General features: G+C 72.1%; 58 protein-coding genes and 3 pseudogenes (2 of these 61 cut by a window edge). 24 read left to right on the top strand and 37 right to left on the bottom strand.

From position 1 onward, the window contains the following. Positions 1-20, bottom strand: partial view of a methyltransferase domain-containing protein gene (locus AB0M97_RS13315; protein ID WP_365960934.1) — the 5' portion only. 772 nt of this gene lie to the left of the window's left edge; the window shows 20 of its 792 coding nt (coding positions 1-20); its start codon is at positions 18-20; its stop codon lies off the left edge, out of view. Beyond that, positions 17-910, bottom strand: coding sequence for an LLM class flavin-dependent oxidoreductase (locus AB0M97_RS13310; RefSeq protein ID WP_365960933.1), 894 nt, complete (start codon positions 908-910; stop codon positions 17-19). Before AB0M97_RS13310 ends, AB0M97_RS13315 begins: the two co-directional genes overlap by 4 nt. A 130-nt stretch (positions 911-1040) precedes the next feature. On the opposite strand from AB0M97_RS13310, the gene AB0M97_RS13305 reads away from it, so the two are divergent. Next, positions 1041-1439: a DUF192 domain-containing protein gene (locus AB0M97_RS13305; protein WP_365960932.1), complete on the top strand. Its 399-nt coding sequence runs from the start codon at positions 1041-1043 to the stop codon at positions 1437-1439. Between the two features lie 30 nt (positions 1440-1469). Here AB0M97_RS13305 and AB0M97_RS13300 read toward each other — a convergent pair whose 3' ends face one another. The 15 genes from AB0M97_RS13300 to AB0M97_RS13230 form a co-directional block, all read right to left on the bottom strand. Continuing rightward, the gene (locus tag AB0M97_RS13300) at positions 1470-2003 is read right to left on the bottom strand and encodes a hypothetical protein (protein ID WP_365960931.1); all 534 of its coding nucleotides are present in this window, start codon (positions 2001-2003) and stop codon (positions 1470-1472) included. 38 nt (positions 2004-2041) lie between these two features. After that, positions 2042-2689 (bottom strand): OmpA family protein, encoded by a 648-nt coding sequence (locus tag AB0M97_RS13295; RefSeq protein ID WP_365960930.1) that lies wholly within the window; start codon positions 2687-2689, stop codon positions 2042-2044. Between the two features lie 7 nt (positions 2690-2696). Further along, on the bottom strand, positions 2697-3275 hold the full coding sequence (locus AB0M97_RS13290) for a hypothetical protein (RefSeq protein ID WP_365960929.1): 579 nt from the start codon (positions 3273-3275) through the stop codon (positions 2697-2699). A gap of 35 nt (positions 3276-3310) precedes the next feature. Further along, complete coding sequence (locus AB0M97_RS13285) at positions 3311-3922, bottom strand: pilus assembly protein TadG-related protein (RefSeq protein ID WP_365960985.1); 612 nt, start codon at positions 3920-3922, stop codon at positions 3311-3313. Next, the gene (locus AB0M97_RS13280) at positions 3922-4155 is read right to left on the bottom strand and encodes a hypothetical protein (RefSeq protein ID WP_365960928.1); all 234 of its coding nucleotides are present in this window, start codon (positions 4153-4155) and stop codon (positions 3922-3924) included. Before AB0M97_RS13280 ends, AB0M97_RS13285 begins: the two co-directional genes overlap by 1 nt. Before the next feature lie 151 nt (positions 4156-4306). Continuing rightward, on the bottom strand, positions 4307-5203 hold the full coding sequence (locus tag AB0M97_RS13275) for a response regulator transcription factor (RefSeq protein ID WP_365960927.1): 897 nt from the start codon (positions 5201-5203) through the stop codon (positions 4307-4309). Positions 5204-5223: 20 nt separating this feature from the next. Beyond that, positions 5224-6786: a histidine kinase gene (locus AB0M97_RS13270; RefSeq protein WP_365960984.1), complete on the bottom strand. Its 1563-nt coding sequence runs from the start codon at positions 6784-6786 to the stop codon at positions 5224-5226. Between the two features lie 83 nt (positions 6787-6869). Further along, positions 6870-7757 carry a DUF5936 domain-containing protein gene (locus AB0M97_RS13265; RefSeq protein WP_365960925.1) on the bottom strand — a complete coding sequence of 296 codons (888 nt, stop codon included), beginning with the start codon at positions 7755-7757 and terminating at the stop codon, positions 6870-6872. A 22-nt stretch (positions 7758-7779) separates the two neighbouring features. Next, the gene (locus AB0M97_RS13260; protein WP_365960924.1) at positions 7780-8724 is read right to left on the bottom strand and encodes a type II secretion system F family protein; all 945 of its coding nucleotides are present in this window, start codon (positions 8722-8724) and stop codon (positions 7780-7782) included. 11 nt (positions 8725-8735) lie between these two features. Continuing rightward, positions 8736-10073, bottom strand: coding sequence for a CpaF family protein (locus AB0M97_RS13255; protein ID WP_365960923.1), 1338 nt, complete (start codon positions 10071-10073; stop codon positions 8736-8738). A 25-nt stretch (positions 10074-10098) separates the two neighbouring features. Then, on the bottom strand, positions 10099-10479 hold the full coding sequence (locus AB0M97_RS13250; RefSeq protein ID WP_365960922.1) for a TadE/TadG family type IV pilus assembly protein: 381 nt from the start codon (positions 10477-10479) through the stop codon (positions 10099-10101). Beyond that, positions 10476-10916 (bottom strand): pilus assembly protein, encoded by a 441-nt coding sequence (locus tag AB0M97_RS13245; protein ID WP_365960921.1) that lies wholly within the window; start codon positions 10914-10916, stop codon positions 10476-10478. The genes AB0M97_RS13250 and AB0M97_RS13245 overlap by 4 nt, the downstream gene beginning before the upstream one ends. Continuing rightward, positions 10913-12166: an AAA family ATPase gene (locus tag AB0M97_RS13240; RefSeq protein ID WP_365960920.1), complete on the bottom strand. Its 1254-nt coding sequence runs from the start codon at positions 12164-12166 to the stop codon at positions 10913-10915. Before AB0M97_RS13240 ends, AB0M97_RS13245 begins: the two co-directional genes overlap by 4 nt. A 9-nt stretch (positions 12167-12175) precedes the next feature. Next, entirely contained in the window at positions 12176-12883 is a 708-nt protein-coding gene (gene cpaB, locus AB0M97_RS13235) for a Flp pilus assembly protein CpaB (protein WP_365960919.1), read from the bottom strand. Between the two features lie 69 nt (positions 12884-12952). Beyond that, positions 12953-13834: a hypothetical protein gene (locus AB0M97_RS13230; protein ID WP_365960983.1), complete on the bottom strand. Its 882-nt coding sequence runs from the start codon at positions 13832-13834 to the stop codon at positions 12953-12955. A gap of 375 nt (positions 13835-14209) precedes the next feature. Between AB0M97_RS13230 and AB0M97_RS13225 the strand changes: the two genes are divergently transcribed. From AB0M97_RS13225 to AB0M97_RS13205, 5 genes are all read left to right on the top strand, one after another. After that, positions 14210-15772, top strand: coding sequence for a hypothetical protein (locus AB0M97_RS13225; RefSeq protein WP_365960918.1), 1563 nt, complete (start codon positions 14210-14212; stop codon positions 15770-15772). Positions 15773-15792: 20 nt separating this feature from the next. After that, positions 15793-16374: a hypothetical protein gene (locus AB0M97_RS13220; RefSeq protein ID WP_365960917.1), complete on the top strand. Its 582-nt coding sequence runs from the start codon at positions 15793-15795 to the stop codon at positions 16372-16374. 2 nt (positions 16375-16376) lie between these two features. Next, positions 16377-16583, top strand: a complete 207-nt coding sequence (locus AB0M97_RS13215; RefSeq protein WP_365960916.1) for a hypothetical protein — start codon at positions 16377-16379, stop codon at positions 16581-16583. Further along, positions 16583-17026, top strand: a complete 444-nt coding sequence (locus AB0M97_RS13210) for a hypothetical protein (RefSeq protein ID WP_365960915.1) — start codon at positions 16583-16585, stop codon at positions 17024-17026. Before AB0M97_RS13215 ends, AB0M97_RS13210 begins: the two co-directional genes overlap by 1 nt. A gap of 237 nt (positions 17027-17263) precedes the next feature. Beyond that, positions 17264-18949: a glycoside hydrolase family 18 protein gene (locus tag AB0M97_RS13205; RefSeq protein WP_365960914.1), complete on the top strand. Its 1686-nt coding sequence runs from the start codon at positions 17264-17266 to the stop codon at positions 18947-18949. Positions 18950-19183: 234 nt separating this feature from the next. Here AB0M97_RS13205 and AB0M97_RS13200 read toward each other — a convergent pair whose 3' ends face one another. Continuing rightward, positions 19184-20506, bottom strand: a complete 1323-nt coding sequence (locus tag AB0M97_RS13200; protein WP_365960913.1) for an Nramp family divalent metal transporter — start codon at positions 20504-20506, stop codon at positions 19184-19186. A gap of 297 nt (positions 20507-20803) precedes the next feature. Here AB0M97_RS13200 and AB0M97_RS13195 point away from each other — a divergent pair, with 297 nt between their 5' ends. Then, complete coding sequence (locus AB0M97_RS13195) at positions 20804-22162, top strand: M14 family metallopeptidase (protein ID WP_365960912.1); 1359 nt, start codon at positions 20804-20806, stop codon at positions 22160-22162. On the opposite strand, the gene AB0M97_RS13190 is transcribed toward AB0M97_RS13195, so the two are convergent. The 5 genes and pseudogenes from AB0M97_RS13190 to AB0M97_RS13170 form a co-directional block, all read right to left on the bottom strand. Continuing rightward, positions 22159-22686 carry a hypothetical protein gene (locus AB0M97_RS13190; protein WP_365960911.1) on the bottom strand — a complete coding sequence of 176 codons (528 nt, stop codon included), beginning with the start codon at positions 22684-22686 and terminating at the stop codon, positions 22159-22161. The two genes, AB0M97_RS13195 and AB0M97_RS13190, sit on opposite strands and share 4 nt — an antisense overlap. 84 nt (positions 22687-22770) lie before the next feature. Next, a pseudogene (locus AB0M97_RS13185) lies at positions 22771-22908 on the bottom strand (hypothetical protein); the annotation flags it as partial. Positions 22909-22982: 74 nt separating this feature from the next. Then, on the bottom strand, positions 22983-23393 hold the full coding sequence (locus AB0M97_RS13180) for a RidA family protein (RefSeq protein ID WP_365960910.1): 411 nt from the start codon (positions 23391-23393) through the stop codon (positions 22983-22985). Beyond that, on the bottom strand, positions 23390-24151 hold the full coding sequence (locus tag AB0M97_RS13175) for an IclR family transcriptional regulator (RefSeq protein WP_365960909.1): 762 nt from the start codon (positions 24149-24151) through the stop codon (positions 23390-23392). The genes AB0M97_RS13180 and AB0M97_RS13175 overlap by 4 nt, the downstream gene beginning before the upstream one ends. Next, positions 24148-25203, bottom strand: a complete 1056-nt coding sequence (locus AB0M97_RS13170) for a sugar kinase (RefSeq protein WP_365960908.1) — start codon at positions 25201-25203, stop codon at positions 24148-24150. Before AB0M97_RS13170 ends, AB0M97_RS13175 begins: the two co-directional genes overlap by 4 nt. Positions 25204-25338: 135 nt before the next feature. Here AB0M97_RS13170 and AB0M97_RS13165 point away from each other — a divergent pair, with 135 nt between their 5' ends. Then, the gene (locus AB0M97_RS13165) at positions 25339-26604 is read left to right on the top strand and encodes an amino acid deaminase (RefSeq protein WP_365960906.1); all 1266 of its coding nucleotides are present in this window, start codon (positions 25339-25341) and stop codon (positions 26602-26604) included. A 10-nt stretch (positions 26605-26614) separates the two neighbouring features. Continuing rightward, positions 26615-28240 (top strand): D-aminoacylase, encoded by a 1626-nt coding sequence (locus tag AB0M97_RS13160; protein ID WP_365960905.1) that lies wholly within the window; start codon positions 26615-26617, stop codon positions 28238-28240. 22 nt (positions 28241-28262) lie between these two features. Here the strand turns inward: AB0M97_RS13160 and AB0M97_RS13155 are convergent, their stop codons facing one another. Next, positions 28263-29063: a hypothetical protein gene (locus AB0M97_RS13155; RefSeq protein ID WP_365960904.1), complete on the bottom strand. Its 801-nt coding sequence runs from the start codon at positions 29061-29063 to the stop codon at positions 28263-28265. 126 nt (positions 29064-29189) lie between these two features. Here AB0M97_RS13155 and AB0M97_RS13150 point away from each other — a divergent pair, with 126 nt between their 5' ends. After that, positions 29190-30401, top strand: coding sequence for a pyridoxal phosphate-dependent aminotransferase (locus tag AB0M97_RS13150; RefSeq protein WP_365960903.1), 1212 nt, complete (start codon positions 29190-29192; stop codon positions 30399-30401). A gap of 73 nt (positions 30402-30474) precedes the next feature. Continuing rightward, positions 30475-30894, top strand: coding sequence for a hypothetical protein (locus AB0M97_RS13145; RefSeq protein WP_365960902.1), 420 nt, complete (start codon positions 30475-30477; stop codon positions 30892-30894). A 296-nt stretch (positions 30895-31190) separates the two neighbouring features. Here AB0M97_RS13145 and AB0M97_RS13140 read toward each other — a convergent pair whose 3' ends face one another. After that, complete coding sequence (locus AB0M97_RS13140) at positions 31191-33023, bottom strand: phosphoenolpyruvate carboxykinase (GTP) (protein WP_365960901.1); 1833 nt, start codon at positions 33021-33023, stop codon at positions 31191-31193. Positions 33024-33350: 327 nt separating this feature from the next. Between AB0M97_RS13140 and AB0M97_RS13135 the strand changes: the two genes are divergently transcribed. Together AB0M97_RS13135 and AB0M97_RS13130 are read left to right on the top strand one after the other, a co-directional pair. Then, positions 33351-34064: a hemolysin III family protein gene (locus tag AB0M97_RS13135; protein ID WP_365960900.1), complete on the top strand. Its 714-nt coding sequence runs from the start codon at positions 33351-33353 to the stop codon at positions 34062-34064. 63 nt (positions 34065-34127) lie between these two features. Beyond that, positions 34128-34865: a Mut7-C RNAse domain-containing protein gene (locus AB0M97_RS13130; protein WP_365960899.1), complete on the top strand. Its 738-nt coding sequence runs from the start codon at positions 34128-34130 to the stop codon at positions 34863-34865. Here the strand turns inward: AB0M97_RS13130 and AB0M97_RS13125 are convergent. The 3 genes and pseudogenes from AB0M97_RS13125 to AB0M97_RS13115 all read right to left on the bottom strand — a co-directional run bounded on the left by AB0M97_RS13125 (position 34862) and on the right by AB0M97_RS13115 (position 37246). After that, positions 34862-35005, bottom strand: coding sequence for a hypothetical protein (locus AB0M97_RS13125; protein WP_365960990.1), 144 nt, complete (start codon positions 35003-35005; stop codon positions 34862-34864). The genes AB0M97_RS13130 and AB0M97_RS13125 overlap by 4 nt on opposite strands. Before the next feature lies 1 nt (position 35006). Further along, a pseudogene (locus AB0M97_RS13120) lies at positions 35007-35210 on the bottom strand (glycosyltransferase family 2 protein); the annotation flags it as partial. Positions 35211-35218: 8 nt separating this feature from the next. Further along, the gene (locus AB0M97_RS13115; protein WP_365960898.1) at positions 35219-37246 is read right to left on the bottom strand and encodes a thioredoxin domain-containing protein; all 2028 of its coding nucleotides are present in this window, start codon (positions 37244-37246) and stop codon (positions 35219-35221) included. On the opposite strand from AB0M97_RS13115, the gene AB0M97_RS13110 reads away from it, so the two are divergent. Next, complete coding sequence (locus AB0M97_RS13110; RefSeq protein ID WP_365960897.1) at positions 37245-37412, top strand: hypothetical protein; 168 nt, start codon at positions 37245-37247, stop codon at positions 37410-37412. The genes AB0M97_RS13115 and AB0M97_RS13110 overlap by 2 nt on opposite strands. Positions 37413-37555: 143 nt before the next feature. On the opposite strand, the gene AB0M97_RS13105 is transcribed toward AB0M97_RS13110, so the two are convergent. Together AB0M97_RS13105 and mca are read right to left on the bottom strand one after the other, a co-directional pair. After that, on the bottom strand, positions 37556-37795 hold the full coding sequence (locus AB0M97_RS13105) for a hypothetical protein (RefSeq protein WP_365960896.1): 240 nt from the start codon (positions 37793-37795) through the stop codon (positions 37556-37558). After that, a complete protein-coding gene (gene mca / locus AB0M97_RS13100) occupies positions 37788-38669 on the bottom strand; it encodes a mycothiol conjugate amidase Mca (RefSeq protein ID WP_365960895.1) in 882 nt (293 codons plus the stop codon). The genes AB0M97_RS13105 and mca overlap by 8 nt, the downstream gene beginning before the upstream one ends. Positions 38670-38871: 202 nt before the next feature. Between mca and AB0M97_RS13095 the strand changes: the two genes are divergently transcribed. Both AB0M97_RS13095 and greA read left to right on the top strand, forming a co-directional pair. Continuing rightward, positions 38872-39270 carry a DUF4307 domain-containing protein gene (locus AB0M97_RS13095; protein ID WP_365960894.1) on the top strand — a complete coding sequence of 133 codons (399 nt, stop codon included), beginning with the start codon at positions 38872-38874 and terminating at the stop codon, positions 39268-39270. Between the two features lie 201 nt (positions 39271-39471). Then, entirely contained in the window at positions 39472-39969 is a 498-nt protein-coding gene (gene greA / locus AB0M97_RS13090; protein WP_365960893.1) for a transcription elongation factor GreA, read from the top strand. A 145-nt stretch (positions 39970-40114) separates the two neighbouring features. Here greA and ilvA read toward each other — a convergent pair whose 3' ends face one another. Then, positions 40115-41344 carry a threonine ammonia-lyase gene (ilvA, locus tag AB0M97_RS13085; RefSeq protein WP_365960892.1) on the bottom strand — a complete coding sequence of 410 codons (1230 nt, stop codon included), beginning with the start codon at positions 41342-41344 and terminating at the stop codon, positions 40115-40117. 157 nt (positions 41345-41501) lie between these two features. On the opposite strand from ilvA, the gene AB0M97_RS13080 reads away from it, so the two are divergent. The 3 genes from AB0M97_RS13080 to AB0M97_RS13070 all read left to right on the top strand — a co-directional run bounded on the left by AB0M97_RS13080 (position 41502) and on the right by AB0M97_RS13070 (position 43007). Continuing rightward, positions 41502-42008 (top strand): MarR family transcriptional regulator, encoded by a 507-nt coding sequence (locus AB0M97_RS13080; RefSeq protein ID WP_365960982.1) that lies wholly within the window; start codon positions 41502-41504, stop codon positions 42006-42008. Positions 42009-42211: 203 nt separating this feature from the next. Then, complete coding sequence (locus tag AB0M97_RS13075) at positions 42212-42715, top strand: sigma factor-like helix-turn-helix DNA-binding protein (protein ID WP_365960891.1); 504 nt, start codon at positions 42212-42214, stop codon at positions 42713-42715. Between the two features lie 43 nt (positions 42716-42758). Further along, positions 42759-43007, top strand: a complete 249-nt coding sequence (locus AB0M97_RS13070) for a hypothetical protein (protein ID WP_365960890.1) — start codon at positions 42759-42761, stop codon at positions 43005-43007. A 34-nt stretch (positions 43008-43041) separates the two neighbouring features. On the opposite strand, the gene AB0M97_RS13065 is transcribed toward AB0M97_RS13070, so the two are convergent. Next, on the bottom strand, positions 43042-44196 hold the full coding sequence (locus tag AB0M97_RS13065) for a cystathionine gamma-synthase (protein ID WP_365960889.1): 1155 nt from the start codon (positions 44194-44196) through the stop codon (positions 43042-43044). Between the two features lie 186 nt (positions 44197-44382). Between AB0M97_RS13065 and AB0M97_RS13060 the strand changes: the two genes are divergently transcribed. The 3 genes from AB0M97_RS13060 to AB0M97_RS13050 all read left to right on the top strand — a co-directional run bounded on the left by AB0M97_RS13060 (position 44383) and on the right by AB0M97_RS13050 (position 47487). After that, positions 44383-45501: a hypothetical protein gene (locus AB0M97_RS13060; RefSeq protein ID WP_365960888.1), complete on the top strand. Its 1119-nt coding sequence runs from the start codon at positions 44383-44385 to the stop codon at positions 45499-45501. Positions 45502-45637: 136 nt separating this feature from the next. Continuing rightward, on the top strand, positions 45638-46318 hold the full coding sequence (msrA, locus tag AB0M97_RS13055; protein WP_365960887.1) for a peptide-methionine (S)-S-oxide reductase MsrA: 681 nt from the start codon (positions 45638-45640) through the stop codon (positions 46316-46318). A gap of 77 nt (positions 46319-46395) precedes the next feature. Next, on the top strand, positions 46396-47487 hold the full coding sequence (locus AB0M97_RS13050) for an AI-2E family transporter (RefSeq protein WP_365960885.1): 1092 nt from the start codon (positions 46396-46398) through the stop codon (positions 47485-47487). A gap of 125 nt (positions 47488-47612) precedes the next feature. Here AB0M97_RS13050 and AB0M97_RS13045 read toward each other — a convergent pair whose 3' ends face one another. Then, positions 47613-48656, bottom strand: a complete 1044-nt coding sequence (locus AB0M97_RS13045) for an NAD(P)-dependent alcohol dehydrogenase (protein ID WP_365960884.1) — start codon at positions 48654-48656, stop codon at positions 47613-47615. 172 nt (positions 48657-48828) lie between these two features. Between AB0M97_RS13045 and AB0M97_RS13040 the strand changes: the two genes are divergently transcribed. Further along, on the top strand, positions 48829-49740 hold the full coding sequence (locus AB0M97_RS13040; protein WP_365960883.1) for a helix-turn-helix transcriptional regulator: 912 nt from the start codon (positions 48829-48831) through the stop codon (positions 49738-49740). A 122-nt stretch (positions 49741-49862) separates the two neighbouring features. Here AB0M97_RS13040 and AB0M97_RS13035 read toward each other — a convergent pair. The 3 genes and pseudogenes from AB0M97_RS13035 to AB0M97_RS13025 all read right to left on the bottom strand — a co-directional run. Next, positions 49863-50015 (bottom strand): annotated as a pseudogene (locus tag AB0M97_RS13035) (ABC transporter permease); the annotation flags it as partial. Between the two features lie 170 nt (positions 50016-50185). Continuing rightward, positions 50186-51439, bottom strand: coding sequence for an Ig-like domain-containing protein (locus AB0M97_RS13030; protein ID WP_365960882.1), 1254 nt, complete (start codon positions 51437-51439; stop codon positions 50186-50188). 241 nt (positions 51440-51680) lie between these two features. Beyond that, positions 51681-52025 (bottom strand): hypothetical protein, encoded by a 345-nt coding sequence (locus AB0M97_RS13025; protein ID WP_365960881.1) that lies wholly within the window; start codon positions 52023-52025, stop codon positions 51681-51683. 109 nt (positions 52026-52134) lie between these two features. Between AB0M97_RS13025 and AB0M97_RS13020 the strand changes: the two genes are divergently transcribed. After that, a complete protein-coding gene (locus AB0M97_RS13020) occupies positions 52135-52452 on the top strand; it encodes a hypothetical protein (RefSeq protein WP_365960880.1) in 318 nt (105 codons plus the stop codon). Positions 52453-52517: 65 nt separating this feature from the next. Here AB0M97_RS13020 and hutH read toward each other — a convergent pair whose 3' ends face one another. Continuing rightward, a protein-coding gene (gene hutH / locus AB0M97_RS13015; protein ID WP_365960981.1) for a histidine ammonia-lyase crosses the window boundary here: on the bottom strand, positions 52518-54032 show its 3' portion. Its footprint extends 24 nt past the window's final position; only the last 1515 of its 1539 coding nucleotides appear in the window; its start codon lies off the right edge, out of view; it ends in the stop codon at positions 52518-52520.

The following is a 54032-nucleotide window of genomic DNA, read 5'->3' as shown; positions in this document are numbered from 1 at the left end:
TCGAAGGAACGGCCGTTCATGAAGGGCCGGCCGCTGACGGTACGAGGGGACGGACCTGCTCGGCCACGAAACGTACGAAGCCCTCCGGGTCGGGTTCGTCGGCGGTGGGCTGGAGGATCACGGTGCCGGCACCCGCGTCGGCGAGGGCCCGTACGGCCTGTGCGACGGCCTCGGCGTCCCCGGCGGCGCCGAGGCCGGGCACGTCGGCGAGGCCCTCGGCGGCGAGGTCGGCGCGCAGCCGGGCGGTCGCTTCGGGTCCGGTGGCGGCGAGCAGATAGCTGACGACCCGGTGCGGCGCGTCGAGCCGCCCGGCCGCGGCCCGCCCCTCGTCGATCAGGCGCCGGGCGGCGCGTACGCCGTCCGGCGACGTGGCCGAGGTGAGGATCGTCCCGTCGGCCGCCTCGCCGGACAGCCGCAGGGTGCGGGGGCCGGTGGCCCCGGCGAGGATCTCGACGGGGTGCTGGGGCGGCCAGTCGAGGGCGACGTCGTCCAGGGTGACGTAACGGCCCGAGGTGGTGAGGCGCTCGCCGCGCAGCAGGGCGCGCAGCGCGTCGAGGTGCTCCCGCAGCAGGGTCAGCGGCGAAGCGGCCCGCGCGCCGACCTGGCCCATCCAGTCCTGGACACCGTGCCCGACACCGAGGACGGGGCGGCCCGGGAACATGCGGTGCAGGGTGGCGGCCTCCATGGCGGTCACGGCGACGTTCCGCAGCGGCACGGGCAGCAGCCCGACACCGATCCGCACCCGCTCACTCCAGGCGAGCGCCGCCGCGGCGGCGGAGACGCCACCCTCACGGAAGCAGTCCTCCCACAGCCACAACTCCTGAAGCCCGGCCTCGTCGGCGACCCGGACGACGTCCCGCAGCCGCTCGGGGGCCAGCTGGGGGCGGAAGACTGCGCCTAGATCGGTCATGGGGTGTTCCTATCGGGGTGGGGCGGAGGGGAACAACAGGATTTCCGGGCCGGGGGACGACGCGCCTCGGTGCGGGGGCCCCTTGGGGCACAGTGGTTGCTCGTGACGTACGGAGCGGAGGGGTGCCGGCATGGGGCGGTGGCGGGACGGGCGGGGGGAGCTGGTCGTGCATGGGGAGGGGGCGGGACCGGGTGCGGGGACTCCGGCGAGGGCGCCGGTGCGGGTGCCGCTGGAGATCGCGAGTTCGTACCGGGCGCGTACGAAGGGCCTGCTGGGCCGGGACTGCGTCGACGGGGCGCTGCTCCTCACCCCCGCCAACAGCGTGCACACCTTCCGCATGCGCATCCCGATCGACGTCGCCTACCTCGACCGGCACTTCGAGGTCATCGCCGTACGCACCATGCGGCCGGGCCGGCTCGGCCTGCCCCGGCCGCGCGCCCGGCACGTGCTGGAGGCGGGGGCGGGGGTCATGGCGGGGTGGGGACTGAAGGCGGGGGTGCGGGTGGAGGTGCTGGCCGGCGCGGAGTGACCCGCCCGCCCGGCGCCGGGGAACGCGGGATCAGGGCGACACCATGTGCAGCAGGGCCGTACCGTCCTCGTGGCCCGTCATCTGGATCACCACCGCGCCGGGCTGCGGGCTCGGGCGGGTGCCTCCCAGGCCGCCTCCGCAGGAGTTGCCGGAGCTGTTGCTGTACAGGAAGGTGGTGCATCCGTGGCCCGGGCCGCTCGCCGCGCCCTTGGAGCGGCCGTTGCCCGACTTGACGGTGTACTCCACCTCGTTGGGGCCGATCTTCGTGACGGAGAGGGTTGCCCTGCCGTCCGGGCCCTTGAAGCGGATGGTGACGGGTTCCGTGATGGCGACTTCGCAGTTGGCGTCCTCGCAGGCGGCGGTGTCCGTCCCGTCCGCCGCGGTGACCGCGGGGGTGGGGACGGAGGTCGCCGGTCTGGTGGTGGTCGGTGCCGGGCTGGTGGACGGGGGGCCGGCTGCGGCATCGGGGTCGTCCGAGTCGCTGCTGCAGCCGGCGGCGGAGGTGAGAACTGCCACGACGGTCAGCGCCGCCAGCGCCGTCCGTGCGGTGGTTGTCGATGCCATGGCTCCCCGTCCTCGTGTGTGTGCGGCTGTCCGTTCCGTCAGCTTGCCCCGCGTGGGAAGGAGACCTCCACGCGGCGGTTCTTCTTCCGGCCGGATTCCGACGAGTTGTCCGCGATGGGGTACTGCTCGCCGTAGCCGCGTACCTCGTAGGTGATGTCGGCGTCGTTCAGTTCCTGGGCCAGCACCTTCTGTACGGCGTCGGCGCGCTGCTTGGACAGGACGTCGCCGTGGGCGGAGGAGCCGAGGTTGTCCGTGAAGCCGAAGACGCGGAGCCTCGTCGCGTTCTGCGTCTTGATCTCCAGGGCGATGGTGGAGATGCGCGCCCTCGCCTCGCCACTGAGCCTCGCGCTGTCCTTGGGGAACAGCACCTCGGCCTGGAGCGCGAACTTCACGTCCGAGTTGGTGTCCTCACGACGCTCGTCGCCGCTTTGGTCTTCGACGACGGATTTGATGTCGAGGACTTTGGGGGCGGCGAGGGTGGAGCCCTCGGGGAGCTTGAGGTCGGGGTCGTTGCGGTCGACTTCGACAGGTGCCGCGGCGGAGGCCTGGGAGCCCGGGGGGACGCCGGGGCTCTCGTCGGCGTGGGCCGTCACAGCGCCGTAGAGGTTGGTGGCGACCATGAGCGTGGCTGCGGTGACGACGAGGCCGAGGCGTGGATACGGCGTTCGGGTGTGCGTACGGGTCATGGCCGCCTCACCCGGAGATCTTGAGGGTGCCGCTGCTGAAGGTCGGTACCTGAAGGTCGACCTCGGTCGCGCTGGACGGTGGGGCGGGGAACTGCATGAAGACCGGCAGCGTCTGTCCCGCTTCCAGATTGCCCAGGCCGGTGCTGGTCAGTGGACGCCCATCCGTGTCGCGGAGCACGTAGTAGCGCTTCTTCCCCTTGGAATCGATGAGAGTGGCGCCGCCAAGGGAGGGCCCGTGTTTGATGACCTCGGTCTCGTCACCGCTCGTCTGGGGCGGAATCACCACCGACTTGGCACCGTCGTTCTTCACGGTGCCGTTCACGGTGATGAATCCGCCCGCGTCCCTCTCAGCAGAGGTGATCTGGAGCAACAAGCCCTCGATGCCCTTGAGCTCCGCCAAGGGTGCCTCGGACTTCCCCTCCTGAGCACTCGGATTGGGTCCCCTGTCAGGGGAGGAGGCCGACGCCGTGGGACTCGCCGTGTCTTTGTCGCCGCCGCCACAACCGGCCACACCGAGGGCCAGCCCGGCCGCCACGGTCAAGGCGACCATCCCCCTGCGGGCCTTCGCAGTGAACCGAATGCTCATCTCTCTGCTTCCTTCTCCACTCGTCGTTCGCTTGTTCAGTCGGCCAGGTGGACGTCGAAGAGGTCCTCGGGTTTAGGCAGGATCGTGAGATCGTCCGGATCGAGGTCCCAGTCCTTGCCGCCCTTGCAGGACAGTCGTGGCAGTGTTTCCTCGGGAGCGTCCTCGGCCGGGGGCCTGACCCCACAGCGGGGTTCGACCACGGCCGTGGCCGTCGCGTCCGCCCGCCGCTCCTCCGTCCCGGGAACGATCGAATCTCCGACGGTCTTGTTCGTCTCGACTTCGACCGTGAAGCGCAGGATCCCAGGATCGCAGCCGTCCAGGCGCGCGTCGTTCAGCGCCGCGAGGTGCGCGGCGCGACCGCACGGGGAGACCGGCACCCCACCCGGGCTGCCGTCGAAGATGCCGTCGAAGATGTCTTGCCACTTGCCCGGATCGAGCACGTTCTGCACCCAGGCGCCGGCGAGTTGGTCCCGCCTCTCCTGAGCTGCCGCGAGGGCCGCCGCGTCGGCGGCCGTCTGGGCGCCGTTCCGGTTCGCCGCTGCCTGACCGACCGCGAAGTACGCGAACGCGAGAAAGAGCAGGCCCCCCACCACGGTGATGTAGATGGGGAAGACCTGCCCTGCGTCGCCGTACCGGCGGAGTCGGATCAAGGAGCGACCTTGGCGATCTGCGCCTGAATCTTGCCGAGGATCGTCTGACCGATGTTGGTACCCGTGATCGCCAGCACGATCGCCACGACCACCGCGATGATGCCCAGGTACTCCACCGCCGTCTGCCCCTTGTCGCCGGCCCGGCGCTGCATGGCGGCCACCGTCGTGTTCTTCCAGCCGTTCACGCGCACCTTGGTCGCAACGGCAGTCTTCAGCATCAGGTCGCTCATGGTGTTCCCCTCCGGGTTCAGCGGTGCCGTTCTCGACAGGAGGAACGTACGGCGGGGCGTCCTGGCGCGCAGAGGGTCCCTGGGCCCAATCGCGGGCCCAAGCCGGGGCCCAGTCGCAGCGCGTCATCCTTTGCCCGGCGGTCATCCGGCCTCACCCCACCCCTCGGCCGGAGCCCGGCGCCGTGCCCAGCCACTTGGCCGCCGCCTCGGCCCGGCTCGTGCTGTGGAGCTTGGCGAAGATGCGGTTGATGTGGTTCTTCACCGTCTTCTCGCTGATGAAGCACGTGGCGGCGATCTGCTGGTTGTTCATCCCGGACGCGATGAGGTCCATGATCTCCGCCTCCCTCGTGCTCAGTTGGTGACGCGACCTGTCGGGGGCGGCCGGACGGCCACCTGTCCACCCAGACGACGACTGTCCCACAGATGGTTGCACCTGCGAAAGGTTTTCCGTAGAAATGGGTGGCGGTGATACGTGGAGTGGTGTCAAAGAGCCTGAGTTGAGCGGTTGTTCATGAGGGGAGTGGCCACCCTTTGCCTCCGTTTTCCCGTGTGCACTCGCATCCCTCAACTGCGCCAGCAACGCCCCCGCCGCCGTCGCCGTGAAGTGCGGCCTGCCTTCCTTGATGTCCCTCACCGCGGCCACCAGCTGGTTCACCGTGAACTCGCCGTGGACCAGGTAGCCGCCCGCTCCCCTGCGCAGGGCCTCCTGGACGATCTCCGATTCCCTGCTGTACGTCAGCATCATCACCGGGGCGATCCGCACCAGGTACGGCAGTGCCGAGATGCCGTCCACGCCGGGCATGCGGACGTCCAGGAGGACGACGTCCGGGTGCTGGGCGCGGGCGGCGTCGTAGGCCTCACGGCCGTCGGCTGCCTCGGCGACGACCGTGATGTCCTCGCGGCCGGAGAGCAGGGCGGTGAGGCCCGCGCGGACCACCGGGTTGTCGTCGGCCACCACGACCCGCAGCGGGGGTCGCGGCGGGATGTCCGCGAAGGGGTTGGGGGGCGGGTGCTCGCCGCCGGGCGGGGGGAGTGTCGGGTCCGGCATGGTGCTGCCTCCTCTCCTGGTCATGGGGCTGGTCGCGTGGTCAGGGCGGCGAGGGGGAGTTCCAGGCGGACCTCCGTGCCCCGGGGGTGCGTGCCGCGGCCGATGCGGATGCGCGCGCCCACCGAGGCCGCCCGTTCCACCATGCCCACCAGGCCGAAGTGTCCTGCCCGGCGGAGTTGTTCGAGGGTCGTGCCGGGCGGGAGGCCGCGGCCGTCGTCGTAGACGCTGACGCGCAGCAGGTCGCCGTGGACGCCGGCGCTGACGTCCACGTGGGTGGCTCCGGCGTGGCGGTGGGCGTTCTCCATGGCCTCCGTGGCGATGGTCAGGAGCTGGCGGGCGACGGCCGGGGGGACGGGCGGTACGGGCCGGCCGCCGGTGGGGTGGTACGTGGCCGGGACACCGGTGCGGGCCGTGAAGTCGGCGGTGCGGGCGGCCAGTTCGGCCGGGACGTCCGTGGCGTGGGTGGGGTCGGACTCGCGGCGCAGGTCGGAGAGGAGTTCCCGGGACTCCGCGGCGGCGCGCCGGGCCGAGCGGGCGACGAGTTCCGCCTGTTGTTGGATGAGGGTCGGGTTCATGCGGTCGCCGTCCGCCGAGCCGGCCAGGCCGTCCGCCAGCAGGGCCACGCCGTGCAGGGTCTTCGCCACCGAGTCGTGCATCTCGCGCGCCAGGCGGGCCCGTTCGGCGCTCACCGCCTCCGTGACCGCCAGGCGGGCCTGGACCGCCGTCAGGGCCTGGGTGGCCTCGCCGAAGCGGAGCATCAGGCCGCGCAGGCTGGAGCCCACGGCGCCGGCGATCACGCACAGGCCGGGGAGCAGCGACGACTCCGCGATGCTCGGGTCCGGGTTCTCCAGCGTCGCGTACACCAGGAGGAGGATCAGGGCCTGGAGGGAGGCGAACGCCGCGGCGCCGCGCCAGCCGTAGACGAGGCCGGCGAGCAGCGGGGTGCAGACGCTGACGTAGGCGAGGGTGGTGTCCGGGCCCGCCGAGACCAGGAGCAGGAAGCCGAAGAGGGTGTCCAGGACCAGGAGGGTGGGGTGGCGCAGGAGGAGGGGGCCGAAGCGTTCCCAGTCCCTGAAGAGGGCGTAGGAGGCCATGAAGGTGACGACTACGGCCGTGCCCACGAGGCGGGTGCCGAGGCCCGGGTTGGCGTTCAGGAGGGCGGCGGGGGCGGCCAGGGCGATCATGGCCAGGCGGAAGCCGAAGACCTGGCGGCACATGGCCTGGAGGGCGTTGACCTGGATGGGGATGGTGGGGGATGCGGTGGGTGTGGGGACGGGTCGGTCTTCGGCCGGGAGGGGGTTGCCGTCTGCGCCGGCCGTGCGGGGTTCGTCGGCCTCGGGTGCGGGTGGGCCCAGCGGCGGCTCGGCGCCCTCGGTGGCCTTCCTCCCGTCGTCCCCGGCCCCGGCTCCGCCGCCGGTGACCGCCTCGGTCCGGGCTGCCTCCGCCGCCACCCACCCCGGCGGCAGCGCCGGTGTCGCCGTCGTGACCGGGATGTCCGGGGCGCCCGTGCGGGTGTGGGGCGGGAGGACCGTGCCCGTCGGGGGTGTGGTGATTTCCGGCGGGGCCGGGCGGCGGCGCAGCAGGCGGGTGCGGGTGGTCGGCGGGTCCGTCGCCTCGGCCCCGCCGGTCCCACCCCGCGTGTCCTGCCGCAGTCCCCGCACTCCGCTCACTCCCCCGTGATCGTGCCGAAGTCCGTGCCGGAGCCCAGGATCAGGCCGGCGCCCAGCAGCAGCATCGTGGCCGGGACCATGAACGTGGTGATCATCATCGTGGCCTTGGGGACCGCGCGGGCGGCCTTGCGGCGGGCGTTCTGGGCGTCCGTGCGGCGCATGTCCTTCGCCAGGGCGACCAGCGTGTCGACGATGGGCGCGCCGAGTTCCTCGCCCTGCTGGAGGGCGGTGACGAACATGGCGACCTGCTCGGAGTCGTTGCGGCGGCGCAGTTCCGCGAAGGCCTGGCGGCGGCTCATGCCGAGGTCCATCTGGCGCAGGGTGATGCGCAGTTCGTCCGCCCAGGGGCCCTCGTACTTGGAGGCGACGCGGTCCAGGGCCTGGCGGAAGCCGAGCCCGGCGCTGACCACGACCGCGAGGACGTCGAGGAAGTCCGGCAGGGTGCGTTCGATCTCGTCCTTGCGGATGCGGATCGCCGCCCAGATGCCCACCTCCGTCCAGAACGCGCCGAAGGCCAGCAGCAGCAGCGCCACGAAGATGTCGCCGCGCATCAGGAAGACCAGACCGCCGAAGCCGCCGAGGAAGCCGTAGACCGCCCGGCGGGCCGCGTAGCGGTCGATGGTCAGGCCGCCCGGGTTGCCCGCCAGGTCGATCTTGCGGCGGTACTTGGCGACCTGCTTGGGGCCCATCATCCGCAGGACGGCGGGCGCGTACCGCATGCCCAGGCGGTCGACCAGGGAGTCCACCGCGCCGGTGCGGGTGGCGCCGACCTCCAGGGCGAGCATCAGGTCGCCGGGGAGTCTGGCCTCCGCCCGGTACATGCGGATGCCGGCGAAGACGCCCCAGACGCCGAGGCCCATGAGGAGGGCCAGCACCAGTGCCATGACTCGATCTCCCCTCTGCTGCTCAGACGTCGATGCGGGACAGGCGGCGGATGAGGACGAAGCCGACGGCGTACAGCGAGAACGCGATGATCACGGCCGCCTGGCCGAAGCCCGAGCCGGTCATGCGTTCCAGGGCGCCGTCCTTCACGCCGTTCATGAGGAAGAGGGAGCCGACGCCCAGGACCGGGACGGCGTACGACGTCATGGTCACCTGGGACAGCTGGGTGCGGACCTCGCGGCGGGTCTCCTTGCGTTCCTCCAGCGTCTCCGTGAGGTTGCGCAGGGCGCTCACCACCTGGCCGCCCGCCCGGTTGGACAGGACGAGGGTGGTGACGAGGACGACGAGTTCGCGGGACGGGAGGCGTGCCGCCAGCTCGCCGAGGGCGTCGTCCAGGGAGGCGCCGACGGCCAGCTGGTCGGCGACCTTGCCGAGTTCCTCGCCCGCCGGGGCCTCCAGTTCCTCCGCCGCCATGCCGATCGCGGTGCGCAGGGCGAGGCCGGCCTGGGTGGCGTTGGCGAGGATGCGGGCCAGTTCCGGGAGCTGGTTGATGAACCTCTCGATGCGTTTCTGGCGCTGCCAGTTGAGGAACTGCAGCGCCACCCAGATGCCCAGCAGGCCGGCCAGCGGGCCGAAGAAGGGCGCCAGGGTGGCCTGGCCGACCAGCCAGAGGCCGGCGACCGTGGCGAGCATGCAGACGAAGAACTCGCCCGGCGTGACGTCGAGACCGGTCGCGGCCAGCCGCAGTTCGAGGTTCCTGCCCGCCTTGGTGCGGCGCAGTCGGCGGTCCAGGCCGGCGAAGTTGCGGCGCCTGCCGCCGGCCGGGGTCTGGCCCGTGGCCGACAGGCGGTCCACGAGGGCCTGCCGCTGGGCCCTGCCCTGCGCGTAGAGGTGCAGTCCGGCGACGGCGAGGACGCAGGTCAGCAGGGTGATGCCGGTGGTGAGGGTGACGAGGGTCTGGAAGTCCATGGGGGCGGCACCTACCTGGCTTCTCGGGTGGTGAGCTGGTCCGCCGACTCGGCGACGCCGAAGGCCTGGGGGATGGGCTGGCTCGCCATGTAGAGCCGGTCGGCGGTGCGGCGCGGCAGCGGGTAGTAGGCGAATGCGCCGTGGATGCGGCCGTCGGCGGCCATCGGCCGGGCGTTGAAGCGGGCGACGGTCACCAGCCGGTACGGCTCGCTGCCGTGGCTCTCCAGCAGGGCGATCTCGGTGATGCGGCGGGCGCCGTCCGCGAATCGGGTGAGCTGCACGATGACGTCGACGGCGCTGTTGATCTGGTCGTGCAGCGCGGGGAAGGGGATTTCCACGTCCGACATGGAGGCCAGGGTCTGCAGCCGCATCAGCGCGTCCTCGGCGCTGTTGGCGTGCACGGTGGCCAGGGAGCCGTCGTGGCCGGTGGACATCGCCTGGAGCATGTCCAGGGACTCGCCGCCGCGGACCTCGCCGACGACGATGCGGTCGGGGCGCATGCGCAGGGAGTTGCGCACCAGGTCGCGGATGGTCACCTGGCCCTTTCCCTCGACGTTGGGCGGGCGGGACTCCAGGCGGATGACGTGCGCCTGCTGGAGCTGGAGTTCGGCCGAGTCCTCGATGGTGATGATGCGTTCGCTCTCGGGGATGAGGCCGGACAGGGCGTTCAGCAGGGTGGTCTTGCCGGTGCCGGTGGCGCCGGACACGATGACGTTGAACTTCGCCTGCACCAGCCCGGTCAGCAGATACACCATGTGCTCGTCCACGGAGCCGAGCCCGATCAGCTCCTGGAGCGTGAAGGAGCGCGGGAAGCGGCGGATGGTGAGGGTGGCGCCGGTCAGGGACAGCGGCGGGATGATGACGTTGACGCGCTCGCCGGACGGCAGGCGGGCGTCGACCATCGGGTTGGACTCGTCCACGCGGCGGTTGACCGTGGACACGATCCGCTCGATGGTCTGCATCAGCTGGTCGTTGGAGGCGAACCGCAGCGGGAGCTGCTCGACCCGGCCGCCGCGTTCCACGAAGATCGCGTCCGGGCCGTTCACCATGATCTCCGTGATGGAGGCGTCCTCCAGCAGGGGTTCCAGGATGCCCAGGCCGAGGGCCTCGTCCACGACCCGGCGGATCAGCTGGGAGCGCTCGACCGTGGACAGCACCGGGCCCTCGCGGCTGATGATGTGCCCGAGCACGCGCTCCAGGCGGACCCGTCGCTCGGCGGCGGCGAGCGAACTCATCTCCGCGAGGTCGATCTCCTCCAGGAGCTTGGCCCGGTAGGAGGCGACCAGGTGGCCGTCCTCGCCCCGGTTGCCGTTCTCCTCGGGGGCGTTGATGCGTGCCCGCAGGCTCATGGCGTGGGTGCTCCTCGTTGCTCGGTCAGTGGTCGAGCGGCATCGTGGCGGTCTTGCGCGCCGGGCCGAAGTCCCAGCCGGGGACCACGGAGGGGATGTCGACGGTCGCGGTCACGGTGACCTCGTCGCCGTGGTCCGCGCGGGCGCACTGCATCCGGGCCGACACCCAGCCGCTCACCGCCGCTTGGCAGTCCGCGGCGTACGGCCCGTCCAGCGAGGCACTGCGCGCCCCGGCCCGCGCGGCCGTCCCCGCCTGCTGGGCGGCGTAGGAGATCAGGCCCAGCTGGACCGCCGCCAGGGCGACGATCAGCAGGACGGGGAGGAAGCCCAGGTATTCGAGGGCGACCTGCCCCCGGTCCCGGCCACCCGCACGACGCGGGCCGCCGTCCCTTCGGCGGTACGTCATGACCGTGTCGCCTCCTCGACGGCCCCCGCGTGCCCCTTGACCGTGAACGGGAAGTCGATCGTGCCCGGGAACAGCACGGGCACCTTGAGGCTGACGTCGGCGGTGACGTAGCCGTTGCCGGTGGTGCAGCTCACGTCGGCGCCGTCCCTCCACGCGCTCGACAGCTTGTCGAGCCCGGCCGCCGTGCACTTGCCCGACCGGCCGGACTCCGCCGCCGTGCCCGCCCGTACCGCCTCGTCGGCGGCGTTCCCCGCGAGGGTGAAGGTGTACCCCACGAGGACCGCCTGCCACAGCGCCACCAGCGTCACGACGATGGTCGGGGTCATGCCGAGGAACTCGATGGTGACCTGCCCGCGGTCGCGCCACGGGCTCCGCGGCCGCACGCCGTCCACGCGCCCGCCGTCCGCCCCCGCGCCCCTCGTCCGCATGCCGCTCATCCGCCCGCCTCCCTGCGCCGCCGCAGGTTCACCGCGCCCCGGTCGCCCCGGAGCCTGCCACCCTTCTGGGCGCCCTCGGTGGGCTTGACCAGTCCGAGTTCGCCCGCGAGGCCCCACAGTGCCTGCTTCACCGTGCTCTTGCTGTCGAGTTCGTGCAGGCGGCCCGCGTCGACCGCGCCCTGGAGCTCCTTGAAGTTGGCGGGGACCGCCGTGCGGGCGACGTTCGTGCCGGTGATCCTCTGGATCAGGGGCGGCTGGATCTCGGTGGCCCGGGTGTGGCGGTTGACGACGATCGTGGTCTCCTCCGCCTTGCGGATCTGCAGCCGGTCCCACATCCGCACCGTCCGCTTGGCGCCCCGTACGGCGACCACGTCCGGCGTGGTGACCAGCACCGCCGTGTCGGCCATCTCGACGGCGGCGGCACCGGCCCCGCCGAGCTGGGCGCCGCAGTCGATGACGACGACGTCGTAGCGGGAGCGCAGGGCGCTGACGATCTGGCGGACGGCGCGGTCCGTGACGTCCTCGCCGCGTTCGCCCTCGCCGGGGGCGAGCAGCAGCGCGAGTCCGGAGTCGTGGCGGAAGACGGCGTCGGCGAGGACGCGCGGGGAGATGTCGGTGATGGCGGCCAGGTCGGCGACGGACCGGCGGAACTGGACGTCCAGGTAGGAGGCGACGTCGCCGGTCTGGAGGTCCATGTCGACCAGGGCGGTGCCGCGCCCGGAGGTCTGCGCGGCGAGCGCGAGCTGGATGGCGGTGAGGGTGGTGCCGACGCCGCCCTTGGCGCCGCACACGGTGACGACGGTGCCGCCGGCGCCGGTGAACACATCACCCCCGGTGCCCAGGTGGCGGCGTACGCCCACCGACCACTGGGCGACGGCCTGGACGCGGCTGGCGAGTTCCTCGTAGCTCAGCGGGAGGGCCACCAGGCCCCGGGCACCGTAGTCCATGGCGGCCTGGAAGAGGCCGGGGCTGGGGTCCGAGGTGACGAGGATGACGCCGACGGCCGGGAAGCGCAGGGCGACTTCGCGGACCAGTTCCAGCGCGGGGACGGGGCCGATCCGCTCGTGCACCACCACGACCTCGGGCAGCTCGTCCACGGACTCGGCGGCGAGCCGCGCGAGGGTGTCGACGAGCTGCGTGGAGTCCACGACCGGGGCCACCGGCTCGGCGTCCGGGAGCTGGCTGAGCAGCGTCGTGAGGGACCGGACCGCGTCCGCGTCACCGACTGCCGGGAGGATCCTCGTGGGCATGCGGGCCTCTCACTTGTCCTTCGCGAGTTCGTACGTCCGCTCCCGGTCGGGGACGGTGGTGTCGCTGCCGGGCGCGACCAGCGCGAGCCGGACCCGCTGGGCGAACGACTCCGCGTAGGTGATGCGCTGGGCGTCGAGGGTGGACAGTGCGAAGGTGATCGGGACGGCGTCGGTGGGCTCCTGCGTGCGGTCGCTCTCCTCGGGGTCCAGGGCGGTGATCTCGCCGACGTCGAGGACCTTGGCGTTGGTCACGATGATCTTCGACTGGGAGGGGGCGCCCTCCCGCTCGCCCTCGAAGGTGGCGTACACGTTGACCGTGGAGCCCGGCGTGATCTTGCCGGCGACACCGGTCGCCGCGTCGACCATGATGGCGACCTCCTGCTGGCCGGGCCGCAGCGCGGGCCGGTCGACGATCATGTCGCTCTGCAGCAGGGAGCCCTCCCGCAGGGTGGTCACCGCGATCTTGCCGCGGATCTGGGAGAGGTCGGTGACGGCGTTCTGCGACAGCCACCGTTCGGGCATCTCGATCTTCTCGAACTGGCCCGTGCTGAGGGTCGTGTAGGGCGCCACGTCGGCCTTCAGCCGGTAGGCGGTGACCTCCGGCCCGACCTTGGACTTCACGTCGCTGATGACGGAGAGCACGCCGGCGAAGGCGCCCAGGGCGCAGACCACCGACAGGAGCAGGAGTATCACGCCGCGGCGCTGACGGGAGTTCATGAACCGTGCAACCTCATTGGGGGATATCGGTCGAGCGGGAGGCGGTCGGGGTGGGGGGCCGGGGCGGGCTCAGCCGGCGGGCGTTCGGTGCTCCAGTCGGTTCTGCGGTCGGTTGTCCGGTCGGTTCTCCGGTCCGTGGTCCGGCCCGTGGTCCGTGCGGGGGCCGTGGTCCGGCGGGGTCGCGGAGCAGAAGACGCAGCGGTCGCCGATGACGTCGATGCCGCACCAGTGGCACACGCCGCGCCGCACCGACGTGACGAGCTGGTAGAGCACCGACAGGTCGGGCAGGAATCCGGCGAACTCGATCAGCTTGCCGGTGCCCCACCAGCGGGCGGACTCGGCGGGCAGGGCCGTCTCGCGCAGCCCTTGCACGTTCCAGGACGTGGCGAGGGTGCCGGTGACCCAGTCGGACTGCAGCTGCCCCTTGCCGACCAGCATCCAGGTGCCGAACTCCGGGCCCGGCAGGACCGCTTCGGGGCCGAGGCGGACGAGCTGCGGCTCGGGGTGGGCGAGGACGGCGAACTGGCTGCCGGGCACCCAGGACCGGGCGTGCGACTTGAGGGTGACGGGGATGCGGTCGAGCCGGGCGACGGAGCCCAGCAGCGCCCCGGCGTGGATGTAGTGGGTGAGCAGCCGCCCGGCGGAGGCGAGGACGCCGGGGCTGATGTCGCAGGACGCCAGCTGCCGCAGCTGGCGGGCGAGGACGGCGACGCCGAGCGGCGGCAGGTCCGGGCGGAACAGGGCTATCCGGTCGCTCTCCAGCAGGGACCGGACGGTACGCAGCCGGCGTTCCACCGCGGGCCGCACGGCCGCCGAGTACACGACGACGACATGGCCGTACTGGTCGAGCAGGACCTGGGTGTCGGACAGCACGTGGTCGAGCGGGCGCCGGTCGACGTCGTGCAGCACGACGGCGGGCACCGTCCGGTCGTCCTGCGGTGGCAGCGCCATGTCGGCGCTGGTCACGGCAATGGCAGTTGGCACGCGCGGCTCCCCGTCTCCCCATGCCCGGCGGCCCGTCGGCGTGTCGCTCCGACGCAGCCCGGTGACTTCACTGCGTGACTTCCTCAGCACTGTATCCACGGCTCTGTGACCGGAGAACAGCGTTTGTGTAGCTGGAACGGAACTGGCATCGCACAAGAGGAGGCAAACCGGGGCAGGTTGAGCATCTCGCCGGCCGGACCGGGCGTCTGCCGGGTGTGGGTCCCGTGCGCCGCGTTGACGCTGGGCCTCCCTTTGGGCCCTCGGGCCCACGCCGCCCGCGGCCGCCCGTGCCTACTCTCGCCGTCCACACAGGTGAGGCCACTGCGCGAGGAGGGGTGCCGTGTGACGGGCGGCGGGGGCACACGAACGTACGGCCACCACAGACGCGACTTCGGCGACCGGGGTGCCACCGGCACCGAGTACCTGGGCATGGTGGTCGTGAGCGCGGCCGTCGTGCTCGGCATCTCCGCGACCGGGCTCGGGCAGCTGATCCACGACGAGATCGCCGCGCAGATCTGCAAGGTCGCCGGCGGCGGCGACTGCGGGACCGGCGCCGCGGACCGGGGGAAGCCGCTGGCCGACGCCGACTTCGAACCGTCGCTGTGCCAGGTCTCCTCGGTCACCGACAAGGCGGGCTCCAAGGCGAAGGTCTTCTTCTGGGAGATCGGCAAGGAGTACGGCTTCCAGGAGCAGCACCTGAAGGCGAGGACGGACGTCAACGGCGACGGCCGGGTCGACGACAAGGACGAGATGGTCTACCTGACCTTCACGGACACCGCGTCCGTCGCCGCGAAGAAGGACTTCAGGCCCGGGATGACGGTGGGCCGGTTCGGCACCGACAAGGTCGAGCTGGGGCTCGGCGTCAAGGTGACCAACGGCGACACGTGGGTCTTCAAGAGCCCGCAGGAGGCGCAGCGCTTCCGGGACGACATCGAAAAGCTCCAGATGTACGAGATGCGGCGCACGATGCCGGGCGGCGCGGAGGCGAGCGTCGGCGAGAGCATCCTGTACCTGTTCGGGTCCGGTCCCCTCAAGGACGAGGAGGAGACCCGGGAGCGCGTCGAGAAGGGCCTGGGCGGCGACCGGAAGATCACCTACGGCAAGGTGGGCCTGGAGGCGTCGGCGTCCGCCGGTCTGAGGATCTCGGCGGCCGACGAGAAGAAGCTGAGCGCCGCGCTCGGCGGCAGCTTCCGGTACGCGCCCGAGGTGACCTGGACGGACAACGCCCACGCCGACACCAAGTCGTACACGTACGCGTCGTCCATCGAGTACGGCACCAAGGCGGGCTACGAGGCGGGCCCGCTCGGCGGCGAGTTCACGGCGAACACGAAGCAGACCGGCACCATCACCGTCACGTACGACAAGGCGACCGGGAAGCTGGTGCGCGTCGACATGACCCGGACCGTCGAGGAGGGCGGCCGGCGGGACGGCGCCAAGGTCGGCGGTGACAACGGCAGATCGGGCGGTGACAAGCGGGGCGGCAGCGGCAGCGTGAAGGGCACCGACAGCGCCAGTGGCATCGAGATCGTCGCCCACTCGGTGAGTTTCCCGGCGGGTCCGGAGGGCGACGCGGACCGGGCGGTCGCGGAGGCGTGGCTGGACAGCGCCAACGAGCAGGTGGCGACGCCGTTCCAGTACATGTTCGACGACCACGCGCCGACGGCCCGGCCGGGCGCGGACGACCCGTTCGGCCGGCTGCTGTTCGACAAGGGCCAGTCCAGCCGGATGACGTACACGGGCGAGGTGAACGCGGCGGAGTACGGCTTCGAACTGAACCTGGGCATGAGCCTCGGCCTGTCGGTGAGCACCGAGCAGAAGGCGGAGACCCTGACCGGCGCGGAGTTCCTGGGCGCCCCGCACGGCAACGGCCGCTCCTACGTGCCCTACAGCTACTGTGCGAACTGATCGGGGAAGGAGCCGTCACGATGAAGACGCGCCGCACGCACCTGGCCGCCGGCCCGCTGACCGCCCTCGCGCTCGCCTGCTGCGTCTGCCTCGCCGGCTGCGGGAGTTCGCCGTCCGGCTCCGGTTCCGGCTCCGTGCCCGACGGCTGGGGAACGCTGGAGACGAAGGGCGTCTCGGTGTCGTACCCGAAGGGCTACGAGGAGTGGGGAGCGGCCCGGCGCGGCAAGCACAACGCGGCGGCGGCCGGGCGCACGGAGGGCGGCCGTACCGTGTCGGTGATCACCGTGCAGCTCGGTTTCACGCGGGCGGACTCGGCCGAGCGCGCGGCCGTCGCGGCCGAGGCGGGCATCCAGATGGGTGCCGACGTCGAGGGGCAGACGGACGTGGAACTGGCCGGTACGGACGAGGCGAAGCGGATCGACTTCTCCTTCGAGGCGACCGGCGAGGACGGCGGGCCGCCGAAGGGCACCCCCGTGGAGGGCGTGATCCTCACCGGCCTGGACTCCACGGACACGGCGTTCGCGGTGCGGGTCGACGCGGCCGGGGGCGAGCTGTCCGAGGCGGACCTGGCGCGGATCGTCGAATCGGTGGAGGTGCACTAGAGGTGGCGGTGCCGGGCGCCGGCCGCGTCCTCCTGGTGCTGCCGGCCGCGCTGCCGGTGACGTGCGCGCGGCGGCTGGTGACGGTGGCGCGGGCGCTGCGGCGCGGGGTGTCCCCGGTGGTGGCGGCCCTGGCGCTGACCGCGGGCTGCGGGATGGCGGCGCTGGGCCTCGCGACCCTGCTCGGCCACGAGATCCTGGGAGGCTGCTGATGCCGCCGTACGGCACGTCCCCGCGGGCGGGGACGACCTCGGGCCCGACGCCGGCCCTGGTCCGGGCGTGGGCGGTCGGCGTACTCGTCCTGGTGTTCACCGAGTACGCGCAGATGACCGTGGTGTACGGCTATCTCGTCGGGCCGCGGGGCGTCGGCTCGTTCGGCGCGGCGCTCGCGCTGGTGCATCTGCCCAACCTGGTCTGCGTGGTGCTGGCGACGTGGGCGGCGGCGCGGGCGCATCCGGAGCCGTGGCGCGGGGTGCCGGTGCGGCACGCGGTGGCGGGGTGCGCGGTCCCGGCCGCGGCGCAGGTGCTCACGCTGTCGCTGCGGTGGGACCGGACGGGGTTCACGAGCCTGGCGTTCTGGATGTCGACGGCGGTGGTGCTGGCGGGGTGCGCGGCGGGGATGCTGCTGGACGCGTGGAGGCAGGGGCGGGAGTAGGCCGCAGAGAGGGCTCCGCCGGTGCGCAAGGTGCCGTGGAACCGGGCGGGTTGACCTGCGATTTGGTCGGGACCCCTTGACAGTTGAATTGGTCTGGACCAACTTGTACCTCCAGCGGTGGCCACCGCCCGCCCCCTTCTCCGCCTGCTCCTCCTCTCTTCCTCCCTCCCTCCCGCCCGCCCTTCCTTCCTCCCTTCTCCCCCACCACCGGAGGCACCAGTGGACCGCGCACCAGGCATGCCCGGACGCCGACGGCTCTGGGCGGCGACCGCGCTCGCCGCCCTCGCCCTGTCGTTCGCCGGCGCCGGCCAGGCGTCCGCCGCGGACGTCAACAACACCAAGAACGCCGGTTTCGAGTCCGGCCTGAGCAACTGGACCTGTTCCGCGAGCAGCGGCACGACGGTCTCCTCCCCGGTGCACGGCGGCACGGCCGCGCTGAAGGCGACCCCGGCCGGGCAGGACAACGCCCGGTGCAGCCAGACGGTCGCCGTCAAGCCCAACTCCTCGTACGCGCTGAGCGCGTGGGTGCAGGGCGGGTACGCCTACCTCGGCGTCACGGGGACGGGCACCACCGACGTGTCGACCTGGACACCGGACTCCTCGTCCTGGAAGCAGCTCACCACCCGCTTCACGACCGGCGCGTCCACCACCTCGGTCACGCTCTACACGCACGGCTGGTACGGCCAGGCGGCCTACTACGTGGACGACGTGTCCGTGTTCGGCCCCGACGGGGGCGGCGGCACCGACCAGGGCCCGGCCGTGCCGGGCGCCCCGGCCGGCCTGGCCGTCTCCGGCACCACGTCCTCCTCGGTCTCGCTGGCCTGGAACACGGTCGCGGGCGCGACGGGCTACACGGTGTACCGGGACGGCACGAAGGTGACGGCGGTGAGCGGCACCTCCGCGACCGTGACGGGCCTCGCGGCGGCGACGTCGTACAGCTTCCAGGTGACCGCGAGCAACGCGGCGGGCGAGTCGGCCAAGTCGGCGGCGGTGACGGCCCGTACGGCGCCCCGGCAGGACGGCGGGGGCGGCACGACGCTGCCCAAGCACGTGGTGACGGGCTACTGGCAGAACTTCAACAACGGCGCGGTGGTCCAGAAGCTCACCGACGTGCCGAACCACTACGACATCATCGCGGTGTCCTTCGCGGACGCCACGCCGACGCCGGGCGCGGTGACCTTCAACCTGGACTCGGCGGGCCTGGGCGGCTACACGGTCGACCAGTTCAAGGCCGACATCAAGACCAAGCAGGCGGCCGGGAAGAAGGTCATCATCTCGGTCGGCGGCGAGAAGGGCACCGTGGCGGTGAACGACGCCGCCTCGGCGACGAACTTCGCCAACTCCGTTCACAGCCTGATGCAGACGTACGGCTTCGACGGCGTCGACATCGACCTGGAGAACGGCCTCAACGCCACGTACATGACGCAGGCGCTGCGGGCGCTGTCCGCGAAGGCGGGCCCGTCGATGATCCTGACCATGGCCCCCCAGACGATCGACATGCAGTCGACGTCCAACTCCTACTTCCAGACGGCCCTGAACGTGAAGGACATCCTCACGGTCGTCAACATGCAGTACTACAACAGCGGTTCGATGCTGGGCTGTGACGGCAAGGTCTACAGCCAGGGCTCGGTCGACTTCCTGACGGCCCTGGCCTGCATCCAGCTGGAGGGCGGCCTCGCCCCGTCCCAGGTGGGCATCGGCGTCCCGGCGTCGACGCGCGGCGCGGGCAGCGGGTACGTCGCGCCGTCCGTGGTGAACGCCGCCCTGGACTGCCTGACGAAGGGCACCAACTGCGGCACCTTCAAGCCGTCGCGGACGTACCCCGACCTGCGGGGCGCGATGACCTGGTCGACCAACTGGGACGCGACGGCCGGCAACGCGTGGTCGAACGCGGTGGGCCCGCACGTGCACGCGCTGCCGTAACGGCGGCGGACCCGGTGACGGGCAGGGACGGTCCCGCGGCAGCGGCGGCCCTCCCTGCCCGTCCGGCGTTCGCTCCCTGCCCGTCCGGCGTTCTTCAGTCCATGGCCGGCGCGAGCGAGGGGGCCCGCCTCGCCACCCGGGACGCCCCCGCGCCGAGCAGGGCGCACTTGCGCGGGATCGCGCTCGACCGGGCGTGGCAGAGCCTGGGGTGAGGCCCGCCCCGGAGGAACCCGCCTAGAAGAACTCCCCCCACGGCTGGTCCCAGACCTGCTTGACGCACAGCACCAGGAACAGCAGCCCGGCGATCGTCAGCATGGCGTTGCTCAGCATGCCGTTGCGCCACTCCCCGGGCGTGCGGGAGGAGTTGAGCAGCCACACCAGGGTCAGCGCCAGGAACGGCATGAACGCCGCGCCCAGCACGCCGTAGATGACGACCAGGCGGAAGGGCTGGCCCTGGAACAGCAGCACCATCGGCGGGAAGGTCAGCCACAGCAGGTACGCGCGGAACGGCCAGGACCGCTCCCGGTCGCCCGCCGCGACCGCCTCGCCGTGCGCCTCGGGGCGGCCCGCGCGGGCGGCCCTCTCGCGGGCGACGAAGTCGGAGAACATCAGGCTCACGCCGTGCCAGACGCCGATCAGCGAGGTGAAGGAGGTGGCGAAGAAGCCGATCAGGAAGAACTTGGCGGTGGCGGTGCCGTACTCCCGCTCCAGGATGCCGCCGAGCTGGACGAGGCCCTTGTCGCCGCTCGCGAGGGAGACGTTGGCGGCGTGCAGCAGTTCCGCGCCGACGAAGAGCATGGCGACGACGAACACGCCGGTCGTCACGTAGGCGACCCGGTTGTCCAGCCGCATGATTTTCATCCAGCCGGTGTGGGTCCAGCCCTTGGCGTTGACCCAGTAGCCGTAGGCGGCGAGCGTGATGGTGCCGCCGACGCCGCCGATCAGGCCGAGGGTGTTGAGGACCGAGTCCTTCTCGTCGGGCAGGACCGGCAGCAGGCCGGCGAGGGCGTCGGGGAGGTTGGGGGTGACGCGGATCGCCAGGTACACGGTCACGACGAACATGACGCCGACGAGGACGGTCATGACCTTCTCGAAGACGGCGTACTTGTTGAACCAGACGAAGGCCAGGCCCACCAGGCCGCAGGCGACGCCCCACCACTGGAGGTCCATCACGTCGGGGAACAGGGCCTGGAGCGGGAGCGCGCTGGACGACATCGCCGCGGCGCCGTAGACGAAGCCCCAGATCACGACGTAGACGACGAAGAACCACGTCGTCCAGCGGCCCAGGCTCGCCCAGCCGTCGAAGAGGGTGCGGCCGGTGGACAGGTGCCAGCGGCCCGCGGCTTCCGCGAGGGAGATCTTGACGAGGCAGCCGACGACCGCGGCCCACAGGAGCGTGTAGCCGAAGTTGCTGCCCGCGATGAGGGTGGCGACGAGGTCTCCGGCTCCCACGCCGGTCGCGGCGACGACGATGCCGGGTCCGATGTACCGCCAACTGGACGTGCGCGGGCCGGGGCCGCCCGCGGCCTTGCTGGTGTTTTCCGTGGTGTCCGCCATGGAGGTCAAGTAAGCCCATCGGTGCCGCCCGGACAAGAGGGCCTGCGGGTTCTTCACGCGATGCGCGTACGGCGGGACCGGGCCGTGACACCCCGGCACACGCGTGCGGCAGGCGCGGCCGTTTCCGGCCGGTTAGGGTCAGTCGGCCCTCCTTCCCTATTGACCTGCACATGCCACGACCTGAACGATGAGCGGCAGCCCGCACACCGGGCGCCCACCCGCACGTCGCTGGACCACCCCCTGCTCCACTCCCCACTTCCGGTGACCCCGGAACCCCTGGAGAAACAAGGAGACTTCATGCGACTCCGCATCCGAGGCTCAGGCATCCGCGGCGGCAGACGCACCGCCGCCCTCGCCACCCTCCTCGCCCTCGCCCTCGCGGCGCCCCTGTCGGCCACGGCGTCCGACGCCACCGCCGACAGCGCCCGCTCCACGGCCGCCTCGGCCGAGGAGGTGCGCCAGTACGAGATCCACGTCCACCACAGCACCCCGGCCATGCGCACCGCCATCGCCGCGGCGGGCGTCACCGTGGACGAGGCCGACGAGGAGACGGTCGTCGTCTCCGGACGCGCGGCCCAGATCCGCGAACTGCGCAGGCACGGCTACGAGGTGCAGCCGCTCGGCGCCGCCCCCGACCGCTCCTCCGCGGCGGACGAGATGCGCCTCTACGACTTCCCGTCCGCCGACTCGCGCTACCACAACTACGCCGAGATGAACGCGGAGATCTCGCAGCGGCTCGCCACGTACCCGAACATCATGAGCCGGCGCGTCATCGGCAAGTCGTACCAGGGCCGGGACATCGTCGCCATCAAGATCAGCGACAACGTGGCGGCCGACGAGGCCGAGCCCGAGGTGCTGTTCACGCACCACCAGCACGCCCGCGAGCACCTCACCGTGGAGATGGCGCTCTACCTGATCCGCGAGCTGGGCGCCGGCTACGGCAGGGACTCGCGCGTCACCAACATGGTGAACAACCGGGAGATCTGGATCATCCCGGACCTCAACCCGGACGGCGGCGAGTACGACATCGCGTCCGGCTCCTACCGCTCCTGGCGCAAGAACCGCCAGCCCAACGCGGGCTCCACGTACGTCGGCACGGACCTCAACCGGAACTGGAACTACCGCTGGGGCTGCTGCGGCGGTTCCTCCGGCTCGCCGTCCTCGGACACCTACCGCGGCCCGTCGGCCGAGTCGGCGCCCGAGGTGAAGGTGGTCGCCGACTTCGTGCGCAGCCGGGTCGTCGGCGGCAAGCAGCAGATCACGGCCGGGATCGACTTCCACACGTACAGCGAGCTGGTGCTGTGGCCGTTCGGCTACACGTACTCCGACACGACCACCGGCATGACGGCGGACGACCGGAACGCCTTCGCGGCCGTCGGCCAGAAGATGGGCGCCAGCAACGGGTACACGGCGGAGCAGTCCAGCGACCTGTACATCACCGACGGGTCGATCGACGACTGGCTGTGGGGCAGCCAGAGGATCTTCGGGTACACCTTCGAGATGTATCCGGCGTCCAGCTCCGGGGGTGGGTTCTACCCGCCCGACGAGGTGATCGAGCGGGAGACCGCACGCAACCGTGACGCCGTGCTGCAACTGCTGGAGAACGCGGACTGCATGTACCGGTCGATCGGCAAGGCCGCGCAGTACTGCGGCTAGTCCTCCTGCTGCTCGCCCGCCGTGTCGTCGAAGTAGGCGTCCAGGACCTGGTCCAGCTGCGCGTCCCATTCCTTGTGCAGGGACCGGGACCCGGCCAGGATCTCGATGGGGTACCAGCGGCGGTCGGGCGTGTGGACCGTGACCGTGAACAGCTTGCCGAAGCGGGGCAGTTCGGTCTCCACGGCGGCGATCTCGTCCCAGCGGAACTCGCACTCCTGGTCGTCCAGACGCATGCGTACGCCCCGGTGGTCGGCGACGATCCGCGCGCGGAAGTCGGACGCCTCGAAGACGGGCCCGTCGGGGCCGGCCTCCTCCTCGGAGGAGGCCGGCTCCTCCCCCGCTTCGGGGGCGGCGGGCTCCGGCTCCTCGCTCTCCTCCGGCTCCCCCGGTTCGGCCGCGGCGTCCGCGGCCTGCTTCGGCCCGGCGTCCTCGCCGGACGCGGGCGGGGTGAGCCCGGGGATGAAAGCCGGGTCGAATCCGGCGCCCGTCAGGGGCTGGCTGCTCGAACCTATGCGCTGCTCCACAGCGGAGCAGTATGGTCGACAAACCTGTGCCTGGCACAGTCGGCCCCAACTTCGTTATCAGACGCCTACACGAACGCGCCACGTCTACACGAAGACGCTGAGCACCGCGGCCACCGCGAAACCGGCCACCGACAGCACGCTCTCCAGTACCGTCCAGGTCTTGAGCGTGTCCCGCTCGCTGATGCCGAAGTACTTGGCGACCATCCAGAAACCGCCGTCGTTGAATCGCGGCACGGCGCCCCGGGGTGCGGGCGCCGTGCCGTGCCGGTGGAGGGGGGTGCGGGGAGCCGGGCGCGTCAGCCGAGGACGGCCAGCGCGTCGATCTCGATGAGGAGTCCCGCGGGCAGGCCGACGTAGACCGTGGTGCGCGCGGCGGGCGGCTGGGTGAGGCCCTGCTCCTCGAAGTAGGTGGTGTAGAGGTCGTTCATCTCGGCGAAGTGGGCCGTGTCCGTGAGGTAGACGCGGATCATCATCACGTCGTCCCAGGTCGCGCCGCCCTCTTCGAGGATCGCCTTGACGTTGGCGAGGGTCTGGAGGGTCTGCTCGCGCAGGGTGGGGCCGGCGGGCGTGGGCGGCTTGCCCTCCTCGGCGGGGAGGAAGCCGACCTGTCCGGCGACCTGGAGGATGTTGCCCTTCTTCACGCCGTGCGAGAACTTCGCGGGCGGGGTGGTGTGGGTCTTCGGGGTGAGCGCGGTCTTGTCGGTCATGCGGTGCCCTTTGCTGGTGTCCTGCCGGAGTACTCGCCGCTGATGGCGTCCGCCGTGCGGCGCACCAGCGGGAGCAGGGTGAGGAGTTCGTCGGCGGTGACGACGACGTTCGGCGCGGAGACCGACATCGCGGCGACCACCCGGCCGTCGGCGCCGCGGATCGGCGCGGCGACGCAGTTGATGGACTCCTCGTGGCCGCCGAGGTCGGTGGCCCAGCCCTGTTCGCGCACCGTGGCCAGCTCCTTCAGGAAGGCGTCGGCGTTGGGGGTCGAACGGGGCGTGTACAGGGGGTAGTCGAGCTTGTCCGCGACGGCGCGGCGCTCGGGTTCGGGCAGGTCGGCGAGGAGCAGCTTGGCGACGGCCGCGACGGTGATGGCGACGGGCTTGCCGATCCGGGAGTACATCCGCACCGGGTAGCGGCTCTCGACCTTGTCGATGTAAAGCACCTCGTTCTCCTCGTACACGGCGAGGTGCACGGTGTGCCCGCAGGTCTCGTTGAGGCGTACGAGGTGGGGGTGGGCGATCTCGCGGACGTCGAGGTTCTCCATCGCTTCCTGGGCGAGCGCGATGAGGCGGGCGCCGAGGCGGTAGCGCTGGTCGGACTGGCGGTAGACGAAGCCGTGCTCGTGCAGGGTGCGCAGCAGGCGCAGCGCGGTGGACTTGTGCACGCCGAGGCGGTCGGCGACCTGCCCGAGGTCGGCGGGGCCCTCGGCGAGCAGCGGCAGGATGCTCAGGGCCCGGTCTACGGTCTGGCTCATGGCGTGGATACCTCCTCGTCGGCCCGGTCGCCGTCCGCGGCTGTCCAGCCGGGGCCGAGTCGCAGTCTCCCCCACGCGGCGGCGTCGAGGGCGGCCAGGCGGTCGGCGTGGTCCCGGGCGGGGGGCGCGGCGAGGTCGCCGGGGGCGGTGAGGGCGGCGGCGGCCGCGAGGTGGCCGTGGCGCAGCCGGGTGCGCAGCGGCAGGCCGCGCAGGGTGGCGGAGAGGAACCCCGCGGCGAAGGCGTCGCCCGCGCCGGTCGCGGCCACCAGGGTGACGTGGGGGGCCGGTTCGAACACGGCGGGCTGTGCGTCGGCCAGTGCTGTGGCCCCCGTCGCCCCCTGCTTCACCACCACCAGCCGCGGCTGCGGCAGCGCCTCGCGGACGGCCGGCGGGCCCCCGGCGACGCCCCACGCCTCCTGCGCCTCGTCCTCCCCCACGAACACGATGTCCGCCCCGCGGGCCAGGTCGAGGAGGACCCCGGCGCCGGACGGGTCCTCGCGCCACAGCCCCGGCCGGTGGTTCACGTCGAAGGAGACGAGGGGCCGGTCCGGGCCGGGCGCGGTCAGCTCGCGCAGCAGGTCCAGGCAGCCCGTGGAGAGCGCGGCGGTGATGCCCGACAGGTGCAGGACGCGGGCGGCGCGGCACGCGGCCAGGTCGACGGTGTGCGGGCTCATCGCGGAGGCCGCCGAGCCCGCCCGGTAGTACGCCACTTCGTGGGCGTCCGTGGCGCGGTCCCCGGCGGTGCGGAAGTAGACGCCGGTCGGGCGGGCCGGGTCGCGGCGCACCGAGCCGGTGTCGACGCCGTAGCCCGCGATCGTCTCCACCAGGTGGTCGCCGAAGCCGTCGGCGCCGACCCTGCTGACCCAGCGCGTGGTGTGCCCGGCGGCGGCCAGCACGCACGCCACGTTGGACTCGGCGCCGCCGATGGCCCGGTCGAAGGAGGGCACGTCGGCGAGGCGGCCCGGCCGGGAGGGCAGGAACGTGACCATGGACTCGCCGAGCGCGACGACGTCCACGACGTCGGGGGCCTTGCGGGGTCCGGTGACGGTCACGATGGTCGTAGCTCCTCGGCCGGGGGGTCGGGCCGTATCCGTTGACCCCGCGTTGGCCGAGATGTTAGACAGCGGTGAGCGATATACGCAACGTTTGTTGCAGAATATGCAATCTGCCTGATCAGGGAGGCGTACATGAGCAGCGAAGCTCTCGACCGTCTGGCCGGGGAACGCGTCGACCACCGGTTCAAGGGGCTCCCGCCGGACGCGGACGGCCTGACCGTCGGCGAGCTGGCCGCCCAGCGCCGCAACCTGTTCACCGGTGGTTTCACCACGCCGGTCCTGGCCCTGTCCGCCGAGCGCCTGGAGCACAACCTGCGGCTCATGGAGGCGTACGCGGCCCGGCACGGCCTCGCCTTCGCCCCGCACGGCAAGACCTCCATGGCGCCGCAGCTGTTCCGGCGCCAGATCGAGCGCGGCGCGTGGGGCATCACGCTCGCGGTGCCCCACCAGGTGCGGGTGGCGCGGGCGTTCGGGATCGAGCGGGTGTTCCTCGCCAACGAGCTGGTGGACCCCGCCGCGCTGCGCTGGATCGCGGCCGAGCTGGCCGCCGACCCGGCGTTCCGGTTCGTCTGCTACGTCGACTCGGTGCGCGGCGTGCGGCTGATGGACGCGGCGCTGCGCGGGACGCCCCGCCCGGTGGAGGTCGTCGTGGAGCTGGCCGGCGGCGAGGGCGCCCGGACCGGCGTGCGCACGGAGGCGGAGTGCGCGGCGGTCGCCGACGCGGTGGCGGCCACGGCCACCCTGCGCCTGGCCGGTGTCGCGGGCTACGAGGGGGAGGTGCCGCGGGCGGACCCGGAGCGGGTGCGGGCCTGGCTGCGCAGGCTGGTGGCGCTGGCGGTCGACTTCGACAGGGCGGGGCGCTTCGAGGGGCTCGGCGAGATCGTCGTCAGCGCGGGAGGCAGCGCCTGGTTCGACGCGGTGGCCGACGTGTTCGCGGAGCTGCCCGAGCTGTCCCGGCCCGTGCTGAGGCTGCTGCGCTCGGGCGCGTACGTCTCGCACGACGACGGCCACTACCGCAGGCTGACCCCGTTCAACCGGGTCCCCGAGGAGGGCGCCCTGGAGCCCGCGTTCCGGCTGTGGGCGCAGGTGGTGTCCCGTCCCTCGCCGGACCAGGCGTTCGTCAACGCGGGCAAGCGGGACGCCGCCCACGACCTCGACCTGCCGCTGGCCCAGGTGGTCCGGCGCGACGGCGAGGAGCGCCCGGCGACCGGCGTCACGGTGACCGCCCTGTCCGACCAGCACGCCTGGGTGCGCACGGACCCCGGCGCCGACCTGGAGGTGGGCGACTGGCTCGGCATGGGCCTGTCCCACCCGTGCACGTCCTTCGACAAGTGGCCGCTGATCCCCCTCGCGCAGGCGGACGGCACGGTCGTCGACTACATCCGCACGTTCTTCTGAGAGGACCCCGATGGAAGACCTCGTCATCCGGGACGCGGACGTCGTGGACGGCACGGGCGGCCCCTCCTACCGCGCCGATGTCGTCGTGGCCGGCGGCAGGATCGTGTCGATCGTCCAGGAGGCGGCGGCAGCGGGCTGCCAGCGCCCCCGGGCGACGCGGGAGGTGGACGCCGAGGGCCTCGTCCTGGCCCCCGGCTTCGTCGACATGCACGCGCACAGCGACCTGGCACTGCTGCGCGACCCCGACCACAGCGCGAAGGTCGCGCAGGGCGTCACGCTGGAGGTGATCGGCCAGGACGGCCTGTCGTACGCGCCGGTGGACGACCGCACCCTCGGCGAGGTGCGCCGCGCGATCGCCGGCTGGAACGGCCACGGCGACGACCTGGACTTCGACTGGCGCTCGGTGGGCGAGTACCTGGACCGGCTGGACCGGGGCGTCGACGGGCAGGGCATCGCGGTCAACGCGGCCTATCTGATCCCGCAGGGCACGGTCCGCGCGCTGGCGGTCGGCTGGGAGGACCGCGAGGCGACCCCGGCCGAGCTGGACCGCATGCGCCGGCTGGTGGCGGAGGGCCTGGAGGAGGGCGCGGTCGGCCTGTCGTCGGGGCTGACGTACACGCCGGGCATGTACGCGAAGGACGCCGAACTCACCGAGCTGTGCCGGGTGGTGGCGCGGTACGGCGGCTACTACTGCCCGCACCACCGCAGTTACGGCGTGGGCGCCCTGGAGGCGTACCGCGAGATGGTGACGCTCACGAGCGAGGCGGGCTGCCCGCTGCACCTGGCCCACGCGACGATGAACTTCGGCGTGAACGAGGGCCGGGCGCCCGAGCTGCTGGCCCTGCTCGACGAGGCGCTGGCGGCGGGCGCCGACATCACCCTCGACACCTACCCCTACACCCCCGGCTGCACGACCCTGGTGGCGGTCCTGCCGAGCTGGGCGAGCGAGGGCGGTCCGGAGGAGACCCTGCGCCGCCTGGCCGACGAGGAGACCGCCGAGCGCATCCGTCACCACCTGGAGGAGACCGGCTCGGACGGCTGCCACGGGGTGCCGGTGGAGTGGGAGACGATCGAGGTCTCCGGGGTGGCGGACCCGTCCCTCGCCCCGTACGTGGGCCGCACGGTGGCGCGGTCGGCGGCGGACCGGGGCGAGACGCCGTGGCAGGTGGCGCGCCGCCTGCTGCTCACGGACCGGCTGGCCCCGACGATCCTCCAGCACGTCGGCCACGAGGAGAACGTCCGCACGATCATGCGGCACCGGGTCCACACGGGCGGCTCGGACGGCATCCTCCAGGGCGCCAAGCCGCACCCCCGGGCGTACGGCACGTTCCCGCACTACCTCGGCCGGTACGTGCGGGAGCTGGGGGTGCTGTCCCTGGAGGAGTGCGTGGCGCACCTGACCGGGCGCCCGGCGGCCCGGCTGCGCCTGCCGGACCGCGGCCTGGTCCGCGAGGGCCACCGCGCCGACCTGGTCCTGTTCGACCCGGCGACGGTGGCGGCGGGGTCCACGTTCGAGGAGCCGCGCGCGCTGCCGACGGGCATCCCGTACGTCCTGGTCGACGGCCGGTTCGCCGTCGAGGACGGCCGCAGGACGGACGTGCTGGCGGGGCGGGCGGTCCGCAGAACCCCGGTGTGAGCCGCCCGGCCGCCGGCGCCGCCTACTTGGGGCCCCGGCCGCCCCCCTTGCCCGGCTTGCCGGCGGGGTCGCGGGGCCCGGCCGGTGCGTCGGTCGTGGGCGCCGGGGCCGGTGCGGACGCCGTGGCCGTCGCCGGGGCGGAGGAAGGGCTCGCGGCCGGGGCGGAACCCACCGGGACGCCCGGGAAGCCCGGGGCGCCGGGTCCGTCCGGCTGCTCCGAGGCGCTCGGTGACGCGGGGCCCGCCGACGCCGGGGCCGTACCGCTTCCCGGCGCCCCCGTGGGCTGCGCCTCGCCCGGAGCGCCGCTCTCCCGCCGCCCTCCCCGTTCCTTCGCCTCCGTCTCCTGCTCGGCCTCCTCGGACTCGACCGCCGTCGGGCTCGTACGGTCGTCCCTGCCCTCGGCGCCGCCCGGGGAGCCCGCGGAACGCCCGAGGGAGAAGCCCGCGACCAGGGCCGCCGCCGACACCGCCCCCAGCGCGCCGACGGCCACGGCCGCCCCGCGCGAACGCCAGGGACTCGGCTTGCGCCGCGCACCCCGGCGGCCTCCCGGGGGGCGCCGCACGGAGCCGCCGTCGCGGTCCGCCTCCGGCACGGGCGGCAGCTGCCGCGTCTCGTCGTACTCGCTCCGCCAGCCGTGGGCCGTCGCCGGATCGGCGTACGCGTCGTACGCGGGTGGCGGTGCGGCCGGTGGGACGTACACGTTCGGGTGAGCCCACGGCGCACCGGCCGCCCGGTGGGCACCGTGGAGGTCCGGCGCGCCGGGAGCACCGGCCGCCGGACGCGCACCGTACGGCCCGTTGTCGTACTGGGGTGGCCTCGCCATGGCCGCGCATTGTAGGGACGGGAGGGGCTCCGGGGACAGCCGGCGGCGATAACCACCCAAACCGCCGCGTCTCACGTGGCGGAAAACACGGCCCGGACGGCTTTACCGGGCCGTAAGCTCCCAGACATGCAGGTGATCCAGTCGACCAAGCTCGCCAACGTCTGTTACGAGATCCGGGGTCCGGTGCTCGAGGAGGCGATGCGGCTGGAAGCTGCCGGTCACCGCATCCTCAAGCTCAACACGGGCAACCCGGCCGCGTTCGGCTTCGAGTGCCCGCCCGAGATCCTGGAGGACATCCTCCGCAACGTGTCCTCGGCGCACGGCTACGGCGACGCGAAGGGCCTGCTGGCCGCGCGCCGGGCCGTCGTGATGCACAACCAGACGCTCGGCATCGAGACGGACGTCGAGCACGTCTTCATCGGCAACGGCGTCTCCGAGCTGATCGTCATGGCGATGCAGGGCCTGCTGGACGACGGCGACGAGGTGCTCGTCCCGGCGCCGGACTACCCGCTGTGGACCGCGGCCGTCTCCCTGTCCGGCGGCACCGCCGTGCACTACCGGTGCGACGAGCAGTCCGACTGGATGCCCGACCTCGCGGACGTGGAGCGGAAGGTCACCGACCGCACCAAGGCGATCGTCGTCATCAACCCGAACAACCCGACGGGCGCCGTCTACGACGACGCCGTCCTCAAGGGCCTCACCGACATCGCCCGCCGCCACAACCTGCTGGTCTGCTCCGACGAGATCTACGACAAGATCCTCTACGACGGCGCCACGCACACCCCGACCGCGAAGATCGCCCCCGACCTGCTGACGCTGACCTTCAACGGCATGTCGAAGGCCTACCGGGTGGCCGGCTACCGCGTCGGCTGGATGTCGATCTCCGGCCCGCGCGCGCACGCCGACTCCTACATCGAGGGCCTGACGATCCTCGCCAACATGCGGCTGTGCGCGAACATGCCGGGCCAGCACGGCGTGGTCGCCGCACTCAGTGGACGCCAGACCATCAGCGACCTCGTGCTGCCGGGCGGGCGCCTGAAGGAGCAGCTGGACGTCGCCTACGACATGCTGACGCGGATCCCGGGCGTGACGTGCGTGCGGCCGAAGGGCGCGCTGTACCTCTTCCCGCGCCTCGACCCCAAGGTGTTCAAGATCAGGGACGACCGGCGGATGGTCCTGGACCTGCTGCGCCGCGAGAAGATCATGGTCGTGCAGGGCACGGGCTTCAACTGGCCCGAGCCGGACCACTTCCGGGTGGTGACCCTGCCCGCGGTCACGGACCTGCGGGACGCGGTGGGCCGGATCGGCCGCTTCCTGGACGGCTACAGCCAGCCCTAGAGACGTACCCGACACAACTTTAGACGAAATCTAAGCTAGGATGGTTTCCTGTTGGAGTTCAGGAGGCCATCCCATGTACGAGCCGATCCGCACCAAGTCGGTCCACAGCACGATGGCCGACAGCGCCCCCGACTTCCCCCACCGGTCCCGTGAGGAGGAGCTGGACATCCAGCTCGCGGGCCATCTCGCGGCGCTGCTCGCCGTCACGGACGAGCTGCGCGCGCTGGCCCCGTCCACCGATCTGGAGGCCGCCTCCGAGCGGCTCGCCGCCCAGGTGACCCGGCTGCGGGGCGGACGTCCGCCGGCCCGCGCCACGGCGACCGCCACTCCCGCGCCCCGGACCGACGCCCTGCACCGGCGGGCCCACGCCCTGGCGGGCCGCGCCCTGGTCGTCGCCGCCTCCCGCGCCGACACGGCCGCCGCCATCCTGGCCGCCGAGCGCATGGACGCCCACGCCGCGGCCCTGGAGCCGCGCGCGCTCGCGTCCCACTGAGCCCACCGGGCTCCCCGAACGGCCCCGGTCCGCGTGCACCCGCAGCGACGCGCGGACCGGGCGCCATGAAACCACGCGCACCACAATGTGGACAGAGCCCCGCCAGTGATGGCGGGGCTCGTGCCGTACCCATGCAGCAGTGGTGAAGATCCCGTGTTCAAGGGAGCGCGGCAGCACGGCCCCGCACGCCGTTGTACGGGGCCTCGGTTCGTGACATGTGCCGCCACCGCGACCGGCCCGTGACGATCACTGGTCAGGGCTCCCATCGGGGCCGGCCGCGGGGGTTCTCGGGGGGATCAGCCCAGGCGCTCGACCAGCGCGCGGTACTCGTCCCACAGCTCCTTCGGCGTGTGGTCGCCGAAGGTGTTGAGGTGCTCGGGGATCAGCGCGGCCTCCTCCCGCCACACCTCCTTGTCGACGGAGAGCAGGAAGTCCAGCTCCTCGGCGGACAGGTCCAGGCCGCTGGTGTCGAGGGCGCCCTTGGCCGGCAGCACGCCGATCGGGGTCTGCTCGCCCTCGGCCCTGCCCTCCAGGCGCTCCACGATCCACTTCAGGACGCGGCCGTTCTCACCGAAGCCGGGCCAGACGAAGGCGCCCTCGTCGTTCTTGCGGAACCAGTTGACGTAGTAGATCTTCGGCAGTTTCGACTGGTCCTTGCCCTTGGCGACGTCGACCCAGTGACCCATGTAGTCGCCCATGTTGTAGCCGCAGAACGGCAGCATGGCGAACGGGTCGCGGCGCAGCTCGCCGACCTTGCCCTCGGCCGCGGCGGTCTTCTCGGAGGCCACGTTGGCGCCGAGGAAGACGCCGTGGTTCCAGTCGAAGGACTCCGTCACGAGCGGTACGGCGGTGGCGCGCCGCCCGCCGAAGAGGATCGCGGAGATCGGCACGCCCTTGGGGTCCTCCCACTCGGGCGCGATGATCGGGCACTGCGAGGCGGGGACGGTGAAGCGGGCGTTGGGGTGCGCGGCCGGGGTGTCCGACTCGGGCGTCCAGTCGTTGCCCTTCCAGTCCGTGAGGTGGGCCGGGGGCTGCTCGGTCATGCCCTCCCACCACACGTCGCCGTCGTCGGTGAGGGCGACGTTGGTGAAGACGGCGTTGCCCCACAGCGTCTTCATCGCGTTGGCGTTGGTGTGCTCGCCGGTGCCGGGCGCGACGCCGAAGAAGCCGGCCTCGGGGTTGATCGCGTAGAGGCGGCCGTCCTCGCCGAAGCGCATCCAGGCGATGTCGTCGCCGATGGTCTCGACCGTCCAGCCGGGGATGGTCGGCTCCAGCATGGCGAGGTTGGTCTTGCCGCAGGCGCTCGGGAAGGCGGCGGCGACGTACCTGGACTCGCCGCGCGGCGGGGTGAGCTTGAGGATGAGCATGTGCTCGGCGAGCCAGCCCTCGTCGCGGGCCATCACGGAGGCGATGCGCAGGGCGTAGCACTTCTTGCCGAGCAGGGCGTTGCCGCCGTAGCCGGAGCCGTAGGACCAGATCTCGCGGGACTCCGGGAAGTGCGAGATGTACTTGGTGCTGTTGCAGGGCCACGGGACGTCCGCCTGGCCGGGCTCCAGCGGGGCGCCGAGCGAGTGGACGGCCTTGACGAAGAAGCCCTCGTCGCCCAGCTCGTCCAGGACGGCCCGGCCCATCCGGGTCATCGTGCGCATGGAGACGGCGACGTAGGCCGAGTCGGTGATCTCGACGCCGATCGCGGACAGCGGCGAGCCGAGCGGGCCCATGCAGAAGGGCACGACGTACATGGTGCGGCCGCGCATCGAGCCGCGGAACAGGCCGCCCTGCCCTCCGGAGCCCTGGAAGATCTCCCGCATCTCGGCGGGGGCCTTCCAGTGGTTGGTGGGGCCGGCGTCCTCCTCCTTCTCGGAGCAGATGAAGGTGCGGTCCTCGACGCGGGCGACGTCGGTGGGGTCGGAGGCGGCGTAGTAGGAGTTGGGGCGCTTGATCGGGTCGAGCTTCCTGAAGGTGCCCTTGCGGACGAGCTCCTCGCACAGTCGCTCGTACTCGGCTTCCGACCCGTCGCACCAGACCACGGCGTCCGGCTGCGTCAGTTCGGCGATCTCGTCGACCCACGAGATCAGTTCCTGGTGGTTGGTGGGGACCACGGAGGGAGCCGCGATGTCGCGCGCCACGATTGCTCCTAAATGAGGGATTTTTTTGGTTGGAGGCCCCGTGGGGGCTGCGACCCGGATGCTTCACGGTTCACGTCTGGCGCTCATCCGGTGCCGACCGCACTCATTTGATCATCCGACGAGATCGCCCATATGTCCAGAGGGCCTCACAGGTGAGCGGAGTGAGCATCGCCACTCGCTCCGGCGCCCTCCGGGCGTTACCGCCTTCTCACCCGGGGTACTCCGTCAGATCCATGGCCGGGTGTCCCCGTGAGACCATGGCCACTCCCGGCCGCCAACGCCATCCTCAGACGCATAACTTACGGTTGCGTAGGTACGATGAAGCGCATGACAGCGTCCGCCCCCGACGCGCGCACGGAGTCGTCGGCCGCCGGCCGCGGCCCCGTCGCGCTCACCCTGCCGCACCCCGTCAAGCCCAAGCTCCGCGGCTGGCTGCACCTGGGCATGTTCCCCGCGGCCCTGATCGCCGGCCTGGTGCTCACCGCCTTCGCCACGTCCCCCCGCGCCCGCCTCGCCTGCGGGATCTACGCCCTGACGGCGTGCCTGCTGTTCGGCGTCAGCGCGCTGTACCACCGCGGCGACTGGAGCCCGCGCATGGACGGCATCCTGCGCCGGCTCGACCACGCCAACATCTTCCTGATCATCGCGGGCACCTACACACCGCTGACCGTGCTCCTCCTGCCCGGCGCCAAGGGGCAGTGGCTGCTGTGGGGCATCTGGGGAGCCGCCGCGGCCGGCATCCTCTTCCGCGTGTTCTGGGTCGGGGCACCCCGCTGGCTCTACACGCCCTGCTACATCGCCATGGGCTGGGCGGCCGTCTTCTACCTGCCGGACTTCCTGCGGGCCGGCGGCGCCACGGTCCTCGTCCTGGTGATCACCGGCGGCCTGCTCTACAGCGTCGGCGGCGTGATCTACGGCCTGCAGCGCCCCAACCCGTCCCCGCGCTGGTTCGGCTTCCACGAGGTCTTCCACTCCTTCACCCTGGCGGCGTTCATCACGCACTACGTCGGGATCTCCCTGGTGGCGTACCAGCACGGGTGACCGGGCCCGCGGGCGCGCGAAAAGCACCGGCCGGGTCCGCGGCCGTCGTGTCATCCTGACCGGGTGAACCGTCCGGAGATCCACGTCGCCTTCGCCTCCGAGCTGCACGTCTTCCTGGCCGGCGAACGCCGCCGCGGCGCCACCGCGCTGCGCACCGACGGCGTCTCGGCCCTCGGCCACGTCGTGGAGTCGCTCGGCGTCCCGCTCACCGAGGTCGGCGCCCTGGTGGTCGACGGCCGCGAGGTACCGGCGTCGCACGTCCCGGCCGACGGCGAGCGAGTGAGCGTCGAGACCGTGCAGCGCCCCCAGCGGGTCCCCGGCGCGCCCCTGCGGTTCCTCCTCGACGTGCACCTCGGCACGCTGGCCCGCCGCATGCGGCTGCTCGGCGTGGACACGGCGTACGAGTCGACGGACATCGGCGACCCCGCCCTCGCCGCCCGCTCCGCCGCCGAGCGGCGCGTCATGCTCAGCCGCGACCGGGGCCTGCTGCGCCGCCGCGAACTGTGGGCCGGCGCCTTCGTCTACAGCACCCGGCCCGACGACCAGCTCCGCGACGTCCTGGACCGCTTCCAGCCCGAGCTGCGCCCCTGGACGCGCTGCACCGCCTGCAACGGGCTGCTGCGCGAGGCCTCCAAGGAGGAGGTCGCCGACCAGCTGAAGGGCGGCACGCAGCGGTCGTACGACGTGTTCGCGCAGTGCCGGGAGTGCGGACGCGCCTACTGGAAGGGCGCGCACCACGAACAGCTGGAGGCCATCGTGGAACGCGCCCTCGCCGAGTTCTCACCCGGCCACAGCGGCTAGCGTCGTCCCCCATCCCCCTTGCCGCAGGCGATGCCGTCCCCGTCGCGGTCCAGGGGCAGCGGATCGTCCCTGCCGTCGGCCTTCAGGCGGCCGTACTCCTGCCGCTTCAGCCAGGCGCAGGTCGACGTTGTCGCCGTCACCGACGACCACGCGCACGTGCGGGTCGCGCGCCGCCGCGTACCCGGCGACCGCGGTGGTCCCCGGTTCGTCGTGTCCGACGCTCACGACGGTCTCGTAGGCCGTGTGGCCGGACTCCGGCAGCCGCTGGATCGTGCGGTCGAGCACGGCCCCCTCGCGCCGTGCGGGCAGCGGCAGCGAGAACGACACGTGCTCGTCCCCGTCCGGCGCGGCCGTCAGCCGCCCAGTGCGGTGCGCAGCCGCTCCGGGTCGGTCGTCGGGGCGTCGCACGTGAAGTTGCGGCAGACGTACGCCGTCGGTTCGCCGCCGACCAGCGGCCGGTCCGCGAGCAGGGGGAACTCGTCGCTGCCCGGCGTGCCCACCGCGACGACCGCGCCCGGCGCCGCGCCCAGCAGCGCCGTGCGGTGCAGGGCGCGGGTGCCGGGGTCCTCCAGGGACGGGCCGACGACCGCGGTCTCGCGGGGCCCGTCGAGGACGGCCTCGGTCACCGCCAGGCCCCAGCCGATGAAGCGCGGGACGCGCGGGCCGAGCGCCTTGACCACGCCCAGTGCCCGCTCGGCGGCGGTGCGGTGCGGCTCGGAGCCGGTGTGCGCGGCATAGCTCAGCAGGGCGCCCGCCGCGGCGGTCCAGCCGGACGGGGTCGCGTTGTCGGTGGGGTCCTGCGGCCGGCGGATCAGCTGCTCGGCGTCGGCCGCCGTGTCGTACAGCGCGCCGGAGTCGTCGGTGAAGCGCGCGAGGACGTGGTCCAGGAGGAACCCGGCGAACTCCAGCCAGACGCCCTCGCCGGTGACGGCGGCCAGCGCGAGGAAGCCCTCGGCGACGTCGGCGTAGTCCTCCAGCACGCCCGCGTGCGCGCCGGCGCGGCCGTCCTTGCTGGTGCGGGCCAGGCGGGCGTGGTCGTCCAGGTGCAGCCGGACCAGCAGGTCGGCGGCGGCGACGGCGGCCTCCACCAGGTCGGGGCGGTCGAAGTAGGCGCCGGTCTCGGCGAGCGCGGCGATCGCCAGGCCGTTCCAGGCGGCGACGACCTTGTCGTCCCGGCCGGGCGCGGGCCGCTCGGCGCGGGCCGCGAGCAGGCGCGCCTTGACCGACTCGATCCTCCCGGCGTCGAACACGCCCTCGTGCTGCGGCAGCTGCAGCACGGACGAGCCGTGCTCGAAGGTCCCCTCCTCGGTCACGCCGAAGTACTGCGCGGCCAGTTCGGTGTCGTCCCCGAGGACCTCCCGCAACTGCGCGGGCGTCCACACGTAGTACGCGCCCTCGACGTGCCTGCCGGTGCCGTCTTCGCTGTCGGCGTCGAGCGCGGAGGCGAACCCGCCCTCGGCGGTGCGCAGTTCCCGCACCATGAAGTCGGCGGTCTCCAGCGCGACGCGCCGCGCCAGTTCGGAGCCGGTGGACCGCCACAGGTGGGCGTACACGCGGCACAGCAGGGCGTTGTCGTACAGCATCTTCTCGAAGTGCGGGACGACCCACTCGCGGTCCACGGAGTAGCGCGCGAAGCCGCCGCCGAGCTGGTCGTAGATCCCGCCGCGCGCCATGCGCTCGCAGGTGTCGGCGGCCATCTGCAGGGCGCCCTCGGCGCCGGTGCGCGCGTGGTGGCGCAGCAGGAACTCGATCACCATGGACGGCGGGAACTTCGGCGCCGCCCCGAATCCGCCGCGCTGCTGGTCGTACTCCCGGGTGAGCGCGAGCAGCGCCTGCGCCGGCTCCTGCTCGCCGGGCACCTTCGCGTCCCCGTACGACAGCTGCCGTCCGGCCAGGTCCCGCACGATCTTCCCGGCGACCTCGGCGACCTCCTCGCGCCGGTCGGTCCACGCCGCGTGCACGCCCTCCAGCACCTGCCGGAAGGACGGCATGCCGTGCCGGGGCTCCGGCGGGAAGTACGTGCCGAAGTAGAACGGCTCGGCGTCCGGGGTGAGGAACACCGTCATGGGCCAGCCGCCGTGCCCGGTCGCGGCCTGCACGGCCTCCATGTAGACGGCGTCCACGTCGGGGCGTTCCTCGCGGTCGACCTTCACGCCGACGAAGTGGGCGTTGAGGTAGTCGGCCGTCTCGGGGTCCTCGAACGACTCGTGCGCCATGACGTGGCACCAGTGGCAGCTCGAGTAGCCGACGCTCAGCAGCACGGGCAGGTCCCGCCTGCGCGCCTCCTCGAAGGCCTCGGCCGACCAGGGCCACCAGTCGACGGGGTTGTCGGCGTGCTGAAGGAGGTACGGGGACGTCTCGTGCGCCAGTCGGTTCGGCATGGGGTCCATCCTGCCCCAGTACCCCCGCCGCACCGGACAGCACACAGCGTCGCGCGACGCGGCCCTGTCCGCCTCGTACGGCGATCTGCGCGGCGGCGACTGGGCCCGCTTCCTGCGCTGCACCAGGGAGGTGATGGGGGTACCGGTGACGAGGGTGCAGGAGTAGCCGGCACACTGCGGGCGTCGTGCCGCTGGGGTTCCCCCGGCTCCAGCGAAGCCGAGAGGTCGGGGGCGCAGCGGCACCCGGCCATCGCCGGTCACCGCAACGCCGTGACCGGAAGGCGACGCCGGGTGCCGAGAAAGCCCGGCTCAGCCCTTGTCCGCCTCACCCTGCCCGGACGCCCCGCGCCCCCGCTCCGGCGCCTCCACGAAGTCCACCTTCCCCAGCCGCCGATTCATCGACTTCATCAGCCCCCACACGGCCAACGCCATCACCGCGAACACGATGAACCCGAGCACCCCCGGGGTCACCTTGTCCTCGTCCACCTCCGCCGCGAAAGAGACGAGATGCGTCACTGCCAGGCTTGCGCTTGCGCTCATGTCAGCCATTGTCCCGGATGCCCGCAAAGAGGTCGTCCTCGGGGAGGGAGGTCGCCACGAGGGACTTCGCCAGCTCGTACTCCTCGGTGGGCCAGACCTCCTTCTGGACGTCCATCGGCACCCGGAACCAGCCCCCGTCCGGATCGATCTGCGTCGCGTGCGCGATCAGCGCCTTGTCCCGGATCTCGAAGAACTCCGCGCACGGCACGTGCGTGGTGATCGTCCGCTCCTTGCGCTCGAACTCCTCCCAGCGCTTGAGCCACTCCCCGTACGGCGACTCCAGCCCCCGGTCCAGCATCGCCTGGTGCAGCGCCTCGGTGCGGGGCCGGTTGAAGCCCTGGTTGTAGTACAGCTTCAGCGGCTGGTAGGCCGGACCGAACTCGGCCTCCGGGTACTTCTCGGTGTCGGCCGCGCCCTCGAACGCCACCATCGTGATCTTGTGGGTCATGATGTGGTCGGGGTGCGGGTAACCGCCGTTCTCGTCGTAGGTGGTGATCACCTGCGGACGGAAGGAGCGGATCTGCTTCACCAGCTCGCCGGCCGCCTCGTCGACGTCCTGGAGGGCGAAGCAGCCCTCGGGGAGCGGCGGCAGCGGGTCGCCCTCCGGCAGCCCGGAGTCGACGTAGCCGAGCCACTCCTGCTTGACGCCGAGGATCTCGCGGGCCTCGTCCATCTCCTTCTTGCGTACCTCGTGGATGTGCTCCTCGATGTACTTGTCGCCCTGCAGCTTGGGATTGAGGATGGAGCCGCGCTCCCCGCCCGTGCAGGTCACCACCAGCACGTCCACCCCCTCGGACACGTACTTCGCCATGGTGGCCGCGCCCTTGCTCGACTCGTCGTCGGGGTGGGCGTGGACGGCCATCAGTCGCAACTGGTCAGTCAAGACTCAAATCCTCAGTCAGTCGGCGCCCCGGTATGGGTCGGCCCGGTCCAATGATGCCGCCCGAAGAGGCGTCGTGAGGGGCGGCGGTCGGATGGCGGGCGGGCGGCTTCTATAGTGACCGAATCGGGGGGCGAATAATTCCGGGGTCCGGCTCCCGGGTCCCTGTCGGGACAACTGTCCCGTTCCTGCCGAGGAGACGATCATGAGCACCGCGCGCACGCGACCGCCCGAGGGCCGCTACGGCCGCGCCTCGGCCGACCGCGACGACCGCACGCTCAAGATCGTCGGCGCCGTCCTCGGGGCGGCACTCCTCGCCCTGATCGGCTACTTCGCCTATCACTACGTCGGCCAGAACAGAATCAGCGCCGAAGTGATCGAGTTCGACACCTCGAAGAACGCCGTGCAGGTGCACCTGGAGGTCCGCAAGGACGCCGGCGCGAGCGGCTACTGCACCGTGCGGTCGCAGGCGGAGAACGGCGCCGAGGTGGGCCGCGCCAACTTCCGCTTCGACGGCGACGCCACCCGCATCGACAAGGTCGTCACGCTGCGGACGACCTCGCCGGGCACGACCGCCGAGCTCCTCGGCTGCCATGCCGACTGACCCGCCGCCCCGGCCGGGCTTCCGCCGCCGGCCCTTCACCCGGAATACGTAGGCGCTGACCTGCGCTGACGTGATTCTGATCGGTTATGTCCTCCCCCTTCGGGCATTGAATTGTTAGGCTCGTGGTTTCGCCCTTCCATGAAGGAACATGCTTCCGGGTAGGGCGATGCTGTGTATTCCCAGTACCTACGAGGAGCACCTGTGACCCAGACCAGCGAGAACGTCACCTGGCTGACCCAGGAGGCGTACAACAAGCTCAAGGACGAGCTTGAGTACCTTACTGGTCCCGCGCGCACGGAGATCGCCGCCAAGATCGCCGCTGCGCGTGAGGAGGGCGACCTGCGTGAGAACGGCGGGTACCACGCGGCCAAGGAAGAGCAGGGCAAGCAGGAGCTCCGTGTGCGCCAGCTCACCCAGCTCCTCGAGAACGCCAAGGTCGGTGAGGCCCCGGCCGCCGACGGCGCGGTGGCCCCCGGCATGGTCGTCACGATCGCCTTCGACGGCGACGAGGACGACACGCTGACCTTCCTGCTGGCCTCGCGTGAGTACGCGAGCGCCGACATCGAGACCTACTCGCCGCAGTCACCGCTGGGCACCGGCGTGATGGGCCACAAGGTCGGCGAAAACGCCGAGTACGAACTGCCGAACGGCAAGAAGGCCTCGGTGCGGATCCTCAAGGCCGAGCCGTACGTCGGCTGACGCGCCCGCCGGGTCCGGCGCCCGAGTCGTGCCCCCGGAAAGCCCTTGCGGCACCGGGGGCACACTCATGAGGTCGCGGACCATCTCGACCTGGCGTTTCGCGGCCCGCTGGTCCGCGGCCTGCGCCCGCGCCACGCCTGCGGGGTCAGCCGATCACGAGGTAGCCCGCGTCGTGCAGGGCCTGGTTCACCTCGGCGCAGTGCGCCGGGCCCTTGGTCTCCAGGTGCAGCTCGACCTCCGCCTCCGTGAGCCCGAGCCGCGGATCGGTCCGTACGTGGCTCACGTCGAGGACGTTGGCGTCGATCACCGACAGCACGCCGAGCAGCGTCGCCAGCGCCCCCGGCCGGTCCGTCAGCCGCAGCCGGACGGCCAGGTAGCGGCCCTGCGCGGCCATGCCGTGCCGCAGCACCCGCTGCATCAGCACCGGATCGACGTTCCCGCCGGACAGCACCGCGACGACCGGCCCCTCGAACGCGTCCGGGCGGCTCAGCAGCGCCGCCACCGGGCTCGCCCCGGCCGGCTCCACCACCAGCTTGGCCCGCTCAAGACACAGCAGCAGCGCCGCCGACAGCTCGTCCTCCGTGACCGTACGGACCTCGTCCACCAGCTCGCCGACGATCCCGAACGGCACGTCGCCGGGCCGCCCGACCTTGATGCCGTCCGCCATCGTCGCCGGGTTGCGCACCGACACCGGGCGGCCCGCCGCCAGCGAGGGCGGATACGCCGCGGCGCCCTCCGCCTGCACGCCCACGATCCGCACATCCGGCCTGAGCGCCTTCACGGCCACCGCGATCCCGGCCGCCAGCCCGCCCCCGCCGATGCCCACGACGAGCGTGCGCAGCTCCGGGCACTGCTCCAGGATCTCCAGGCCCACCGTGCCCTGGCCCGCGATGACGTCGTGGTGGTCGAAGGGGTGGATGAACACCGCGCCGGTCCGCGCCGCGTACTCCTGCGCGGCGGCCAGCGTCTCGTCCACCACCTGGCCGTGCAGCCGCACCTCGGCGCCGTACTCCCGGGTCGCGCTGATCTTCGGCAGCGGGGCGCCCTTCGGCATGAACACCGTGGACCGCACGCCGAGCAGCGCCGACGCCAGCGCGACGCCCTGCGCGTGGTTGCCGGCGCTCGCCGCGACGACCCCGGCGGCCCGCTCCTCCGGCAGCAGCCCCGCGATCCGCACGTACGCGCCGCGCAGCTTGAACGATCCCGTCCGTTGCAGGTTCTCGCACTTGAGGTGGACCGGGGCGCCCACCATCTGGGACAAGTGCCTGCTGCTCTCCATCGCGGTCACCCGCGCGACCCCCGAAAGCATCTTCTGGGCGCCCCGCACATCGTCCAGAGTGACGGTCCGCAAGGAGTCAGCCGTGCTGTAGCTCATGACACAAGCATCGCAGTTCAGGGCGGATTCGGCCGCTGTGACCAACGTCCGAGACCGGATGCCGCAGGGCCGGTACACCCCGCCCCCCATCCGCGTACCCTGTCCCCCAACCAGCAGCCCTCCACGAAGTGAGCCCCCGGCCATGCCCACACCTGAAATGTCGATGGACATGACGACCGTCGGTGACACCGGTCTTCTCGAAACGCTGCAGCACGAGGTGGCGGTCTTCGCGCGCCGTGCCGAACAGACCCGGCTCGGCGGGGTCGGGCAGGTGCGCAACTCCATGGACCGCGCCGCGTATCTGCTGCTCAACCGCCTCGACAAGGAGGGCCCGATGGGCGTCAAGGCGCTCGCCGCGAGCATGGGGATCGACTCCTCCACGGTCACCCGGCAGGTGGCTCCGCTCGTCGACACCGGGCTCGTCAAGCGCACCTCGCACCCCGAGGACGGGCGGGCCGTGGTGCTCCAGCTGTCCCCGCGCGGGCAGGCCCGGCTGGACGAAGTGCGCTCGTCGCGGCGTCAGTTGATGGCCGAGCTGACCCACGACTGGGCGCCGGAGGAGCGCGAGGCGTTCTGCACGCTCCTCACACGCTTCAACAGCGCGCTGTCCGCCCGGATGGCCGCACCGGACGCCCCGGGCGCGGAGCCGTCGCCGGCCTCCTGACCCTCACGGGCGCACGCGCGCGTACCGCCCGGCTCCCGTGATCCGCGCCGGGGCCCCGGTCACCACCGCAGCGGCACCGCCGCAGTCGTGACCCGTGCCCGGCTCTTGACCCGCGGGCCACCCCTGGCCTCATATGAGACCGGGTCCCCGTCACAGACGGCCGGGGCCCGACACCTCACAGGTCGCCCTCACCGGGAGGCGCGGTGCGAGAACGGCACACGTTCCACGGCGCCCGCCGCGCCCGGGAGTTCGAGGCGTTCGTCGCGGGCGCGGGCGGACGGCTGCTGCACACCGCGACGCTCCTGACGGCGGAACGCCCGGACGACAACCCGCGCGCCCGGCGGCTGCTGACGCTCTCCCTCGCGCACACGTACGCGTGCTGGCACCGGATGCGCGGCGAGGACCCCTACGACCACGCCCGCGAGGTGCTGGCCACCCGCTTCGCGCGCGGCTCGTGGCACCGGCACGGCGGCCCGGGCCGGGTCCGCCCGCACCCCGGCGGCCCGCTGGCCCGCCTCGCCCCGCAGGAACGCCTGGTCCTGGTCCTGCGGCTGTACGAGGGAGTGGCCGAGGAGCAGACCGCCGCGCTGCTGGGGCTGTCCACCGACCGCGTCCGCGTGCTCTGCGACCGGGCGACGACGGCGCTGCTGCACCCGCCGCGCGGCCCGGCACCCGCGGTCGGCGGCCCGAAGGCGGTGCCGTCATGAGCCGACCGGGACGCCGGGCGCCCCGCCGCGGGAGGTGGTGGCCGTGAACGAGCGCGACCGGCAGGCCGCCGTACGCCGGGTCATGGAGCAGTCGCCGCCGCCCGTGCCGCCGGAGCTGTACGCGGAGGCCCTGCGGCGCGGCGGGCGCATGCTGCGGCGCCGGACGCTCGCGCGCCGGCTGCTGTGGCTGGTGCTGGCCGCCGCGGCCGTGGCCTTCTGCGCCTGGGCGACGGTGGAGCAGCCGTGGGCGGAGCCGCCGTCCCGCACGACTCCGCCCCTGACCGGCTGGTGAGCCCGGGCCGCGCCGGGCTCACGCGGCTCGTGACCTAGCCCAGTGCCTGCTGCAGGTCCTCGAGCAGGTCGTCGGCGTTCTCGATGCCGACCGACAGGCGCACCAGGTCGGCGGGCACCTCCAGGGCCGAACCGGCCGCGGAGGCGTGCGTCATGCGGCCGGGGTGCTCGATCAGCGACTCCACGCCGCCGAGGGACTCGCCGAGCGTGAACACCTTGGCGCGGTCGCACACCTCGACGGCCGCCTCCTCGCCGCCACGCACCCGGAACGACACCATGCCGCCGAACGCCTTCATCTGCTTGGCGGCGACCTCGTGGCCGGGGTGCTCGGGCAGGCCCGGGTACAGCACGCTCGTCACGCGCGCGTGCCGGGACAGCATGTCGGCGACCTTCACGGCGTTCTCGCTGTGCCGGTCCATGCGCACCGCGAGCGTCTTCGTGCCGCGCAGCACCAGCCACGAGTCGAAGGGCCCGGCGACCGCGCCCATCGCGTTCTGGTGGAAGGCGAGTTCCTCGCCGAGGCCCTCGTCCTGGACGATCAGCGCGCCGCCGACGACGTCGGAGTGGCCGCCCATGTACTTCGTCAGCGAGTGCACGACGACGTCCGCGCCGAGCGCGAGCGGCTGCTGGAGGTACGGCGTGGCGAAGGTGTTGTCGACGACGAGCCGGGCGCCCGCGTCCCCGGCGACCTGAGCGACGGCGGCGATGTCCGTGATGCCGAGCAGCGGGTTGGAGGGCGTCTCCACCCACACGGCCTTGGTCTTCGGCGTGATCGCGGCCCGCACGGCGGCGGGGTCGGAGGTGTCGGCGACCGACCACTCCACGCCCCAGCGGGAGACGACCTTGGCGAACAGGCGGAACGTGCCGCCGTACGCGTCGTTGGGGATGACCACGTGGTCACCGGGGCTGAGCAGCGTACGCAGCAGGCAGTCCTCGGCCGCCAGCCCGGACGCGAACGCGAGGCCGCGGCGCCCGCCCTCCAGGGCGGCGAGGTTCTCCTCGAGGGCGGTCCTGGTGGGATTGGCGCTGCGGCTGTACTCGTAGCCGCCGCGCAGCCCGCCCACGCCGTCCTGCTTGTAGGTCGAGACCTGGTAGATCGGCGGGACGACCGCGCCCGTCAGGGGGTCGGCGGTGTTGCCCGCGTGGATCGCGAGCGTCTCGAAGTGCTCACTGATGTGCCTGTCGCTCATGGGCACCGAGCGTAGTGCGCCCGGGGCCCGGATGACGGCCCCGGGCGGCCACGGCAGGAATCGGCAAAGCGGAGAGCGGCGCCCGGCGGCCCGCTCCCGGGTCCGGCCTCCGCCCGGTGCGGGGTTTTCCACAGGTCCGTGCACCGGGTTGGCCAATTGTCGGCGCGGTCTGGTTCGCTTGGAGGCATGGAGATTCTGTGGGTCCTGATGGCCGCGATCATGATCGGCGCCGTGCTGGTTCCCTTCCTCAGGCGCCGCCGCGGCATGATCGAGCAGGTCCACCCGGGCCACCCGGACGCCGCGGACCCCGAGAACTACGGATTCGTGCGCGAGGAGGAGCTCGACATCCGCATGCCCGGCCCCGACCAGGACCTGCTGGACGTCCTGGAGGTCGTGCAGCACACCCAGGACTACCGTGCGGCCCAGCAGCTCCTGGCCGGCACGGAGGCGCGGGGCGAGCGGCGCTGGCAGCGGGTGCAGGCGTTCGCGGGCGCCGCGTCGCTGGAGCTGCGGCAGCGGCCGGGCGGCGCCGGGGAGGCCCCGGGCGGCCAGTGGCTGCGGGCGTGGCGCTCCGAGGCGCCCAAGGACGCGGGCGGCGCGGCGGTGCACGCCGAGTTCCTGGTGCAGCAGGCGTGGCGGACGGCGACGCCGGGCACGGACGAGTTCCGGATCATCATGGAGGAGGCGAGGGCGGCCTGCGCGGACGCGGCGCTGCTGGCGCCCGGCGACCCGATCCCGTACATCGTCGAGCTGTCCGTCGCGCGCGGCCTGGCGTATTCGCGCGCCGAGTTCGAGCAGCTGTGGCTGAAGATCCTGGACCGCGCACCGGCGCACATGGGAGCGCACCTGGCCGCGCTGCACTACTGGTGCGAGAAGTGGCACGGCTCGCGTGCGCTGGCCTACGAGTTCGCGGAGGCCGCGGCGGCCCGCGCCCCCAAGGGCTCCCTGCTGTCGGCGATGCCGCTGTTCGCGGTGTTCGAGCACCTGCCGGAGGTGACGCTGGTCAGCGGCTTCTACCAGAGCGAGGTCGTGACCAGGGCGATGCACGGCGCGCTGCACGCGGTGCACTCGGCGCGCCCCGACGACCCGATGCTGGCGCACGTCCGTCATCTGCTGGTGTTCTTCCTGGTGCGGGCGGAGCGCTGGGCGGAGGCCATGAACCAGCTGATCCACATCGACGGCCATGTCGGCGCCCTGCCCTGGACGCTGTCCCAGGACCCGGCGGCGGAGTTCGCGGTGTACCGGGCGCTGGCGGTCGCCGGCTACGAGGCGAACGGCGGAAGCCCGGCGACGCTGCCGCACTGAGTCGGGGCACGCGAGCGGCCCTCCGGAATTCCGCACGGCGGGCGTGCGTTCACCGACTGAGTGCCCTCATGTGTGCCGTGCCGAGTGTCCTGGACGAGTGCCCTGACCCGGTGCCTCGATTGGAGTGGGAGACCGCATGTTCCTCTACAGCCGTACGCCTCAGTTGCCGACCCCCGAGCAGGCGCTCGCCGGCCGCCCGGAGCCGGCGTTCACGGTCCCCGACCGCCACACGGTGCTGGGCAACCCGCTGCTGGGCCCCTACCCCGAGGGCCTGGAGGTCGCCGACTTCGGCATGGGCTGTTTCTGGGGCGCCGAGCGCACGTTCTGGCAGCTCCCGGCCGGCGTGTGGACGACGCTGGTCGGCTACCAGGGCGGTTGCACGGAGAACCCCACGTACGAGGAGGTCTGCTCGGGCCGGACCGGCCACACGGAGGTGGTCCGCGTGGTGTTCGACCCGAAGGTGACGCCGTACGAGCGCCTGCTGAAGACGTTCTGGGAGTCCCACGACCCGACCCAGGGCTTCCGCCAGGGCAACGACGTGGGCACGCAGTACCGCTCGGCGGTCTACACCCACACCCCGGAACAGGCAGCGACGGCCGAATCCTCCCGCGAGGCCTACCAGAAGGTCCTGACGGCGTCGGGCCACGGCACGATCACGACGGAGATCCTCCCGGCGGAAGGCCGCCCCTTCTATCCGGCGGAGGCCTACCACCAGCAGTACCTGGACAAGAACCCGGCGGGGTACTGCGGGATCGGGGGGACGGGGGTTTCCTGCCCCATCGGGGTCGCGGCCGCCCCCGAGGTGAGCGGCGAGTAGTCGCCCGCGGCCTCGCGGCCTCTGCCGCAGGGCGGGCGGCGATGTTCTTGTGGCGCGAGGGGCAATAAGGTGCTCATGTGACTGCCACCTTGAGTACCGGGAAGACCCGAGCCGCGTTGCGTACGTCCGCGCGTGTGTCCGGGGAGTTGCTGCTGGTGTTGGTGATGCTGGCGGTGACGCTGTGGCTCATGGGGCGGATGTGGTCGGTGGTCTGGCCGCTCGTCGTCGGCCTGTTGCTGACCACGCTGACCTGGCCCCCGGCCCGTTTCCTGCGCCGGCACGGGTGGAAGCCCGCTCTCGCCGCGTCGGTCGTGACCGTGTTCTTCCTCCTGGTCGCCGCGGGCGTCATCGCGCTGATCGCGGTGCCGGTGGCGTCCCAGTCCGGTGAGCTGACCGACGGCGTGGTCGAAGGCGTGCAGCGGCTGCGCGAGTGGGCCGCCGGGCCTCCGCTGAACATCGGTGACGCCCAGATCAACAAGGCCTTCGACGGTGCGGTCGCCCGCGCCCAGGACGGCCTCGGCAGCATGGTCGGCGCGGTCGTCACGGGCATCGGCACCGTGGTCAACGGCGTGGTCACGGCCGTCCTCGCGCTGTTCCTGATGTTCTTCTTCCTCAAGGACGGCCCGCGCTTCCTGCCCTGGCTCGCCCGTCAGCTGCCCGGCCGGCTCGCCACCGACGTCCCGGCCGTGGCCGAGCGCTCCTGGGAGACCCTCGGCGCGTTCGTGCGGTCACAGGCAGCCGTCGGCCTGCTCGACGCCGTCCTGATCGGCCTCGGTCTGTGGATCCTCGGGGTGCCGCTGGTGCTCCCGCTGGCGGTGCTGACGTTCGTCTCGGCGTTCGTGCCGATCGTCGGCGCCCTGTTCGCGGGGTTCGTCGCGGTGCTCATCGCGCTCGTCTACAACGGCCTGACGGACGCGCTGATCGTGCTCGCCCTCATCGTGGTGGTGCAGCAGCTGGAGGGCAACGTCTTCCAGCCCATGATCCAGAGCCGTGGGCTCGGCCTCCACGCGGCCGTGATCCTGCTGGCGGTGACGCTGGGCGGCAGCCTCGCCGGCATCGTGGGCAGCCTGCTCGCCGTGCCGGTCGCCGCGCTGATCGCGGTGGTCTGGAACTACGTGCGCGAGCAGCTCAGCGAACCGGAACCGGCGCCCGGCACGCCCACCCCGTAGACCGCCGGTTCGGCCCCCCGCGTGGACCGGGCCCGCCGCCCAGCAGACCGGGCCCGCCGTCGGCCCGCCTGCCCAGGGTCCGGGGCCCCGGCGGAAACACCACCAGGGCCCCGCACACCCACCCGTCAGATCGTCGCCGTGTCGATCACGAAGCGGTAGCGGACATCGCTCGCCAGCACCCGCTCGTACGCCTCGTTGATCTCCTTCGCGGCGATGAGTTCGATCTCCGCGCCGATGCTGTGCTCGGCGCAGAAGTCGAGCATGTCCTGCGTCTCGGCGATGCCGCCGATCATAGAACCGGCGAGCGACTTGCCGCCGCCGATCACCGAGAACAGGTTGAGGGAGACCGGCTCCTCGGGGGCGCCCACGTTCGCCAGGGTGCCGTGCGTCTTCAGCAGCGACAGGTACGCGCCGAGGTCGAGCGGGGCCGAGACCGTGGAGACGATCAGGTCGAAGGTGCCCGCCAGCTCCTCGAAGGTCTTCGGGTCGCTGGTGGCGTAGTAGTGGTCGGCGCCCAGCTTCAGGCCGTCGTCCTTCTTGCGCAGGGACTGCGACAGCACCGTGACCTCGGCGCCCATCGCGTGCGCGATCTTGACGCCCATGTGGCCGAGGCCGCCCAGGCCGACGATGGCGACCTTCTTGCCGGGGCCGGCGTTCCAGCGCTTGAGCGGGGAGTACAGCGTGATGCCGGCGCACAGCAGCGGCGCCGCCTCGTCCAGGGCGAGGCCGTCGGGGATGCGGACGACGTAGTTCTCGTCCACGACGATCTTCTGCGAGTAGCCGCCGTAGGTGGGCTCGCCGTCCTTGCCGACGGCGTTGTACGTGCCGATCATGCCGCCGCCGGTGCAGTACTGCTCACGTCCGGCCTCGCAGTTGTCGCACTCGCGGCAGGAGTCGACCATGCAGCCGACGCCCACCCGGTCGCCGACGGCGTACTTGGTGACGCCGGGGCCGACCTCGGAGACGACGCCGGCGATCTCGTGGCCCGGGACCATCGGGAAGATCGCCTCGCCCCAGCCCTCACGGGCCTGGTGGATGTCGGAGTGGCAGATACCGGCGAACTTGATGTCGATCAGCACATCGAACTCACCGACCGGCCGGCGCTCGATGGTGGTGCGCTCCAGCGGAGCCTTGGCGGCAGGTGCGGCGTACGCGGCGACAGTGGTCATGCCGAGGTGTCTCCTAGCAGAGGTCGGGCGCCCGGCTGCCTTCCGGCCGGGGCACGGCCTCCAGCCTGCCCGACGCTTGAATATTCACCCAGGTCACGGTTCTGCCTACGTTCGCCGTGCGTACCACTGGCGGGGTCAGGCTCCTGGGCGTACGACCGTCAATACTGGACACATGGACGAACAGCCCGCACCCCTGCACGGCCCCGGCGGGGGCCTGGACCGGCGCGCCGAGCTCAGCGAGTTCCTGCGCACCCGGCGTGCCCGGCTCAAGCCCGAGGACGTGGGGTTGCCGGACTACGGGCGCACGCGCCGCGTGCCGGGGCTGCGCCGCGAGGAGCTGGCGCAGCTCGCGGGGGTGTCCGTGGCGTACTACACGCGCCTGGAGCAGGGCAACGGGCGGAACGTGTCGGCGGAGGTCCTCGACTCGATCGCCCGCGCGCTGCGGCTGACCGACGCCGAGCACGCGCATCTGACGCATCTGGCGAAGCCGAAGCAGCACAAGAAGAAGCCGGTGGCGCGGACGCAGCAGGTGCGGGCGGCGCTGCGGCAGCTGCTGGACACGATCGACGGCGTGCCCGCGTACATCACGGGCCGGCGCACGGACATCCTCGCCTGGAACAGCATGGCGGCGGCCCTGTTCGGCGACTGGGCGGAGCTGCCCGCGCCGGAGCGGAACTGGGCGCGGCTGGTGTTCCTGCGCCCGGAGTACCGCGAGCTGTTCGTGGAGTGGGACCAGAAGGCGTCCGACATCGTCAGCTACCTGCGGATGGACGCGGGCTGCCATCCGGACGATCCGCGGCTGTCCTCGCTGGTGGGCGAACTGTCCGTGAAGAGCGAGGAGTTCCGCCGGCTGTGGGCGACGCACGACGTGAAGGAGAAGAGTCACGGCTTGAAGCGGGTGCGCCATCCGCTCGTCGGTGACGTGACGCTGCACTTCGAGTCGTTCCGGATGATGGACGACCCCGAGCAGTCGCTGATCACCTATCACGCCGAGCCGGGCTCCCCGTCGGCCGAGGCGCTGCGCCTGCTGGCGAGCTGGGGCGCGGACGCGACACGGGCGGGCACGGGGTCGCCGACCCCGTAGGCACGGGCGCGGCAACCGAAGGGCCCGCCGAAACCGCGCTTCCGGCGGGCCCTCGCTCACCTCAGGGTCGGTTCACACCCGTGTGCGCTCTCCTTCCCGTGCTACGCGTCGTCAATCAGCTGCGACTCCAGGACCTTGTGCTGGGCCTTGCCCATGCCGGACGACACGGAGTTGACCACGATGACGAGGGCGATACCCAGCGCGAGGCCGGAGGCGACGACGAGGGCCGCCTTTCTGCGGCGGCGCAGCTCGCGCCCGAGGCAGGTGAAGAACATGGCCGCAAGTCAGGGACGCCGCGTGATGAAGCGGTAAGGCGGCCCTGAGAGGACGGTGAAAAACCCCCGCGGGAGCGCGACCGGCCCGGAGGGGACGCGACCGGTCCGCGAAAAACCGGTGCCGCCCCGAAGGACGGCACTGGTACGAAAGACGGAAAGGGAGGCCGGCGTCAGACCGCCGAGCCCGCCTTCCACTGCTCCCAGTCCATGTTCCAGCCGTTGAGGCCGTTGTCCGGGGCGACGGTCTTGTCACCGGTGTTCTGCACCACGACCACGTCACCGAGCATCGTGTTGTTGTAGAACCACGCACCCGGCGTGTTCGGGTCGTTCGCGCCCTTCTTGTCCTGCAGGCCGATACAGCCGTGGCTGGTGTTGGCGTTGCCGAAGACGGACGGCGCGCCCCAGTAGTTGCCGTGGATGAAGGTGCCGGAGCTGGTCAGGCGCAAGGCGTGCGGCACGTCCTTGATGTCGTACTCGCCCTTGCCGTCGTCGTCGGTGAAGCCGACCGTGGCGCCGTTCATCCGGGTCTCCTTGAACTTCTCGGAGATCACCATCTGGCCCTCGTACGTCTTGTTCTCGGGCGACCCGGCGGAGATCGGGATCGTCTTGATGGTCTTGCCGTTCTGCGTGACCTTCATCTGCTTGGTCTTCGCGTCGACGTAGGAGACCTGGTTGCGGCCGATCTTGAAGGTGACCGTCTTCTGCTGGACGCCGTAGACGCCCTCGGCGCCCTCGACGCCGTCCAGGGCGAGCTTGAGGGTGACGGTCTGGTTCTCCTGCCAGTAGTCCTCGGGACGGCAGTCCATGCGGTTGGCGTTGAACCAGTGGCAGGCGACCTCCTGGCCGCTGCTGGAGCTGACGGTGATGCCCTTCTGCACGGCCGCCTTGTTGGTGATCGCCTTGTCGAAGTTGATCGACACGGGCATGCCGACGCCCACCGTGGTGCCGTCGTCCGGCGTGAAGTTGCCGATGAAGCTGTTGTCCGGGGAGACCGTGGTGAAGGAGGCGTTCTCGTGGGCGGCGCGGCCCTCGGAGTCCTTGGCGGTCGCCGAGAGCTTGTAGGTGGTGGCGCGCTCCAGCTGGACGCTGGGCTTCCAGCTCGTCCTGTCGGCGGATATCTCACCCGCGACCGCCGTGCCGTCGGAGGTGGTCATCTTCACCTGGGTGAGCGTGCCCTTGCTCACGGTGACGGTGGCGGAGTTGTTGATGGAGGCGTTGTTCGAGCCGTCCTTGGGTGTGATCTCGATCTGGGCCTCGGAGGTCTTCTCGGCCGCGGCCTCGTCCACCTTCGCCTGGGAGTCACCGCCCTTGGCCCCGTCGCCCGCCGAGGCGCCGTCGGCGCCGGAACAGGCCGAGAGCACCAGAACCCCGCCGAGCAGTGCGGACGCGACCGTGAGGCCCCTGCGCCGCTTACTGTCCGTCATCACACGCTTCTCCATCGTTGCCGAATCCCGAAAAACCCCGAGAGTCCCCGTCAAGACCCGAGAGTCTTCGTCAAGAACTGTCAACGCTACGACCGGTTCGTCCCGTTCCACATTCCCCTGAGGTGTGGGGCACACCACGTCGCCGGACGGCGGGCGGTGCGGGGTCGGTCCGTGCGCCACTTGAGACGACGAAACCCCGGACGGCGGTTGCCGCCCGGGGTCACCATTTTCCCGGGCCGCGTCAGCCGGCCGCCTCTTCCTCGTCGTCCTCGGCGCCATCATCCTCGTCCAGGTCCCAGTCGGGCGAGTCAGGGTCGTAGTCGACCCGCTCACCACTCCACGAGGCCTGCTGGAGTTCCACCCCCGGAACCTCGCTGACCAGGTCGAACGGGTCGACGAGGTGGGCGAGGGCCTCCGCGGTGTCTTCCGTCACAGCCCTCTCGGCATGAACACGCTCCGCCGGGGGCATCTCGGGGTCACCGGCGATTCTGCGGAGCGCGGCTGCGGTGAGGGCGGCCTCGTCCTCCACTTCGAGGACGAGTTCCACGCGAACGCGCACAAAACGTGATGTGTCTTCAGTCTCCATGCCGGGAGCGTACGGCGCTGCGCTCCCGTGACTTTCCCGTGACCCGCACCGTTCACTAACATCGCCCCACACGGCCAATTCGCCAGCGCCACAAGGGGATCGATATTCCGTGTCATCCGCTCGCCGAACGTTGCTGACCGCCACCGCCGCGGGGACCCTGCTGGGTGCCCTGTGGTTCGTTCCGTCCGCGAACGCGACGTCGGAAACCCCGGCCGGAGCGCTGTCCTCGGCGAACCCCGCGCCGCAGGTCACGGCACAGGCGAGAGCCGCCGCCGCGGACGCCCCGGCAGCCGGGCCGCAGGACGTCCGCCTGGCCGACACCGGCAGCTTCGACAGCACGCCGTACGTCGTCGGCGGCACGCTGTTCCTGACCCTCGGCGCGGGTTTCGTGGTGTACTCCGTACGCCGCGAGCGCCTTGGTTTCTGACGGCCCGTTCGGGCACGAGGTGACCCGGGCCCCGCCGGGCGGCGGGGCCCCGGCCCGGTCGGCTGCTACGTCAGTGGGCCGGTGACCGTCTCCACCGCCGCGAGGAGCCGTCCCTCCCGCACGAACGCCTCCGCCGCGGCCAGGTCGGGCGCCAGGAACCGGTCCGGTCCGGGGCCCTGGACGCCGGCATCGCGCGCGGCCTCGATGACGGCCCGGGTGGCCGGGGCCGGGGTGAGGCCCTCGCGGAGCTGGACGCCGCGGGTGGCGGCGTACAGCTCGATGGCGATGACGCGGGTGAGGTTGTCCACGGCCGTGCGCAGCTTGCGCGCCGCCGACCAGCCCATCGACACGTGGTCCTCCTGCATGGCGGAGGACGGGATGGAGTCGGCGGACGCCGGTACGGCCAGCCGCTTCAGCTCGCTGACCAGGGCGGCCTGCGTGTACTGAGCGATCATCAGGCCGGAGTCCACGCCCGGGTCGTCGGCGAGGAACGGGGGCAGGCCGTGGCTGCGGTTCTTGTCCAGCAGCCGGTCGGTGCGGCGCTCGGCGATGGAGCCGAGGTCGGCGGCGGCGACGGCGAGGAAGTCCAGGACGTAGGCGACCGGGGCGCCGTGGAAGTTGCCGTTGGACTCCACCCGCCCGTCGGGCAGGACGACCGGATTGTCGACGGCGGCGGCCAGTTCGCGCTCGGCGACAAGCCGGGCGTGCGCCATGGTGTCGCGTCCGGCGCCGGCGACCTGCGGGGCGCAGCGCACCGAGTAGGCGTCCTGCACGCGCGGCGCGTCGTCCTGGTGGTGCCCGGTCAGTCCCGAACCCTCCAGTACGGCGGCCATGTTGGCGGCGCTGGCGGCCTGGCCGGGGTGCGGCCGGATGGCGTGCAGTTCGGGGGCGAGGACCTTGTCGGTGCCGAGCAGGGCCTCCAGCGACAGGGCGGCCGTGACGTCGGCGGACTTGTAGAGGGTGTCGAGGTCGGCGAGGGCCATGATCAGCATGCCGAGCATGCCGTCGGTGCCGTTGAGGAGCGCGAGGCCCTCCTTCTCGCACAGCTCGACGGGCCGGATGCCGTGCTCGGCGAGGAGTGCGGCGGCGGGCCGTACGACGCCGTCGGGGCCCTCGGCGTCGCCCTCGCCCATCAGCGCGAGCGCGCAGTGCGACAGCGGCGCGAGGTCGCCGGAGCAGCCGAGCGAGCCGTATTCGTGGACGACCGGGGTGATTCCGGCGTTGAGGACGTCGGCCATGGTCCGCGCGACCTCGGGGCGGACGCCGGTGTGCCCGGAGCAGACGGTCTTCAGCCTCAGGAACATCAGGGCCCGGACGACTTCCCGCTCGACGCGCGGGCCCATGCCGGCGGCGTGCGAGCGGACGATGTTGCGCTGCAGCTGGGCGCGCAGCTCCGGGCTGATGTGCCGGGTCGCCAGGGCGCCGAAGCCGGTGCTCACGCCGTAGACGGGGTCGGGCTTGGCCGCCAGGGCGTCCACGATCTCGCGGGCCGCGGCGAGCGCGGCCACGGCCTCGGACGACAGCTCGACGCGGGCACCGCCGCGCGCCACGGCGAGCACGTCGGACGCGGTCACGCCGAC

The organism is Streptomyces sp. NPDC051207, from assembly GCF_040682395.1.
Lineage (GTDB): Bacteria > Actinomycetota > Actinomycetes > Streptomycetales > Streptomycetaceae > Streptomyces.
Note: the sequence above shows the minus strand (reverse complement) of the source record. Positions and strands in the feature narration are given on the sequence as shown.

Bases quoted from the DNA above. Each gene is read 5' to 3' on its own strand.
- AB0M97_RS13310 (WP_365960933.1), bottom strand. From the start codon at position 910: ATGACCGATCTAGGCGCAGTCTTCCGCCCCCAGCTGGCCCCCGAGCGG.
- AB0M97_RS13305 (WP_365960932.1), top strand. From the start codon at position 1,041: ATGGGGCGGTGGCGGGACGGGCGGGGGGAGCTGGTCGTGCATGGGGAG.
- AB0M97_RS13300 (WP_365960931.1), bottom strand. From the start codon at position 2,003: ATGGCATCGACAACCACCGCACGGACGGCGCTGGCGGCGCTGACCGTC.
- AB0M97_RS13295 (WP_365960930.1), bottom strand. From the start codon at position 2,689: ATGACCCGTACGCACACCCGAACGCCGTATCCACGCCTCGGCCTCGTC.
- AB0M97_RS13290 (WP_365960929.1), bottom strand. From the start codon at position 3,275: ATGAGCATTCGGTTCACTGCGAAGGCCCGCAGGGGGATGGTCGCCTTG.
- AB0M97_RS13280 (WP_365960928.1), bottom strand. From the start codon at position 4,155: ATGAGCGACCTGATGCTGAAGACTGCCGTTGCGACCAAGGTGCGCGTG.
- AB0M97_RS13275 (WP_365960927.1), bottom strand. From the start codon at position 5,203: ATGCCGGACCCGACACTCCCCCCGCCCGGCGGCGAGCACCCGCCCCCC.
- AB0M97_RS13265 (WP_365960925.1), bottom strand. From the start codon at position 7,757: ATGGCACTGGTGCTGGCCCTCCTCATGGGCCTCGGCGTCTGGGGCGTC.
- AB0M97_RS13260 (WP_365960924.1), bottom strand. From the start codon at position 8,724: ATGGACTTCCAGACCCTCGTCACCCTCACCACCGGCATCACCCTGCTG.
- AB0M97_RS13255 (WP_365960923.1), bottom strand. From the start codon at position 10,073: ATGAGCCTGCGGGCACGCATCAACGCCCCCGAGGAGAACGGCAACCGG.
- AB0M97_RS13250 (WP_365960922.1), bottom strand. From the start codon at position 10,479: ATGACGTACCGCCGAAGGGACGGCGGCCCGCGTCGTGCGGGTGGCCGG.
- AB0M97_RS13245 (WP_365960921.1), bottom strand. From the start codon at position 10,916: ATGAGCGGCATGCGGACGAGGGGCGCGGGGGCGGACGGCGGGCGCGTG.
- AB0M97_RS13240 (WP_365960920.1), bottom strand. From the start codon at position 12,166: ATGCCCACGAGGATCCTCCCGGCAGTCGGTGACGCGGACGCGGTCCGG.
- cpaB (WP_365960919.1), bottom strand. From the start codon at position 12,883: ATGAACTCCCGTCAGCGCCGCGGCGTGATACTCCTGCTCCTGTCGGTG.
- AB0M97_RS13230 (WP_365960983.1), bottom strand. From the start codon at position 13,834: ATGGCGCTGCCACCGCAGGACGACCGGACGGTGCCCGCCGTCGTGCTG.
- AB0M97_RS13220 (WP_365960917.1), top strand. From the start codon at position 15,793: ATGAAGACGCGCCGCACGCACCTGGCCGCCGGCCCGCTGACCGCCCTC.
- AB0M97_RS13210 (WP_365960915.1), top strand. From the start codon at position 16,583: ATGCCGCCGTACGGCACGTCCCCGCGGGCGGGGACGACCTCGGGCCCG.
- AB0M97_RS13205 (WP_365960914.1), top strand. From the start codon at position 17,264: ATGCCCGGACGCCGACGGCTCTGGGCGGCGACCGCGCTCGCCGCCCTC.
- AB0M97_RS13200 (WP_365960913.1), bottom strand. From the start codon at position 20,506: ATGGCGGACACCACGGAAAACACCAGCAAGGCCGCGGGCGGCCCCGGC.
- AB0M97_RS13195 (WP_365960912.1), top strand. From the start codon at position 20,804: ATGCGACTCCGCATCCGAGGCTCAGGCATCCGCGGCGGCAGACGCACC.
- AB0M97_RS13180 (WP_365960910.1), bottom strand. From the start codon at position 23,393: ATGACCGACAAGACCGCGCTCACCCCGAAGACCCACACCACCCCGCCC.
- AB0M97_RS13175 (WP_365960909.1), bottom strand. From the start codon at position 24,151: ATGAGCCAGACCGTAGACCGGGCCCTGAGCATCCTGCCGCTGCTCGCC.
- AB0M97_RS13165 (WP_365960906.1), top strand. From the start codon at position 25,339: ATGAGCAGCGAAGCTCTCGACCGTCTGGCCGGGGAACGCGTCGACCAC.
- AB0M97_RS13160 (WP_365960905.1), top strand. From the start codon at position 26,615: ATGGAAGACCTCGTCATCCGGGACGCGGACGTCGTGGACGGCACGGGC.
- AB0M97_RS13155 (WP_365960904.1), bottom strand. From the start codon at position 29,063: ATGGCGAGGCCACCCCAGTACGACAACGGGCCGTACGGTGCGCGTCCG.
- AB0M97_RS13150 (WP_365960903.1), top strand. From the start codon at position 29,190: ATGCAGGTGATCCAGTCGACCAAGCTCGCCAACGTCTGTTACGAGATC.
- AB0M97_RS13145 (WP_365960902.1), top strand. From the start codon at position 30,475: ATGTACGAGCCGATCCGCACCAAGTCGGTCCACAGCACGATGGCCGAC.
- AB0M97_RS13135 (WP_365960900.1), top strand. From the start codon at position 33,351: ATGACAGCGTCCGCCCCCGACGCGCGCACGGAGTCGTCGGCCGCCGGC.
- AB0M97_RS13110 (WP_365960897.1), top strand. From the start codon at position 37,245: ATGGGGTCCATCCTGCCCCAGTACCCCCGCCGCACCGGACAGCACACA.
- AB0M97_RS13115 (WP_365960898.1), bottom strand. From the start codon at position 37,246: ATGCCGAACCGACTGGCGCACGAGACGTCCCCGTACCTCCTTCAGCAC.
- AB0M97_RS13105 (WP_365960896.1), bottom strand. From the start codon at position 37,795: ATGGCTGACATGAGCGCAAGCGCAAGCCTGGCAGTGACGCATCTCGTC.
- AB0M97_RS13095 (WP_365960894.1), top strand. From the start codon at position 38,872: ATGAGCACCGCGCGCACGCGACCGCCCGAGGGCCGCTACGGCCGCGCC.
- ilvA (WP_365960892.1), bottom strand. From the start codon at position 41,344: ATGAGCTACAGCACGGCTGACTCCTTGCGGACCGTCACTCTGGACGAT.
- AB0M97_RS13080 (WP_365960982.1), top strand. From the start codon at position 41,502: ATGTCGATGGACATGACGACCGTCGGTGACACCGGTCTTCTCGAAACG.
- AB0M97_RS13065 (WP_365960889.1), bottom strand. From the start codon at position 44,196: ATGAGCGACAGGCACATCAGTGAGCACTTCGAGACGCTCGCGATCCAC.
- AB0M97_RS13060 (WP_365960888.1), top strand. From the start codon at position 44,383: ATGGAGATTCTGTGGGTCCTGATGGCCGCGATCATGATCGGCGCCGTG.
- msrA (WP_365960887.1), top strand. From the start codon at position 45,638: ATGTTCCTCTACAGCCGTACGCCTCAGTTGCCGACCCCCGAGCAGGCG.
- AB0M97_RS13045 (WP_365960884.1), bottom strand. From the start codon at position 48,656: ATGACCACTGTCGCCGCGTACGCCGCACCTGCCGCCAAGGCTCCGCTG.
- AB0M97_RS13040 (WP_365960883.1), top strand. From the start codon at position 48,829: ATGGACGAACAGCCCGCACCCCTGCACGGCCCCGGCGGGGGCCTGGAC.
- AB0M97_RS13030 (WP_365960882.1), bottom strand. From the start codon at position 51,439: ATGACGGACAGTAAGCGGCGCAGGGGCCTCACGGTCGCGTCCGCACTG.
- AB0M97_RS13025 (WP_365960881.1), bottom strand. From the start codon at position 52,025: ATGGAGACTGAAGACACATCACGTTTTGTGCGCGTTCGCGTGGAACTC.